This is a genomic window from Microvirga soli (assembly GCF_016734765.1).
GTDB lineage: Bacteria > Pseudomonadota > Alphaproteobacteria > Rhizobiales > Beijerinckiaceae > Microvirga > Microvirga soli.
In genome coordinates, this window is sequence record NZ_JAERQE010000001.1 from 1 (window position 1) to 56,115 (window position 56,115).

The 56,115-nt window shown below is 63.9% G+C and carries 54 protein-coding genes and 2 tRNA genes (1 of these 56 only partly in view); 30 read left to right on the top strand and 26 right to left on the bottom strand.

Features of this window, described 5'->3' with window-relative positions; translation table 11 throughout:
* Window positions 1–486: 486 nt before the first annotated feature.
* Together JKL45_RS00005 and JKL45_RS00010 are read left to right on the top strand one after the other, a co-directional pair.
* Window positions 487–2,520: a M23 family metallopeptidase gene (locus tag JKL45_RS00005; RefSeq protein WP_201859068.1), complete on the top strand. Its 2,034-nt coding sequence runs from the start codon at window positions 487–489 to the stop codon at window positions 2,518–2,520.
* Window positions 2,521–2,526: 6 nt separating this feature from the next.
* A complete protein-coding gene (locus tag JKL45_RS00010; protein ID WP_201859069.1) occupies window positions 2,527–3,444 on the top strand; it encodes an AEC family transporter in 918 nt (305 codons plus the stop codon).
* A gap of 4 nt (window positions 3,445–3,448) precedes the next feature.
* Here JKL45_RS00010 and gluQRS read toward each other — a convergent pair whose 3' ends face one another.
* Entirely contained in the window at window positions 3,449–4,333 is an 885-nt protein-coding gene (gene gluQRS / locus JKL45_RS00015) for a tRNA glutamyl-Q(34) synthetase GluQRS (RefSeq protein WP_201859070.1), read from the bottom strand.
* A gap of 32 nt (window positions 4,334–4,365) precedes the next feature.
* Here gluQRS and JKL45_RS00020 point away from each other — a divergent pair, with 32 nt between their 5' ends.
* The gene (locus JKL45_RS00020; RefSeq protein ID WP_201859071.1) at window positions 4,366–5,010 is read left to right on the top strand and encodes a DNA-3-methyladenine glycosylase family protein; all 645 of its coding nucleotides are present in this window, start codon (window positions 4,366–4,368) and stop codon (window positions 5,008–5,010) included.
* Between the two features lie 57 nt (window positions 5,011–5,067).
* The gene (locus JKL45_RS00025) at window positions 5,068–5,751 is read left to right on the top strand and encodes an alpha/beta hydrolase (RefSeq protein WP_201859072.1); all 684 of its coding nucleotides are present in this window, start codon (window positions 5,068–5,070) and stop codon (window positions 5,749–5,751) included.
* Here the strand turns inward: JKL45_RS00025 and JKL45_RS00030 are convergent.
* Together JKL45_RS00030 and JKL45_RS00035 are read right to left on the bottom strand one after the other, a co-directional pair.
* On the bottom strand, window positions 5,748–6,518 hold the full coding sequence (locus JKL45_RS00030) for an HpcH/HpaI aldolase family protein (RefSeq protein ID WP_201859073.1): 771 nt from the start codon (window positions 6,516–6,518) through the stop codon (window positions 5,748–5,750). The genes JKL45_RS00025 and JKL45_RS00030 overlap by 4 nt on opposite strands.
* Before the next feature lie 59 nt (window positions 6,519–6,577).
* Window positions 6,578–6,901 carry a DUF1476 domain-containing protein gene (locus JKL45_RS00035; RefSeq protein ID WP_201859074.1) on the bottom strand — a complete coding sequence of 108 codons (324 nt, stop codon included), beginning with the start codon at window positions 6,899–6,901 and terminating at the stop codon, window positions 6,578–6,580.
* A 297-nt stretch (window positions 6,902–7,198) separates the two neighbouring features.
* On the opposite strand from JKL45_RS00035, the gene purC reads away from it, so the two are divergent.
* From purC to JKL45_RS00080, 9 genes are all read left to right on the top strand, one after another.
* Window positions 7,199–8,008 carry a phosphoribosylaminoimidazolesuccinocarboxamide synthase gene (purC, locus tag JKL45_RS00040; protein WP_201859075.1) on the top strand — a complete coding sequence of 270 codons (810 nt, stop codon included), beginning with the start codon at window positions 7,199–7,201 and terminating at the stop codon, window positions 8,006–8,008.
* A gap of 1,088 nt (window positions 8,009–9,096) precedes the next feature.
* The gene (locus JKL45_RS00045) at window positions 9,097–9,636 is read left to right on the top strand and encodes a hypothetical protein (protein ID WP_201859076.1); all 540 of its coding nucleotides are present in this window, start codon (window positions 9,097–9,099) and stop codon (window positions 9,634–9,636) included.
* A 132-nt stretch (window positions 9,637–9,768) separates the two neighbouring features.
* Window positions 9,769–10,008, top strand: coding sequence for a phosphoribosylformylglycinamidine synthase subunit PurS (gene purS / locus JKL45_RS00050; RefSeq protein WP_190847026.1), 240 nt, complete (start codon window positions 9,769–9,771; stop codon window positions 10,006–10,008).
* A 7-nt stretch (window positions 10,009–10,015) separates the two neighbouring features.
* Window positions 10,016–10,714, top strand: a complete 699-nt coding sequence (gene purQ / locus JKL45_RS00055) for a phosphoribosylformylglycinamidine synthase subunit PurQ (RefSeq protein ID WP_201859077.1) — start codon at window positions 10,016–10,018, stop codon at window positions 10,712–10,714.
* 81 nt (window positions 10,715–10,795) lie between these two features.
* Window positions 10,796–13,006, top strand: coding sequence for a phosphoribosylformylglycinamidine synthase subunit PurL (gene purL / locus JKL45_RS00060; RefSeq protein WP_201859078.1), 2,211 nt, complete (start codon window positions 10,796–10,798; stop codon window positions 13,004–13,006).
* Between the two features lie 26 nt (window positions 13,007–13,032).
* Window positions 13,033–13,269: a BolA family protein gene (locus tag JKL45_RS00065; RefSeq protein ID WP_190847023.1), complete on the top strand. Its 237-nt coding sequence runs from the start codon at window positions 13,033–13,035 to the stop codon at window positions 13,267–13,269.
* Window positions 13,270–13,315: 46 nt separating this feature from the next.
* Window positions 13,316–13,651 (top strand): Grx4 family monothiol glutaredoxin, encoded by a 336-nt coding sequence (grxD, locus tag JKL45_RS00070; protein ID WP_201859079.1) that lies wholly within the window; start codon window positions 13,316–13,318, stop codon window positions 13,649–13,651.
* Between the two features lie 188 nt (window positions 13,652–13,839).
* Complete coding sequence (locus tag JKL45_RS00075) at window positions 13,840–14,154, top strand: hypothetical protein (RefSeq protein ID WP_246498196.1); 315 nt, start codon at window positions 13,840–13,842, stop codon at window positions 14,152–14,154.
* A gap of 110 nt (window positions 14,155–14,264) precedes the next feature.
* Window positions 14,265–15,002 (top strand): adenylate/guanylate cyclase domain-containing protein, encoded by a 738-nt coding sequence (locus JKL45_RS00080; RefSeq protein WP_201859080.1) that lies wholly within the window; start codon window positions 14,265–14,267, stop codon window positions 15,000–15,002.
* Here JKL45_RS00080 and tlpA read toward each other — a convergent pair.
* Window positions 14,999–15,646 (bottom strand): thiol:disulfide interchange protein TlpA, encoded by a 648-nt coding sequence (tlpA, locus tag JKL45_RS00085; RefSeq protein WP_201859081.1) that lies wholly within the window; start codon window positions 15,644–15,646, stop codon window positions 14,999–15,001. The two genes, JKL45_RS00080 and tlpA, sit on opposite strands and share 4 nt — an antisense overlap.
* A gap of 169 nt (window positions 15,647–15,815) precedes the next feature.
* On the opposite strand from tlpA, the gene lptM reads away from it, so the two are divergent.
* The gene (gene lptM / locus JKL45_RS00090; protein WP_201859082.1) at window positions 15,816–16,058 is read left to right on the top strand and encodes an LPS translocon maturation chaperone LptM; all 243 of its coding nucleotides are present in this window, start codon (window positions 15,816–15,818) and stop codon (window positions 16,056–16,058) included.
* 9 nt (window positions 16,059–16,067) lie between these two features.
* A complete protein-coding gene (lysA, locus tag JKL45_RS00095) occupies window positions 16,068–17,336 on the top strand; it encodes a diaminopimelate decarboxylase (RefSeq protein ID WP_201859083.1) in 1,269 nt (422 codons plus the stop codon).
* A 72-nt stretch (window positions 17,337–17,408) separates the two neighbouring features.
* Here the strand turns inward: lysA and JKL45_RS00100 are convergent, their stop codons facing one another.
* Together JKL45_RS00100 and JKL45_RS00105 are read right to left on the bottom strand one after the other, a co-directional pair.
* Window positions 17,409–20,699 (bottom strand): hypothetical protein, encoded by a 3,291-nt coding sequence (locus tag JKL45_RS00100; protein WP_201859084.1) that lies wholly within the window; start codon window positions 20,697–20,699, stop codon window positions 17,409–17,411.
* Between the two features lie 476 nt (window positions 20,700–21,175).
* Window positions 21,176–23,200, bottom strand: coding sequence for a M10 family metallopeptidase C-terminal domain-containing protein (locus JKL45_RS00105; RefSeq protein WP_201859085.1), 2,025 nt, complete (start codon window positions 23,198–23,200; stop codon window positions 21,176–21,178).
* A 248-nt stretch (window positions 23,201–23,448) separates the two neighbouring features.
* Between JKL45_RS00105 and JKL45_RS00110 the strand changes: the two genes are divergently transcribed.
* The 8 genes from JKL45_RS00110 (at window position 23,449) to JKL45_RS00145 (ending at window position 31,161) form a co-directional block, all read left to right on the top strand.
* Window positions 23,449–26,049 carry a TIGR02302 family protein gene (locus JKL45_RS00110; RefSeq protein WP_201859086.1) on the top strand — a complete coding sequence of 867 codons (2,601 nt, stop codon included), beginning with the start codon at window positions 23,449–23,451 and terminating at the stop codon, window positions 26,047–26,049.
* 75 nt (window positions 26,050–26,124) lie between these two features.
* The gene (locus JKL45_RS00115) at window positions 26,125–26,316 is read left to right on the top strand and encodes a twin transmembrane helix small protein (protein ID WP_201859087.1); all 192 of its coding nucleotides are present in this window, start codon (window positions 26,125–26,127) and stop codon (window positions 26,314–26,316) included.
* A gap of 159 nt (window positions 26,317–26,475) precedes the next feature.
* Window positions 26,476–27,072 (top strand): acyloxyacyl hydrolase, encoded by a 597-nt coding sequence (locus tag JKL45_RS00120; protein ID WP_201859088.1) that lies wholly within the window; start codon window positions 26,476–26,478, stop codon window positions 27,070–27,072.
* 25 nt (window positions 27,073–27,097) lie between these two features.
* Window positions 27,098–27,673 carry a cob(I)yrinic acid a,c-diamide adenosyltransferase gene (locus tag JKL45_RS00125; RefSeq protein ID WP_201859089.1) on the top strand — a complete coding sequence of 192 codons (576 nt, stop codon included), beginning with the start codon at window positions 27,098–27,100 and terminating at the stop codon, window positions 27,671–27,673.
* Between the two features lie 11 nt (window positions 27,674–27,684).
* Window positions 27,685–28,392 carry a rhomboid family intramembrane serine protease gene (locus JKL45_RS00130; RefSeq protein WP_201859090.1) on the top strand — a complete coding sequence of 236 codons (708 nt, stop codon included), beginning with the start codon at window positions 27,685–27,687 and terminating at the stop codon, window positions 28,390–28,392.
* A 103-nt stretch (window positions 28,393–28,495) separates the two neighbouring features.
* On the top strand, window positions 28,496–29,245 hold the full coding sequence (locus JKL45_RS00135) for an electron transfer flavoprotein subunit beta/FixA family protein (RefSeq protein ID WP_201859091.1): 750 nt from the start codon (window positions 28,496–28,498) through the stop codon (window positions 29,243–29,245).
* A gap of 13 nt (window positions 29,246–29,258) precedes the next feature.
* Window positions 29,259–30,206, top strand: a complete 948-nt coding sequence (locus tag JKL45_RS00140; RefSeq protein WP_201859092.1) for an electron transfer flavoprotein subunit alpha/FixB family protein — start codon at window positions 29,259–29,261, stop codon at window positions 30,204–30,206.
* A 73-nt stretch (window positions 30,207–30,279) separates the two neighbouring features.
* Window positions 30,280–31,161 (top strand): 3-hydroxybutyryl-CoA dehydrogenase, encoded by an 882-nt coding sequence (locus JKL45_RS00145; protein ID WP_201859093.1) that lies wholly within the window; start codon window positions 30,280–30,282, stop codon window positions 31,159–31,161.
* Window positions 31,162–31,182: 21 nt separating this feature from the next.
* On the opposite strand, the gene JKL45_RS00150 is transcribed toward JKL45_RS00145, so the two are convergent.
* Complete coding sequence (locus tag JKL45_RS00150) at window positions 31,183–31,701, bottom strand: DedA family protein (protein WP_201859094.1); 519 nt, start codon at window positions 31,699–31,701, stop codon at window positions 31,183–31,185.
* Window positions 31,702–31,869: 168 nt separating this feature from the next.
* On the opposite strand from JKL45_RS00150, the gene JKL45_RS00155 reads away from it, so the two are divergent.
* On the top strand, window positions 31,870–32,439 hold the full coding sequence (locus JKL45_RS00155) for an HNH endonuclease (RefSeq protein WP_183452420.1): 570 nt from the start codon (window positions 31,870–31,872) through the stop codon (window positions 32,437–32,439).
* 11 nt (window positions 32,440–32,450) lie between these two features.
* On the opposite strand, the gene JKL45_RS00160 is transcribed toward JKL45_RS00155, so the two are convergent.
* Together JKL45_RS00160 and JKL45_RS00165 are read right to left on the bottom strand one after the other, a co-directional pair.
* Entirely contained in the window at window positions 32,451–32,951 is a 501-nt protein-coding gene (locus JKL45_RS00160; RefSeq protein WP_201859095.1) for a disulfide bond formation protein B, read from the bottom strand.
* A gap of 11 nt (window positions 32,952–32,962) precedes the next feature.
* On the bottom strand, window positions 32,963–33,544 hold the full coding sequence (locus tag JKL45_RS00165) for a YqaA family protein (RefSeq protein WP_201859096.1): 582 nt from the start codon (window positions 33,542–33,544) through the stop codon (window positions 32,963–32,965).
* Between the two features lie 147 nt (window positions 33,545–33,691).
* On the opposite strand from JKL45_RS00165, the gene JKL45_RS00170 reads away from it, so the two are divergent.
* Window positions 33,692–33,776, top strand: a tRNA-Leu gene (locus tag JKL45_RS00170).
* 242 nt (window positions 33,777–34,018) lie between these two features.
* On the opposite strand, the gene JKL45_RS00175 is transcribed toward JKL45_RS00170, so the two are convergent.
* The 9 genes from JKL45_RS00175 to JKL45_RS00215 form a co-directional block, all read right to left on the bottom strand.
* Window positions 34,019–34,312, bottom strand: a complete 294-nt coding sequence (locus JKL45_RS00175) for a hypothetical protein (RefSeq protein ID WP_201859097.1) — start codon at window positions 34,310–34,312, stop codon at window positions 34,019–34,021.
* Between the two features lie 94 nt (window positions 34,313–34,406).
* Window positions 34,407–35,156 carry a DUF1236 domain-containing protein gene (locus JKL45_RS30430; RefSeq protein ID WP_201859098.1) on the bottom strand — a complete coding sequence of 250 codons (750 nt, stop codon included), beginning with the start codon at window positions 35,154–35,156 and terminating at the stop codon, window positions 34,407–34,409.
* 271 nt (window positions 35,157–35,427) lie between these two features.
* A complete protein-coding gene (locus tag JKL45_RS00185; RefSeq protein ID WP_201859099.1) occupies window positions 35,428–35,976 on the bottom strand; it encodes an RNA pyrophosphohydrolase in 549 nt (182 codons plus the stop codon).
* Window positions 35,977–36,201: 225 nt separating this feature from the next.
* Window positions 36,202–37,524: a S41 family peptidase gene (locus JKL45_RS00190; RefSeq protein ID WP_201859100.1), complete on the bottom strand. Its 1,323-nt coding sequence runs from the start codon at window positions 37,522–37,524 to the stop codon at window positions 36,202–36,204.
* Complete coding sequence (locus tag JKL45_RS00195) at window positions 37,524–38,861, bottom strand: murein hydrolase activator EnvC family protein (protein ID WP_201859101.1); 1,338 nt, start codon at window positions 38,859–38,861, stop codon at window positions 37,524–37,526. The genes JKL45_RS00190 and JKL45_RS00195 overlap by 1 nt, the downstream gene beginning before the upstream one ends.
* A 2-nt stretch (window positions 38,862–38,863) precedes the next feature.
* A complete protein-coding gene (gene rlmH, locus JKL45_RS00200; RefSeq protein ID WP_201859102.1) occupies window positions 38,864–39,358 on the bottom strand; it encodes a 23S rRNA (pseudouridine(1915)-N(3))-methyltransferase RlmH in 495 nt (164 codons plus the stop codon).
* Between the two features lie 15 nt (window positions 39,359–39,373).
* Window positions 39,374–39,754 (bottom strand): ribosome silencing factor, encoded by a 381-nt coding sequence (gene rsfS, locus JKL45_RS00205; protein ID WP_201859103.1) that lies wholly within the window; start codon window positions 39,752–39,754, stop codon window positions 39,374–39,376.
* A 98-nt stretch (window positions 39,755–39,852) separates the two neighbouring features.
* On the bottom strand, window positions 39,853–40,509 hold the full coding sequence (locus JKL45_RS00210; RefSeq protein ID WP_201859104.1) for a nicotinate-nucleotide adenylyltransferase: 657 nt from the start codon (window positions 40,507–40,509) through the stop codon (window positions 39,853–39,855).
* A complete protein-coding gene (locus tag JKL45_RS00215) occupies window positions 40,506–41,747 on the bottom strand; it encodes a glutamate-5-semialdehyde dehydrogenase (RefSeq protein ID WP_201859387.1) in 1,242 nt (413 codons plus the stop codon). Before JKL45_RS00215 ends, JKL45_RS00210 begins: the two co-directional genes overlap by 4 nt.
* Before the next feature lie 199 nt (window positions 41,748–41,946).
* Between JKL45_RS00215 and JKL45_RS00220 the strand changes: the two genes are divergently transcribed.
* The gene (locus tag JKL45_RS00220) at window positions 41,947–42,711 is read left to right on the top strand and encodes a DUF72 domain-containing protein (RefSeq protein WP_201859105.1); all 765 of its coding nucleotides are present in this window, start codon (window positions 41,947–41,949) and stop codon (window positions 42,709–42,711) included.
* Here JKL45_RS00220 and proB read toward each other — a convergent pair.
* The 5 genes from proB to rplU all read right to left on the bottom strand — a co-directional run bounded on the left by proB (window position 42,681) and on the right by rplU (window position 46,499).
* Window positions 42,681–43,796 carry a glutamate 5-kinase gene (gene proB / locus JKL45_RS00225; protein ID WP_201859106.1) on the bottom strand — a complete coding sequence of 372 codons (1,116 nt, stop codon included), beginning with the start codon at window positions 43,794–43,796 and terminating at the stop codon, window positions 42,681–42,683. The two genes, JKL45_RS00220 and proB, sit on opposite strands and share 31 nt — an antisense overlap.
* Window positions 43,793–44,827: a GTPase ObgE gene (obgE, locus tag JKL45_RS00230; RefSeq protein ID WP_201859107.1), complete on the bottom strand. Its 1,035-nt coding sequence runs from the start codon at window positions 44,825–44,827 to the stop codon at window positions 43,793–43,795. The genes proB and obgE overlap by 4 nt, the downstream gene beginning before the upstream one ends.
* 147 nt (window positions 44,828–44,974) lie before the next feature.
* Window positions 44,975–45,625 (bottom strand): GNAT family N-acetyltransferase, encoded by a 651-nt coding sequence (locus tag JKL45_RS00235; RefSeq protein ID WP_201859108.1) that lies wholly within the window; start codon window positions 45,623–45,625, stop codon window positions 44,975–44,977.
* A gap of 180 nt (window positions 45,626–45,805) precedes the next feature.
* Entirely contained in the window at window positions 45,806–46,072 is a 267-nt protein-coding gene (rpmA, locus tag JKL45_RS00240) for a 50S ribosomal protein L27 (RefSeq protein WP_036355650.1), read from the bottom strand.
* Between the two features lie 34 nt (window positions 46,073–46,106).
* Entirely contained in the window at window positions 46,107–46,499 is a 393-nt protein-coding gene (gene rplU / locus JKL45_RS00245) for a 50S ribosomal protein L21 (RefSeq protein WP_173946682.1), read from the bottom strand.
* 263 nt (window positions 46,500–46,762) lie between these two features.
* On the opposite strand from rplU, the gene JKL45_RS00250 reads away from it, so the two are divergent.
* A tRNA-Ser gene (locus JKL45_RS00250) sits at window positions 46,763–46,852 on the top strand.
* A gap of 244 nt (window positions 46,853–47,096) precedes the next feature.
* Here the strand turns inward: JKL45_RS00250 and JKL45_RS00255 are convergent.
* On the bottom strand, window positions 47,097–48,416 hold the full coding sequence (locus JKL45_RS00255) for a tetratricopeptide repeat protein (RefSeq protein ID WP_201859109.1): 1,320 nt from the start codon (window positions 48,414–48,416) through the stop codon (window positions 47,097–47,099).
* A 101-nt stretch (window positions 48,417–48,517) separates the two neighbouring features.
* Between JKL45_RS00255 and JKL45_RS00260 the strand changes: the two genes are divergently transcribed.
* Together JKL45_RS00260 and JKL45_RS00265 are read left to right on the top strand one after the other, a co-directional pair.
* On the top strand, window positions 48,518–49,315 hold the full coding sequence (locus JKL45_RS00260) for an AraC family transcriptional regulator (RefSeq protein ID WP_201859110.1): 798 nt from the start codon (window positions 48,518–48,520) through the stop codon (window positions 49,313–49,315).
* A gap of 130 nt (window positions 49,316–49,445) precedes the next feature.
* Window positions 49,446–50,555, top strand: coding sequence for a DUF3616 domain-containing protein (locus JKL45_RS00265; RefSeq protein ID WP_201859111.1), 1,110 nt, complete (start codon window positions 49,446–49,448; stop codon window positions 50,553–50,555).
* A gap of 17 nt (window positions 50,556–50,572) precedes the next feature.
* Here JKL45_RS00265 and JKL45_RS00270 read toward each other — a convergent pair whose 3' ends face one another.
* Entirely contained in the window at window positions 50,573–51,271 is a 699-nt protein-coding gene (locus JKL45_RS00270; RefSeq protein ID WP_201859112.1) for a L,D-transpeptidase, read from the bottom strand.
* A 482-nt stretch (window positions 51,272–51,753) separates the two neighbouring features.
* Between JKL45_RS00270 and JKL45_RS00275 the strand changes: the two genes are divergently transcribed.
* The gene (locus tag JKL45_RS00275; protein ID WP_246498198.1) at window positions 51,754–54,969 is read left to right on the top strand and encodes a PAS domain-containing protein; all 3,216 of its coding nucleotides are present in this window, start codon (window positions 51,754–51,756) and stop codon (window positions 54,967–54,969) included.
* Between the two features lie 67 nt (window positions 54,970–55,036).
* Here the strand turns inward: JKL45_RS00275 and JKL45_RS00280 are convergent, their stop codons facing one another.
* Window positions 55,037–56,115, bottom strand: the 3' portion of a protein-coding gene (locus JKL45_RS00280; protein WP_201859114.1) for a hybrid sensor histidine kinase/response regulator. 916 nt of this gene lie beyond the right edge of the window; only the last 1,079 of its 1,995 coding nucleotides appear in the window; its start codon lies beyond the right edge, outside the window; its stop codon occupies window positions 55,037–55,039.

A 56,115-nucleotide genomic window follows, 5' to 3' on the forward strand; every position in this document is an offset into this window, starting at 1 on the left:
ACAGCGATTGTCTCCAATCGCCCGCAAGGACACCGCCGCCTACGCTTCTCTTCCCCTCTCAACAATGTCAAAGAGCACTTGCCTCACCCAGGAGACAAAATAGAGCTTCCGCAGAACAGACCTTGTTCCCGACTTAACGTCAGGCCCAACAGCCCGGTCTCTGAGGAAGTTCTTGCCGACAGCCACCAAGTGGCCGCCGTCGATGGGCGGTATATAGGCTGAACCCTTTTGGGCTGTCAACGGGCTTGTGAAAGTTTTTTGACAGCAGGCAGAAACGCAGGCTCGGCGTGCCGCCGCACAGGTTTTTCAGCACTTGCCTCACTGCGGACACAGAAAGGCACGAAGCAGGGCCGCGCAGGCCCCTTCTCTTATGGAGTTGGCGTTCTGAACAAGCTTATCTATTGACCTGTGCGGTTGCTGTCTCTTGTGTTAAGGCCTTCAGTGCCTGTGACGGCAACCCACCCGCAGCGACACTCGACAGGGATCATGAGCCATCTCCCCCCCGATGACAGCCATGCCAGAGGCGCTCGCAGGAGCGCGTTGCATCTGTCGTCCGGGATTGATCTCGGGCATGAGCCACCCCTGAACGGCAGCGGCAATGCCGCCCCTGAGGTCGACAAGTGGGACGTCAATCTGCGCTGGCTCGGCGCCAGCGTTCTGACCGGGGTCACGGGAGCCGCCCTGATCGGGGCTTCCATCTATATTACCTTCGAAGGCGCATCGATCTCCGCGCTGCCGCCCGAACGGGCCGCTCTCAACGGCCGCGCACCCTCGCACAAGGATGAGGACAAGGCGACGAACGTGGCCCGCAAGGCTGATCGGCTGAACATGACGGAGAACACGGTCTCCGCACGCCAGAGCTTCAAGGCCCCGATGACGATCCGCAACGGCGAGCGCGAGGCCATCAAGGTCCGCCAGTTCGTGCGCGTTGCCACTAATCTTTCGCTCAGCTCCGGTACCTACGCGGCCGACATCCCGCCTTTCAATCCCTTGCGTCTGTTCGCGGAAGAAACGGAGGGACGGGTCGAGCCGGCCCCTGAGGTCGCCGATGCCGATGTTTCCGTTCTCAGGCGCGATCTTGCGTCGCTCGCCATCGAGGCGAGTGCCCCGTCGCTGACCGACAGCGACGTGCTCGCCATCCTGGAAGAGGAGCGCCGGCTGTTCAACGAGGCGGGTCGCCGAACCTCGGTGCCGATCCCCGCCCAGCAGATGCTATCGAGAACGCTGCGGCCGCCGGAGGCCTTGGGCGATGCTCTCGGCTATGCCCGCGTGGTCGATGCGCCCTTCAGCACGATCGAGGTTCGGGTCGTGCCGGAGAACGTGACCGATCTTGCAAAGATCGAGCAGAAAGCCATGCCTCCCCTCATCGAGGAGCGCGACGTGGTTCTCCGTAAGGGGGAAACCCTTGAGACGGTGCTGCGCAGCTACGGGGGAACGCCGGAGCAGATTGCCGCCATCACCTCCGCGCTTTCGGCCCGGATCAAGGTGGAGGGCATGACCGAGGGTCAGCGGCTGCGGATCCTGATCGCTCCGGGTCCTCGCCTGGGGGATCCGCGACAGATCGTGCGCGTGATCGCGTTTGGCGAGCGCGGCATCGAGGGCATCGCCGCCACCAACGACCGCGGCGTCTTCGTGTCCGTCACGCCTCCCGAGGATCCTGCGAGGCAGCAGATCGCGGATGCGTCCGAGGAGGAAGGCGAGGAGGATGCCCGCGGCGGCGTACGCCTTTACGAGAGCCTCTACGAGACGGCGCTCAAGAACGAGCTGCCCCGGGAAACGGTGGACGAGCTCGTGCGCATCTTCGGCTACGACGTGGATTTCCAGCGTCGGGTCTCACAGGGCGATTCCTTCGAGGTCTTCTTCGGCTCGGACGACGAGAACGGACTGCCGGAGGTGCTCTACGCCTCCCTGACGGTGGGCGGGGAGCAGCGCCGGGTCTACCGCTACCAGGGCGACGACGGCACTATCGACTTCTTCGACGATGCAGGCCGCTCCCTCAAGAAGTTCCTCATCCGCAAGCCCATCGCCGACGGTATTCTGCGCTCAGGGTTCGGCTCGCGCTATCACCCGATCCTGGGCTATTCGCGCCCCCATACCGGCGTCGACTGGGCCAACCGGGTCGGCACTCCCATCATCGCGGCCGGCAATGGCACCGTGCTCAAGTCCGAATGGGATTCCGGCTATGGCCGCCGGGTCGAGCTCCAGCACACCAACGGCTATGTGACCGCCTACTCGCACATGTCGAGCTTCGCCAAGGGCATTGCGCCCGGAAAGCGGGTGCAGCAGGGTCAGGTTATCGGCTATGTGGGCAATTCCGGCCTTTCGACGGGACCCCACCTTCATTATGAGGTGATCATCAACGGCAGCTTCGTCGACCCGCTGAAGATCCGCCTGCCCCGCGGGCGCGAGCTCGAAGGCCGCGGCCTGGTGGAGTTCAAGCGTCAGCGCGAGCAGGTCGACGAGCTGATGTCCCACAGCGTGGCCTCCGCGAGCCTCTCCCAGCGCGCCGAACTCCGATAACTCCCGATGCTTGAGCTGTTCGCGATTGTCCTGCCGGTCTTCGGCCTGATCGGCATCGGCTATGTCGCGCGCCAGACGGGCTTCGTCTCCGAGCGGGTCGGCGAAGGGCTGTCCGAGTTCGTCTTCACCCTCTCCCTCCCCTGCCTGATCTTTCGCACCCTGGTCCGGGCCGAGATCCCGGCGGTTCAGCCCTGGGGCTACTGGATCTCGTATTTCGCCGGCGTGGCCGTGGTCTGGGTTCTGGCCACCACCATCGGCCGGCACTTCTTCGGCATCAAAGGCGTCTCCGGGGTCGTGGCCGGGTTCTCGGCCGGCCAGGCGAACACCGTCTTCGTCGGCATCCCGATGATCCTCAAGGCCTATGGCGATGAGGGCGCCGTGCCGCTCTTCCTTCTGATCGCCGTCCATCTTCCCGTCACCATGACGCTCGCGACGATCCTGGCCGAGGGACGGCAGGCCTCGCCTCTGGTCATCCTGCGCCGCCTCCTGACCCACCCGATCGTCGTCGCCATCCTGGCGGGATCCGCCTTCCGCCCGATCGTCTCCTATGTGCCCGCCCCCGCCTGGCAGGTCATGGATCTGCTGGCGAGCGCGGCCGTGCCCTGCGCTCTGATCTCCATGGGCATTGCGCTTCGCCGCTACGGCCTGCAGATGGGCTGGAAGCTGCCGAGTCTGATCTCGTTCCTGAAGCTCGTGGTGCATCCGCTCGTGGTGCTGCTGCTCGCCACGCAGGTCTTCGAGATGCCGCCGGTCTGGGCCGGCGTGGCGGTGCTCTTCGCCTCCTGCCCGTCCGGCATCAACGCCTATCTGTTTGCCGAGCGCTACGGAGAGGGCGTAGCCCTGGCTTCGAGCGCCGTGACCCTCTCGACCTTCCTGGCCCTGGGGAGCACCCTCGTCTGGCTTTACGTGCTGGGGATCGGCTGACCGTTTAAAAACCCAGGCGCTGCCGGATGCTCTGGGGCGTAGCACCTGCTTCCCGCAACTCCGCCAGGGCTTGCGACTGACGGCTCTTCGCCAGCTTGTCACCCTCGGGATCGAGCACCAGCCCGTGGTGGTGGTACAGGGGCGTCGGAAGCCCGAGCAGGGCCTGCAGCAGGATATGGAGATCGGTGGCGGCCTCGAGATCCTGGCCGCGGACCACATGGGTGACACCCTGAAGCGCATCGTCGACCACCACGGAGAGGTGATAGCTCGTCGGCGTATCCTTGCGCACGATGACCGCATCGCCCCAGCGCCAGGGATCTGCGGCGACCTCCTCTTCACGGCCGTCCCGGTCGAACCGGCAATAGCCATGAGGCCCTGGCAGGAGTTCGTGCAAAGCCGCCCCATCGAGCCGCCAGGCATGGGGCTCACCGGCTGCAATGCGCTGCTCGATCTCACCGGCCGATAAATCTCGGCAGGTGCCGGGATAGAGCGAAGCGCCGTCCGGGTCGCGGGGCCAGGGCTGGGCTGCCCCTGTCTTTGCTTCCGCCTCCCGACAGGCAACCGCCTCCGCGATCTCCTTGCGTGAGCAGAAGCATGGATAGACCACTCCCCTCCCCTTCAGGGCGCGGAAGGCGGCGTGGTAATCGTCGAAATGCTCCGATTGGCGCCGGACCGGCTCTTCCCAGGCAAGCCCAAGCCAGGCGAGATCCTTGTAGATCGCTTCCTCGAATTCGGGACGGCAGCGTGTGGTATCGATATCCTCGATGCGCAGAAGCAGGCGCCCATCGAAGCGTTGGGCGAAATCGGCGTTGAGCAGGGCCGAATAGGCATGGCCCAAGTGAAGCCGTCCGTTGGGACTGGGTGCAAATCGGAAGACGGGCTTCGTCACGGGAGCCTGCGGATTGGAAGGAACGCGAAGGAATGGCCACCCTCCTCGAAACGGACGCGGTTCTCAAGAGGGGCCTGACTGCGTTGGCGAAGGCCGACCCGGTCATGGCGCGGCTGGCCGCCGAAGGCGTCACGCCGCAGCTGCGCAAGCGCCCGCCCGGTTTCGAAGGGCTCGCCTGGATCGTGGTGGGTCAGCAGGTCTCGACCGCGAGCGCGACAGCGATCTGGGGCCGCTTGCGGGCCATTCTCGAACCTGCAACCCCGGAGGTTTTTCTCCTGCTCTCTGACGCCTCCCTGCGAACGGCAGGCCTCTCGGCCGGCAAGGTCCGGACCCTTCGCGCCGTGGCAACGGACATCATTGAAGGGCAGCTGCCCCTCGACAAGCTCCATGATTATCCGGCCGACGAGGCCCACAGCCTTCTCACGCGGGTGAAAGGGATCGGACCGTGGACCGCCGACGTCTACCTGCTCTTCTGTCTCGGGCACCCGGATGCCTTCCCGAGCGGGGATCTCGCCGTGCAGGAGGCAGCCCGCCTCGCCTACGGATTAGAGCAGAGGCCGGATACCAAGGCGCTTAACGCCCTGGCCGAACGGTGGCGGCCGTGGCGCGGCGTCGCCGCCAAGGTGCTCTGGGCCTATTACCGGGTGGTCAAGGCGCGGGAGGGCGCGCCTGCTTGACGGCCAGGCCGTTCCGCTCTGCAATCGCCTCACCTTCAATGATCGGGGGTACGCTTCATGGCAAGCATCGACGGTCCGCGCCTGGCGCCGCAATCCGGGGTGGCAAAGCAGCTCGTCGTCTTTCTCCACGGGCTCGGAGCGGATGGGAACGACCTCATCGAGCTCGGCAGCCAGTGGCGCAGCTGGCTGCCGGACGCCGCCTTCGTGGCCCCGCATGCGCCCGATCCCTGCAGCAACGTGCCGATGGGCCGGGAGTGGTTTCCTCTCACCCTGACCGATCCGCGGGAGTTCTGGCGCGGCGTGACCTACGCGGCGCCGGGCCTCGATGCCTTTCTGAACCAGGAACTCGCCCGTTATGCCTTGCCGCCGTCGAAGCTTGCCCTCGTGGGCTTCAGCCAGGGCGCCATGATGGCGCTTCATCTGGGACTGCGCCGCCCAACGTCTCCGGCTGCCATCCTGGGCTATTCGGGGCTTCTCGTGCTGGAGGATGGCGAGGGGCCGGAGGGTCTTATGCCCCTGGCCCGGACGGCACCGCCCATTCTGCTGATCCATGGCGACCAGGACGACGTAGTGCCGGTCGAGATGTTCTTCTTCTCGAAGGAGGCTCTGGGCGCGGCGGAGATCCCCTGCCAGTGGCACCTCTCGGCGGGGCTCGCTCACGGGATCGACAGCGAGGGCCTGCGCCAGGGAGGACTCTTCCTCGCGCAGTCCTTCGGCCTCCCCTACCCTGCCGGAGCTTAGGCGCGGGCCGCCGTCAGGGCCGCATGGGCGCCGGCGCGCAGCATGGAGATGTCGCTGCCGATGGAGACCATGTGGAAGCCTTTGGCGGAGAGTTCCGCCGCCCGAGCCCCCGACACCGCGTAAATGGCCGCGATCTTGCCGGCGGCCTTCACCCGGGCAAGCGCGTGATCCAGGGCCTTGTCCACCTCGGCGCTGGTCGGATCGACCCCTTTGTCGCCGGAAAGCGCGATCGACAGGTCGGAGGGGCCGATGAAGACCCCGTCGATCCCCGGCACCGCCAGGATGTCGTCGATGATCGCGAGCGCCTCCCGGGTCTCCACCATGGCGAAGGAAACGGCCAGATCATTGGCTGTCCGGAGATAGTCGCCCGGCTCAAGCCCCGTAAGCGCCAGCGCCCCGTAGGCGCCCCAGCTGCGCTCGCCCACAGGCGGGAACTTGGTGAAGGCGGCAAGCCGCCGGGCATCCTCCACCGTGTTGATCATCGGGGCGATGATGCCCGATGCGCCGGCATCGAGGTACCGGGAGGCCGAGGCGAAATCCCCCACGGGAATGCGGACGATCGCCGGCTTTCCGGCTGCCGCGATCAGCGGAATGGCCTGGACGGAGGCGGCGAAATCGATGGAGCCGTGCTGCGTGTCCAGCACCACGGCGTCGAAATCCTCCCGGGCCAGGATTCCGGCCACGGACGGGTCCGGCAGGCCGCACCAAGCCGTCAAAAGGGGTGTGCCGCCTTTCAGGCGCTCGGGGAACGATGAATGGAGCGGCATGGTGCCCTTTCGACGGATGATGAGGTTTTGTGAGCCAGGGTGGCGGGTGAAGCGAGCCGTTACCGGCTCGTCTTGACGTCCTCGATGGCCTTTCCAGTCAGCTCATTGAGCTTGGCCTGGAGCTCGGCATCGCCCATGGTGTTTCCGGCTCCGTCGAGATCCCGGCGGACCTTGCGCAGGACGTCGGCATCGCCTGCCTCCTCGAAATCGGCCAGGACGACGCTTTTGGCATAAGCCTCCGCCTCGTCACCGTTCTTACCCAGGCGCTCGGCCACCCAGAGCCCGAACAGCTTGTTTCGGCGGGCCGTGGCCTTGAAGCGCAGGTCCTCATCGTGGGCGAACTGCTTCTCGAAGGCGTTTCTCCGGTCGTCGAAAGCGGTCATTCCGTTCTTCTCCTTATATTTCAGCCTTCATGCGATATAAGGGCGCACTCGCGCGGATGCCAGACGCTCCCCATCTTTAAGATCGGTGCTTCGACTTTTGGCTGGCGCATCGTTCTTGCCGGAAATCGTATCCACTTCTTCCGCACGATGCGCGAGGCTTTTTGCCTTCAATTCTCCTCCGCGTTGTACTTGCCCGAGGGATCGGATAGGTTGCCCTTTCAAGCGGAGCGCCGGCCGAAAGCCGCGCTTGACGCCAGCCGCGGATCTAAAAATGACCATCCCCAGGAGCCACGGCAAATGGATTTTCTCAAACCACGGTACACGCCTATGAATCGTCGCCGTCGCATCTATGAGGGCAAGGCGAAGGTCCTCTATGAGGGCCCCGAACCCGGTACGCTCATCCAGCACTTCAAGGATGACGCGACCGCTTTCAATGTCACCGCGAATGCCAAGAAGCATGAGGTGATCGACGGCAAGGGCGTGCTCAACAACCGGATCTCGGAATACCTGTTCCAGCATCTGAACGACATCGGCATACCGACCCACTTCATCCGCCGCCTCAACATGCGTGAGCAGTTGATTCGGGAAGTCGAGATCATTCCCCTGCAGGTGGTCGTGCGCAACGTCGCGGCGGGCTCGCTCGCCACGCGCCTCGGCATCGAGGAGGGCACGCAGCTCCCGCGGTCCATCATCGAATTCTATTACAAGAACGATGCCCTGGGCGACCCGATGGTGTCGGAGGAGCACATCACGGCTTTCGGATGGGCCTCGCCTCAGGAGATCGACGACATCATGGCGCTCGCCATCCGGGTCAACGACTTCCTGTCGGGCCTCTTCCTCGGCGTCGGCATCCGCCTCATCGATTTCAAGCTCGAGACTGGCCGCCTCTGGGAAGGCGAAATGATGCGCATCGTCGTGGCCGACGAGATCTCCCCGGATTCCTGCCGCCTCTGGGACATCAAGTCCAAGGACAAGCTCGACAAGGACCGGTTCCGCCGGGACATGGGCGGGCTGGTGGAAGCCTATACGGAGGTCGCCCGGCGGCTCGGCATCCTGTCCGAAAACGAGAACCCGGTGACCGGCGGCCCGCGCCTCGTGCAGGGATGAACTGCTCTGCCTGATCGATAATGCGAAGCCCGGCCCAGTGCCGGGCTTTTTGTCGACTAGTCCAACTCTTGGCACTCTATTGCTTCCGGCAGCCCAGAATGGGGCGCTTGATCCTCGCCGGTGTCATCCCCGCGCAGGCGGGGATCCAGAACCACGACGGGTGCAGAAGAGCGCGAACAGCGTCGCGCCTCATTCTGCACCGTCGTGGTTCTGGATCCCGGGCTCTGCTGCGCAGCCCCGGGATGACAGTGCTGGGCTGGTCTGACGATCCCGGATCTCCGCTGCGCTTCGTCCGGGATGACGCTGTTGATCAGCTTGTCAAAGAGCCAGCACCTGTGGGCCCGCAGCGGGTGCTGCGAGCCTGAAGGTTGATCGAGGGTGGCGCGTTGGGCAGCCCGGCTCGATGGTTGTGGAAGATGTAAGAGCCAGACTGCTCTTCGCGCACGGTTTGTTTCAGCGGACCTGGAGGCATGCCAGGATCGGCCACCCGCGATCACAGGGGTGCGAGCCCTGCGGCGGGACCGTGCCTGCTCCCACACTGCGACGCCTCGCGAGCGCGCCCCTCTCAGGAACAGATCTAAGGAAACTCTATAGCTCAGCTTAGGACGATTGTCAAGAACAAAAGAGGAACAAACATCCCCTCCGTCATGGCCGGGCTCGTCCCGGCCATCCACGTCTTGCACCCGCTCAAGCAACCTCAATCCTCATCCTGAGGAGCAGACGCAGTCTGCATCTCGAAGGAGGCTCCAGTGCTCTCTGGAACCTCCTTCGAGACGGTCGCTTCGCGACCTCCTCAGGATGAGGGTGGAGAAACACACAACGTGGATCCCCGGAACAAGTCCGGGGATGACGGGAAGGGTGGCAGGATTGCGGGAGTTTCAGAGACAGGAGGTGTCATTCCCGGCCGGAGATGGCGTAGCCATCGGAGGGGAAGAAAATCCATAGAGCTGAGCCTGATCGTGATCCCCTTCCCGGCCTACGGCCGCCGGGGATGACATCAGGTGCTGACCACGCGCTTTCACATATGAGCGGAGACGGCGACCTCAATCCCCATTCCCTTTCCCCTTGTTTCGCGCATAGATAGGGCCATGCTCCTCCGACTGTTGCGTTTCAGCGTCCTGATCCTCGCCCTCGGCCTGGCCCTTGGCAGTTGCGGATATATTCCCCGGCAGGTCGCGGGCCTCCCGACGGATGCATCCTGGGATGCCCTCCCTTTGCGGAAGTGGCTGGCCGAGGATCGGTCCGAGCCTGTTGCCCTGTCCTTCTGCGCCCCACCCGAATGCAGCCCGGGCCTCGCCGTCAGTGTGGTGCGTCTGACGGGAAAGGACGCTGACATTACGGAAGCCGTCCTGAAGGATCCGGAGCGCCTGGCTCGGGCCCTGCGCTCGCCGGCAGGTCGGGCCAAGCCGGTCAAGACCCTGATCACCGTTGAGCGCCTGAGAGAGGGCCCCTATCCGGGCTTTGCCATCGATCTTGCCCCGGCCGACGGCGGCAAGCGCCCGGCCTATGGCGCGGCCTTCGGCAGGCGCGAGGGCGAGACCCTGTCGGTCGTGCTGGCGATCGGCGAGGTTCAGGATGCTGTGCGTGAAACGGCCAGGCAGGTCGCTGCCCGCGAATTGGGCTCATAAGGTTTCTGGGTTTGTCGCACGATCTTGCGGTGAACCGCCTCACACTTCACCGGATCGTGCTTCGAGCCCGTTGTTTCTTGGGCCCAATGCCTTTATGGCGTGGGGCACATCGTCAAACAGCCCGAGGCCCCCATGAAAGCGCGTGTCACCGTGACCCTCAAGAACGGCGTTCTCGACCCTCAAGGCAAGGCCATCGAGGGCGCCCTCAAGTCGCTGGGGGTTGAGGGCATCGACGGCGTGCGCCAGGGCAAGGTCTTCGACATCGAGCTCGGCACCGCCGACAAGGCCCAGGCCGAAGCCCAGCTCAAGGCCGCCTGCGAGAAGCTCCTGGCGAATACCGTCATCGAGAATTACCGCGTCGAGATCGCGTGAGGCCGACATGAAATCCGCCGTCATCGTCTTCCCCGGCTCCAATCGCGAAGGCGATGTGCTGCGGGCGCTGAAATCCGCCGGCTCTCAGGCCGAGAAGGTCTGGCACGCCGAAACCGAGCTGCCGCAGGGCACGGACCTCGTGGTTCTTCCTGGCGGCTTCTCCTACGGCGACTACCTGCGTTGCGGTGCCATCGCGGGCCGGGCCACAATCATGGATGCGGTGCGGGCGCATGCAGCCCGCGGCGGCCTCGTGCTCGGCATCTGCAACGGCTTCCAGATCCTGTGCGAGTCGGGACTTCTGCCCGGCATCCTGATGCGCAACGCGAACCTCAAGTTCATCTGCCACCGCCAGTTCTTGCGGGTCGAGCGCAACGACACGGCGTTTACCAAAGCGTACGCCAAGCATCAGGCCATCGATGTCTGCGTGGCGCATGGCGAAGGCAACTACACGGCCGATGAGGAGACCCTGAAGCGGCTTGAAGGCGAAGGCTTGGTGGCTTTCCGCTATGCGGATGCCCAGGGGCACATCACGCAGGATGCCAACCGCAACGGATCGATGAATTCGATTGCGGGCATCTATTCGACCAAGCTCAACGTGCTCGGCATGATGCCTCATCCGGAAAACCTGATCGAAGACCTCGTGGGCGGCACCGATGGGCGCGGCCTGTTCGAGAGCCTCGTGTCGTCCTTCCCCCGCGCTGCCTGAACACTGAACATATTGGTCGCATTCTTCGGGCGGCGAACCGGTTTCCACTTCGCCTAAGAATGCTCAAATCGCGAGACCCCGATGATCCGCAACGACGTCGCCATCACCCCGGAGCTGGTCAAGGAGCACGGGCTGAAACCCGATGAGTACGAGCGCTTCGTGAACCTGATCGGCCGCGAGCCGACCATCACCGAGCTCGGCATCGTGTCGGCCATGTGGAACGAGCATTGCTCGTACAAATCCTCGCGCATTCATCTGCGCGGCCTGCCCACTAAGGCACCGTGGGTCATTCAGGGTCCGGGCGAGAACGCCGGCGTGATCGATATCGGCGATGGCCTCGCCTGCATCTTCAAGATGGAGAGCCACAACCACCCGTCCTTCATCGAACCCTACCAGGGCGCCGCGACGGGCGTGGGCGGAATCCTGCGCGACGTGTTCACCATGGGGGCGCGGCCGATTGCGGCGCTGAACTTCCTGCGCTTCGGCGAGCCGGATCATCCGAAGACCCCTCACCTCGTCTCCGGCGTGGTGGCGGGCATCGGCGGCTACGGCAATTCCTTCGGCGTGCCTACCGTCGGCGGTTCTTTCGGCTTCGACAAGCGCTACAACGGCAATATCCTGGTCAACGCCATGGCGGTTGGCCTCGCCCGCACGGACGAGATCTGGTACGCGAAGGCCACCGGCGTCGGAAACCCGATCGTTTATCTCGGCTCCAAGACCGGCCGCGACGGCATCCACGGCGCCACCATGGCGTCGGCCGAGTTCGATGACGCGTCCGAGGAAAAGCGCCCCACCGTGCAGGTCGGCGACCCCTTCGCCGAGAAGCTGCTGCTGGAAGCCTGCCTCGAGCTCATGAAGTCGGGCGCCGTCATCGCCATCCAGGACATGGGTGCGGCGGGGCTGACCAGCTCGGCGGTCGAGATGGGCGCGAAGGGCAATCTCGGCATCGAGCTCGACCTCGACAAGGTGCCCTGCCGCGAGGAGGGCATGACGGCCTACGAGATGATGCTGTCCGAAAGCCAGGAGCGCATGCTCATGGTCTTGAAGCCCGGCATGGAGAAGGAGGCGCAGGCCATCTTCCACAAGTGGGGCCTCGACTTCGCGGTGATCGGCAAAACCACCGACACGCTCCGTTTCGTCATCAAGCATCAGGGCGAGGTGAAGGCCGATCTTCCGATCAAGGAACTCGGCGACGAGGCTCCTCTTTATGACCGTCCTTGGGTGGAAAGCCCGAAGCAGCCTGTGATTGCGCCCGACAGCGTGAAGGCCCCGATGTCGGAGGCCGAGGCGCTGCTGAAGCTCGTCGGCTCGCCGGACCAGTGCTCCAAGCGCTGGGTGTGGGAGCAGTACGACCACCTGATCCTCGGCAACACGGTCCAGACGCCGGGCGGCGACGCGGCCATCGTGCGCGTGGAGGACGGGCCGAAGGGGTTGGCGCTCACCACAGACGTAACGCCGCGCTATTGCGAGGCCGACCCGTTCGAGGGCGGCAAGCAGGCGGTGGCGGAAGCCTGGCGCAACATCACGGCGGTGGGCGGCCTGCCGCTCGCGATCACCGACAACCTCAACTTCGCGAGCCCCGAGCGGCCCGAATCCATGGGCCAGTTCGTGGGTTGCCTGAAGGGCATTGGCGAAGCCTGCCGCGTCCTCGACTTCCCCGTCGTGTCCGGCAACGTCTCGCTGTACAACGAGACCAACGGCCAGGGCATCCTGCCGACACCTGCCATCGGCGGCGTCGGCCTCGTCGACGACGTGACGGTGAACGCCTCGGTCGCCTTCAAGCGCGAGGGCGAGGCGATCATCCTCATCGGCGCGACCCAAGGCTGGCTCGGCCAGTCGATCTACCTGCGCGACGTCTGCGGCCGCGAGGAAGGCGCTCCGCCGCCGGTCGATCTCGCCACCGAGAAGCGAAACGGCGACTTCGTGCGCCAGCTCATCCGCTCAGGCCAGGTGACGACCGTGCATGATCTCTCCGACGGCGGCATCGCGCTGGCCTTGGCCGAAATGGCCATGGCGGGCGGCGTGGGCGCCGAGATCACGGCGTTCCCCGAAGGCTTCCCCCTGCACGCCTTCCTGTTCGGCGAGGATCAAGCCCGCTACCTCATCGCCGTCGACGAGGACGTGGCCGCCGACATTCTCTACGAGGCGGGCGCCGTGGGCATTCCGGCCGTAACCCTGGGGCTGACCGGGGGCGACGCGTTGATTCTGCCGGGCCAGCAGGCCATATCGGTGAAGCAATTGAAGGCGGCCCACGAGGCGTGGCTGCCGAACTACATGACCGGCAAAGCGTGACCCGAAGGTCCTGAGGAGTTTGATCCATGCCAATGAATGCCCATGAGATCGAGAGCATGATCAAGGCTGCCCTGCCGGATGCTGTCGTGGAGATCAAGGATCTGGCGGGCGACGGCGACCATTATGCCGCCACCGTCACGTCCTCGGCCTTCAAGGGCAAGTCCCGGGTTCAGCAGCACCAGCTGGTCTATGCCGCGCTGCAGGGCCACATGGGCGGCACGCTGCACGCCCTTGCATTGACGACGCTGGCACCCGACAATTGAAAGCATGAACCCGGCGCCTTGACCGCCGCGGAACAGGAGAACCCCCATGGCTGACGCCAACCAGATCATCGACAACGAAGTGAAGTCCAACGACGTCGTGCTCTTCATGAAGGGCACGCCGCAATTCCCCATGTGCGGGTTCTCAGGCCAGGTGGTCCAGATCCTCAACTATCTCGGCGTGCCGTATAAGGGCGTCAACGTGCTTGAGGACGAGACCGTGCGCCAGGGCATCAAGGACTATTCCAACTGGCCGACCATTCCCCAGCTCTACGTGAAGGGCGAGTTCGTCGGCGGCTGCGACATCACCCGCGAGATGTTCCAGACCGGCGAGCTGCAGCAGCTCTTCACCGACAAGGGCATCCAGGTTCAGCAGAGCGCTTGATCCAGGCACTGTCTCGGACGTGATCGAGGCGGGGCCGGTGCCCCGCCTTTTTTGTCTCACGCCCCTCGGAACAGGGGGCGTCTTATGTCGCATTCCTTAAACGGCTCAGTTTCCGGCACACTATCGGCTCTGAACGCATCGAAGCCGCCGAGACAAAAATAATCCGGCGGCCGGACTGGGGGCCTTTCATGATCGAGCCGGACACCAACGTCGTCGCCTTCAAGCCGCGTGCAGCGGTCACGCATCACCCTAAGAGCCTGATGGAGCGGGTCTATGCCGCCGGCTCCCTTTCCTTGAGGGCCGATGACCGCGCCACCAAGACGGCGGCCGTGATGCTGCAGGCCTTGGGATTCCTGGTGATCGACGAGATCACGGCCGACGGAGCACCGCGCCGGCTTCAGCGCGGGGAAGCCAAGGGGGCTATGGACCGGCCCTGGCGGCTCTCCAAGCCGGCCTATTCCGGCACGGTCGGCGTTCCCGACGGCGGAGCTGTTCCGACCTAGCATTCTACCCCAGATTCCCTCCGATTGTTGGGTTGGTCCCTGGGCAACCTGGGTGTAGCCTGTCCTGACCGTCTCTGCACGTCGGAGCGATCTGGAAGGGGACTTGAGGAATGTCGCCCGCCCAAGCCATGATCTGCAAAGGCTGCTGGCAGCAGATGCGGATCCCCGTGCCCCTGCACGGCTTGGCCTCCGTGCCATTTCGAGCTTTCGGCATTCGTCCGAGCCGGATGAACCCGAACACATGCACGGTGTGCGAGCTCATGTTCACGCGCATCATGAAGGCCCGCAAGATCCCGGTCGACGTCTCCATCCTGTTTGCCGATCTCAGAGGCTACACGGCCCTGTCGCAGTCGCTCCCGCCCGACGCGCTCTCGTCCCTGCTCGATGCCTTCTATGACGAATGCGCGGAGGCCATCTGGGACTACGACGGGCTCCTCAACAAGACCATCGGCGATTCCGTCATGGCCATCTTCGGCTTCCCGATCCAGCAGCCCAATCACGCCGAGCAGGCCGTGCGGGCGGCGCGTGAGATCCAGCGCCGCTGCGAGGCCCGCAGCAGGACCCTTCTGGCCGAGAACGGGGGCCTCGAAGGCAGTGAGCTTGGTGTCGGGATCGGCATCGATTCAGGCACGGCAAGCTTCGGCGAGTTCGGCCGCGCGCATCGGGACCTCACCGCCATCGGACCCGTGGTGAACACGGCCGCCCGTGCCCAGGCCGCCGCCGGAACGGGCGAGATCCTGGTGACCCGAACCGTCTTTGAGCGGGCCGGGGTCGACCTGGTCAGGGGCGAGGGGCGGGAGTATCAGCTGAAGGGGATCGAGGCTCCGGTTCAGCTCTTCGCCGCTTAAGAGCGGTTCAGTGCCGCCTTCATGAACGCGACGGCATCCGGCGAGGCCCATTCGGCCGGCCCTTTGAGCAGCGCGATCTCGCAGCCCGAAGCATCGACCACGAAGGTGGTCGGCAGGCCGACCACATGGCCCGACTTCTGCAGGATCTGCAGGATCTTGCCCTCGGGATCGGCGTGATAGGCAAGGTTCGTGATGCCGTTCTCCTTGAGCCAGGCCTTCGGTTTCTCCCGGTTGCGGGTGTCCACATTGATGGCCACCACCTGGAAATCAGGACCGCCCAGCTCCGCCTGAAGCTTGTCGAGAGCCGGCATCTCCTCCCGGCACGGCACGCACCAGGTCGCCCAGAGATTGACCAGGATGGTCTTGCCCTTGAAGTCCGCAAGGCTCGTCGGCTTCTCCTCGGGGCCGGTGAAGGCGATCGCCGGAGGCGGCTTGGGTGCGCTGCTCACCCCGACGGCCGCCACCTCGCCCTTAGCCAGCGGCTTCAGGCGCTTGGCCGTCTCTTGAGAGGCCCGGCACTCGGCGACGCCAGCCACCATGGGATCGCGGGGCGCGAAGCCGTACCAGGCCGCGCCTGCCCCAGTGAGAACGAGAGCGGCAAGGCCTATGAGCCAGGTTTTTCTGGATTTTGCTGCGTTCGACATAGCCCGAGATGTGGCGCCTTTCGGCTCCAGCCTCAAGCCCTGAGTGGCGGAACGGCTCCGGTTGGCAGGTCACAATCCTGTGGCGGCGGTGCCTGTTGTCTTTCACACCTTGCCCCTCGCATCTCTGGGGACTTCCCGTTATGGTGCGGCCACGTTTCGGAGCCTCTCGATGTCGTCAAGCCTGTCTCTCACCCGCACGGCCCTGGTTGCGGGTCTTGTTGTTCTAAGCCTTTCGGCCTGCGGCCGCCGCGGCGCGCTCGAGGCGCCGCCGAGCGCCTCGGCGCCGGCCGCGCAGCCGCAAAGCACGGTCAGCGACACCGCCCTGCCCTCCCCGGTCGGGACGCCCCGCTCCTCGCCGCGCCAGGGCTACACGATCCCGAACAAGCCCTTCATTCTCGATCCGCTGCTTTAGGCTTATTCGATGCACCATTTTGCCTATCGCGACGGCGTCCTCCATGCGGAGGGCGTCGATCTGCGCCGCCTTGCGGATGAGGTCGGGACCCCGTTCTATTGCTATTCGAGCGCGACTCTTGAGCGGCACTACCGCGTGTTCGCCGAGGCCTTCGCTGACACGGACGCCCTCGTCTGCTACGCCATGAAGGCCAACTCCAACCAGGCCGTGCTCAAGACCCTGAGCCGCCTGGGCGCCGGCATGGACATCGTGTCCGAGGGCGAGCTACGCCGGGCGCTTGCAGCCGGCACTCCGGGCGAACGCATCGTGTTCTCCGGCGTCGGCAAGACCAAGTCTGAGATGGCCTTTGCGCTCGACAGCGGCATCCTATGCTTCAACGTGGAATCGGAGCCCGAGCTCGAGGCTTTGTCCGAGGTCGCTGTTTCCAAAGGATTGCGCGCGCCGGTCTCGATCCGCATCAATCCGGACGTGGACGCCAAGACGCACGCAAAGATCTCGACCGGCAAGTCCGAGAACAAGTTCGGCATACCGATCTCCCGCGCCCGCGAGGTTTATGCGCGGGCGGCAGCCCTGAAGGGCATCCAGGTTACCGGCGTCGACATGCATATCGGCAGCCAGATCACGGATTTGAGCCCCTTCGACAACGCCACGGCGCTGCTGGCCGAGCTCGCCCGCGACCTGATGGCCGACGGACACAAGCTGCATCACATCGATCTCGGCGGCGGGCTCGGCGTGCCTTATCGCGAGAACAACGAACCGCCGCCCGACCCGCAGGCCTATGCTGCGATCATCAAGCGCCACACGGGGGATCTGGGGCTCAAGCTCGTGTTCGAGATGGGCCGGTTGATTGCCGGCAACGCGGGTGTGCTCATTGCTCGCGTGATTTATGTCAAGCAGGGCGCCGACAAGCCTTTCGTGATCGTCGACGCGGCGATGAACGACCTCATCCGCCCGACGCTCTACGAGGCCTATCACGACATCAAGCCGGTCAGGCAAGCCTCGCCCGACACGCCGCGCATTGTCGCCGACGTGGTCGGTCCCGTCTGCGAGACAGGCGATTATCTGGCCCTGTCCCGCGATATGCCCCAGCTGAAAGCCGGCGACCTCATCGCCATCATGACGGCCGGTGCCTATGGGGCCGTTCAGGCCAACACCTACAATACGCGCCTGCTGGTGCCCGAGGTGCTCGTGCGCGGCGACGATCATGCCGTGGTGCGGCCCCGTCCCTCCTACGAGGACCTCATCGGCCTCGATCAGGTTCCTGACTGGCTACGCTGACGAGATCGCGTTTCATAAAAAAAGCCCCGGCGTCGTGCGTGCCGGGGCTTTTCGTTGGAGCAATCCCTTCGCTCAGATCACGAAGAAGTCTTTCTCCGTCAACGAGAGGCCTTTCTTGAGGGTGGCGATCTTCACCTGTGCCGTGCGGCCGGTGCCGTCCTGGTCGTAGTAGAGCGCGCCAGCCTTCTTGTCGTAGATGATCCGGTCGGATGCATCATGCGCGGCCTTGCCGGTCCAGAACATGGCCTTCGCCAGCTTGCCGGGGTTCAGCTCCGAACCCTTGCCGATCTTGGTGAACACCGCATTGTCGAGCCAGATCGAGTCGTCCTTGACGACGAAATCGGCGAGCTTGTCGACGGTGGTTTTCTTGTTCGTCTTGGTGTCGAAGACGAAGATGTCCTTGCCTCCGTTGCCGGTGAGCACATCGTTGCCGAGGCCGCCGAAGATCGTATCCTCGCCAAGCCCTCCGCCCAGCGTGTCCTTTGCGACGCCGCCGACGATCCGGTCATTGGACGCGCTGCCGCTCGTCGTCTCAACGCCGACGTCATTGACCGCGATGGTGACGACACGGTCGCTGGACAGCCCACCCGCGGAGGCCCGGATGGTGAAGGTGTAGGCCTTGGTCTGCTCGTAATCGAGGGCGACGCCGTTCTTCACCCGCAGTTCGTTACCGACAATCTCGAACGGCGCATTGCCTGCGCCGACGAGGGAGTAGGCAACTGCCTGCCCATTGCCATCCTGGGCCGAGAGTGTACCGACGGGCGTGCCGTCTAGCGCCAGTTCATCGATCCTGTCGTTGGAGAGTGTCGGCTGCGACGGCGGCCGATCCGCGATGACGGCATTGACCTTCACCACAGACTGAACGGGCTGGGCTCCATCCGTGACAGTGACCGTGAAGGTTGTCTCCTCGCCCGCACCGACCGGACCGCTCCGGTCCCTCGGGTCGAACTGCAGGGCATTCAAAGCGCGCGTCACGTAAGGCGCCGAACCTGTGATCGTGTAAAGCCCCGTGCCAGGATCGTAGGTGCCTCCGGCCAGCGGGATGAGCATGCCTTTTGTCTTGTCGAAGGCCACCGTGACCGAGAGGGAACTCGTATCGCGATCATCGACAACCATGCCGGCGAAAGGCGAGAGAATGCCGGTGTCGGCCATCTGCTGGACTCCCGCCGGTGCCCCGTCGATGACAGGCGCCTTGTTCTCGACACCTCCCGTCGGAAGCGCGATGTCGACTTGCACGCCATGCGTGCTTTGCGCCCCGCCCGCATCGGTCAGGGTCACCATGATGTCGCGCTGCTTGGCGACGAAGCTTCCAGAGGCCGTGTTGACGTAGGCCAGGGCCCGCACAATGGTTGTGACCATGGCGGATGTGGCGGCAGCCTCGAAGTTGATCAGGAGACCATTCTGCCCGGACCCGTCTCGTTCGAGCGTTCCGGCGAGCGTGCCGTTCACGCGGACTTGGGTTCCGACAAGCGTCACGCCGTCCGTTTCAACAAGACCGATCCGGTCCTCTCCGACTACGCGGTTCGTAATCTTCACCGCAAGAGACCTGAACCGGCCCAGATCCTCAGTCACCACTGCGGCTGCATCGGTGTCGAGTCGGGCCGTACCGCCGACCAGTGCCTTGCTTTGGTCGCCATTGAAGCCGGCTATCTGCGGCAGAGCGTTGGTGTGCTCGCCGTTTCCATCGATGACGGTATCCACGCCCTGGCTGAAAAGCTGGATCAGCTCGTCCTGGGTGAAGTTCCGGCTGTCCACGAGCCGGACCGTGTCGCCGGAACTCGCGCTTCCGTCGATGAGGAGGGCCGTCGCGACGCTGTCGACCGTCACGACGTAGTTGACATAGTCCGACAGGAGGATCCTCTCGATGCCAGTGAACGTCATGTCCCGCAGGCTGTAATTGTCGCCGCTGAAGAGTTCCAGAACGTCGTCGTCGCCGGCGCCGCCGGTGATCGTTTGGAACTGATCGAGACGTGCCATATCCGTCACGATGCGATCGTTGCCGCTTGTGCCGACCAAGGCCTCGAAGCGGAGAAGCTCGGTGGGAAGCGTCAGGTCGATCGTGCCCGCCGACGCCATCTGCAAGGTATCGATGCCGCCGCCACCATCGATAATATCGCCCTGAGATAGCCCACCCTGCTCCACCTGCAGGGTCTCGTCCTGTCCAGTGCCAGTTGCATATTCCATGGCATTCGTGATCGACTCCACGGTGGTGGGGGTGAAGATCCGCTGGGCAATGCCGCTGCCGGGGATTTCGTCCTGGTCTAAAGTTTGCCAAACAACGACCCAGCGGCCATCCGGAAGGGTGATGACTTTTGGACGTGAGTTGTTTTCGCTGCCGAGCCAAGCCGGAACGACCGCATCGGGGCCGGAGGTTGAGCCATCTGCCGCGTAGCGCCGCTGGTGGACGTCAGAACCGGACTCCCATGTAATCACCCAGCTTCCATCTGCATGCACCGCCACATCAGGGTTTTCCTGTGAGCCTTCAGTGGTCGTGTTGACGATCTGAGGCAAGCTACCGACGCCGTGCTCATCGTAGCGCTTGAAGAAAACGTCATCCGATCCGTCGGCGCCGACGCCGTACCAGACCACGAGCCATCCACCGTCCGGCAAGGCTGCAATCTGCGGCCGGGTCTGCATTCCGCTCGCCGTCGTGACCGCGACATCAGACGAGATCGCTTGCCCATCTTTGTCGTAGCGACGCATTTGGATGTTGGCCGCCGAGCTGAAGGCGTCTCCGTCAACCCAGGTCACAATCCAGCCATCGTCCTTGAGCTTGGTGACATCGGAGAAGCGCTGCGGACCTTCTGACTTTTGATTGACCTGCTGGTTGGCGAATGGAATCTGCGGCTCGCCCTGGGCGTTAAAGCGCTGCTGATAGATCCCGTAGTTACTCCCATCGCCACTCTGCCAAGTGACGAGCCATTCGCCACCGGCCAAGGCCGTCATTTCGATATTGCTCAACTTTTCCGCCCCCCGCCCAGGGTTGACGATAGTAGGGCCCGGTTGTGCTACTCCCCCAGAAGTGTAACGAATCTGGTGGATCGACCCGGTGCCGTCCAGCAGATCGACCCAGCTCACCACCCATCCACCGTCGGAGAGACCAACAACCGAAGACCAGATCTGACTTCCTTCGATACTGGGATTAACGAGCTTGTCCGCCGGCACACCACCAACAGTGAACTGCGGCACCCCGCTCGCGCTATAGCGCTGCATGTAGATGCCAGATTCGTTCGCATCCTGGCCGCTCCAAGTCACGATCCACCCGCCATCCCCAAGGCGCGCAATTGTTGGGTGGGTCTGGTTGCTCTGGGTTAGCGTATTAACCTGCTGTTCTTCTCCGCTGCGCATCACTGTGAAAGCCATGAGATCCCCCCTAAACATCTGAGTGTTTGCGCTTGTCGGGCCCTGGTTGCTCAGCGCTGGCCAGAAAGGCATAGGATCTATGTTAATGAATTGTAATAACGTTTCAATGGTGCTTTAGGTATTTATGCAAGCAACAGGATTATGAACAGAGATGAGAGAATGGATTACTCTAGCTATATTGTAACAATGAATACCCTGTTGGCGCTTTTGGGCGCTCCACCTAAGTGTTAGATTTCCGGTTCGTAGCGCGACGTGTGTTTCTGACAGGTCGCAAGATAGAGTTCTCGTAAGCTATCAAACGAGAACATGATTGCGGATTGTGCGCGCCGATTAGCGTAATACCTAGCGCAATTGGGCCAAAGATATTGAGTTTTATAGAGGATCTGGATCTTCCCGCTTTATTAATGGATTTTGTCTCCTCTGCAGGGCGGGCCAGCCTTGGCATCAGCCAGTCCGGCACCGCCCTTGATTTCGCATCAGATCACAAAGAAATCCTTGTTGGTCATCGCGAGCTTCTTCGAGAGCGTGGCAATCTCCACGGCGGCTTTGGAGCCTGACCCATCGCCGTCGAAGAACAGCTTTCCGGTCTTCTTGCTGTAGATGATGTAGTCGTCCTTATCCTTGGCTTTGTCGCCGAGGACGACGAACGACTTCTTGAGCTGCGCGGGAGCCGCCTCGGAGCCCTTCTTGCCGAGCTTGGTGAAGATCTTGTTCTCCAGCCAGATGGAATCGTCCACCACCTTGAAGTCTGCAATCTTGTCGAGATTGGTCTTCTTGTTCGGCTTCGAGTCGAACACGAAAACATCCTGGCCAACGCCACCGGTCAGAACATCCTTGCCCGCCCCGCCGTAAAGGGTGTCATTGCCTGTATTTCCGACGAGACTGTCGTTACCAGCAAGGCCCTTGATGATATCGCGACCGGCCGTGCCATTGAGGCTATCGGCCCTCGCCGTACCGGTGATCACGTCGACTTCGTCAGTCATATTGATGGCGAAATCCTTAGTGACCGTGTTGCTCCCATCGGACACGACCATCCTGACCTTATGATGAGCAGGATTTTCGTAGTCGAGCTTGACGCCTTCGCGGACGACAATGTCGTAATGGCCGTTTCCATGGTCCACGATGTCGAACAGAGCCTCGCTCTCGGGAGACAAGCTGCAATCGATGGTGTCATCAATGTCAGGATCGGTGACCTTGAACTTTGCAACGACGGTAGCGCCTCCGTCACCCTCCTTCACGGTGATTGAAGAAGAGTCAGTCACTACAGGGGCAAAGCTTCCGAAAACCAGATCGAAGCTCTCCTCGAATGGGGGATTGAAGCCGTCGGCAACCCTCACGGTGAAGCTGCGCTGCGCGTCATCACTATAATCGAGAGTAGCGCCCTGCTTTACCAAGACATCATAGTGGCCGCTCGCATTTTTCACGAGAGTGAACGGACCGGCGCTCTCACCTGTGAGGGTGTAGCTGACTGCTTCGCCATATGGATCATATCCGACAAGCGTACCAACGAGGGTGCCGGCTGGCGCGTTCTTTGCGACTTCAAGAAACTCGAAAGTGGCCTCCGGTTCCAGGTTCTCAATGATGTCGAGATCGACGGTTTCTGGTGTCGTGTTGCCCGCAGTGTCTGAAACTTCAACTACGAAGCTCTGAAAGGCTGCTCTGTCCGAGCGCAGGGTGACGCCCTGCTTTACCACGACATTCCAGGTGCCGTCGTTATTATTGATAAGATCGAACCACTGAGCGCTGGCTGCAGACAGCTTGTAGGTCAGCACACCGTCTTCAGGATCTACGGCGCTGACCACCGCGACGAGGGTCCCTCCCTTCGATCCATCCAGCACCTCCCTCGGATCGGCGGTCACCTCCGGGGATTCGTTCACGGGGATCACGGTGAGCGGGATCGGCTTCACGTGAAACAGACCTTCGGCGTCCGTGACCTTGACATAGACCGTCATCGGTTCGAGCAGCGCGTCGCTGAGGTCATGCTTGACCACGATCTCGTTGCTGCCCGGTTGAATTTCAAAATAAGGATGGTCGTCCTCGTCCTTGCCGGACATGTCCGTGACGATCGTATAAGTCAGAACATCGCCGCGATCCGGGTCCTGACCCGCCAACTTGGCTACGGTTGCCCCGATGATGGCGTTATCCCCGATGGTGCCGCCATCGACAAGGATGATATCCGTGGGGGCCTCGTTCGCATTGGTGACCTGGATGGTCACCGGTTGAACTGAAACCGGTTCGCCTGCGCTGTTGGCAACCTGAATGTTGAGGGCGAGCGACTTCGGTCCATTCTCGAAATCGAAGGCGACACCTTGCTTCACCGCGAGTTCGTAAATGCCACCAGACTCAAGAATCTCGAAACGTGGATCGTCTAGTGTGAAAGTGTACGTCTCATTCGGTTCACCGCCGTCGATGGTGAGAACACCGAGAATGAAACCCTCTTCCGTATCCTCTGGAATGGAAGCGACAGGAATATTATCATCTAAAATTACAATCGTAGCCATAAATGCGCCCCAGAACATCGTTAGTTACTTAGTTTCAGTTTGATCCGATGTATCGCTATAAAGTTTAAAGCGTCAAGAGACTTGGCTGCCCGAACGGCATGTTCTTTCGGGCGCTCAAGTTTATGATGGATGGGCAGTCACCTCTTCTTGAACCCCCGTGCCCATTTGACCGCTGGTCATCCGAGGCCTCCGTGCTAGCTTCCCTGCGGGGCGTCTGCACATGCGGTGCAGCGGGAGACTTGGTTGGCATGAGCGAAGGCCCGAACCCGACACCTGGGCAGAGCCGCCTGAACCAGCGGTTCGGCCGGCTTGTGGCTCATGCGCGCTGGTCCCTCTGGTGGGAGGAGGCTTGGCCCCGGCTCTGGCTGCCGCTTGCCATCGTTGTCGCATTTCTCACCCTGTCATGGCTCGGCCTCTGGCTCGACCTACCCGTTCTGTGGCGCACAATCGGGCTCAGTCTGTTCGCCGGGGCCTTCCTTCTCTCCCTCTGGCCGATTCTAAGCCTGCGGATGCCGAACCGGGTCAGGGCGCTCGACCGCCTCGACCGGGAGACCGGCCTTGCCACCGGTCCGGCCAGGGTGCTGGACGATTCCCTTGCCCTGGGCTCCTCGGATCCGGGCAGCCGGGCGCTTTGGGCTCTCCATCGCAAGCGCGCGGAAGAGGCGGTCGGCCGGATGCGGGTGGGCCTGCCGCGGCCGGACATGCCACGGCGCGACCGCTATGCCTTGAGGGCCGCCGGCCTGCTCGCCCTGGTGACGAGCGCCTTCGTGGCCGGTCCCGAGATCGGCTCGCGCCTCGCCGCGGCCTTCGACTGGCGCGATCCAGAGGTGGCAGCCGCCTCCTTCCGCATCGACGGCTGGATCGATCCGCCCCTCTACACCCGCACCCCGCCGCTGATGATCGATCTCGCCCGCGGGCAGAGCCTGAGGGCGCCGGTCCATTCGACGGTGGTGATCCGCATCGCCGGTGAAGGCCGCGCGGAGGTCACGCCGGGCAAGGGCCTCGCCCCCCTGCCTCCCAAGGCCAATCAGCGCACCGACATGCGCGAGGAGCGCTACACCCTCGAAGGCTCCAGCGAGCTCACGGTCAGCACGGGCTTTGCCCAGAGCGTGACGCTGACCATCGAGGCCATTCCAGACCGGCTGCCCGAGATCGCCTTCTCCACGCCGCCGGAGGTGAATGCGCGCGGCACCTTCACGCTGTCCTACAAGGGCAAGGACGATTACGGCATCACGGCCTTGGAAGGCATCGTGGAGAAGGCTGACAACAGCCGGGGCCGCTCTCTGGTGCCAGCGCCCCAGCTGACGCTGGCGCTCCCGAGCCACGAGGAGAATGCCCCGGACACCAAGTCTCCGGTGGACCTCACCAATCATGCCTGGGCCGGCGCCCCGGTGACGATCCAGCTCAAGGCCAGGGACGAGGCCGGCCAGGAGGCTAGAAGCGAAAAGATCAGCTTCACCCTGCCGCAGCGCCCGTTCACCAATCCGCTCGCCAAGGCTCTGGTGGAGCAGCGGCGCAACCTCGTGCTCGCGGCCGACGACCGCAAGCGCGTTCAGGTGGCGCTCGATGCTCTGCTGATCGCCCCGGAGGAGTACACGCCGCAATGGGGGGTGTTCCTGGGGCTGCGCCAGGGGGCGGAGCGCCTGCGGGTCGCCAGAACCGACCAGGATCTGCTCGATGTGGCCGAGTGGCTCTGGGCCATGGCGCTGCAGATCGAGGATGGTGGGCTCTCCGACGCGGAGCGGGAGCTGCGCGCCGCCCAGGAGCGCCTGAAGGAGGCCATGGAACGCGGCGCGCCGAACGAGGAAATGCGCCGCCTGACGGAGGAGCTGCGCCAGGCCATGGACAAGTTCCTGCGGGAATTCGCCCAGCGCATGCAGCAGAACCAGCAGCAATCGCAGAACCAGAACCAGCGCAATCCGGACCGGATGATCTCGCAGGACGATCTCAACCGCATGCTGCAGCAGATGGAGGAGGCCATGCGCCGCGGCGACGTGGCCGAGGCCCAGCGCCTGCTCGAGCAGTTGCGCAACATCCTCGAGAACCTGCAGACCGCCCAGCCCAACAGCCGCATGACCGACCCTCTCGGCCGCGAGATGAACCAGGCCATGCAGGATATGGAGGATATGGCGCGCGAGCAGCAGAACCTGCGCGACGAAACCTTCCGCGAGGGCCAGAACCAGCGCATGCAGCAGGGCGAGCGCAACGGGCAGCGCCAGCAGGGTCAGCGGCAACGGGGGCAGCGCCAGCAAGGGCAACAGGGCCAGCAAGGCGAGCAAGGCGAAGGCCAGGAACAAGCCGACGGCCAGCAGGCGGGACCGGATCAGGATCCCTTGGGCCTCAGGCAGCGGCAGCAGGCCCTGAGGGAGCGCCTGGAGGAGCTGCAGCGGCGCATGCAGGGCATGGGCATGCAGGGCGAGCAGGGCCTCGGCGAGGCCGAGCAGGCCATGCGCGATGCCGAGGGCGCCCTGGGTCAGGGCCAGGACGGCCCGGCGGTCGATGCGCAGGGCCGGGCCTTGGAGAGTCTCCGGCGCGGCATGCAGGGCATGGCCCAGCAGATGCAACAGATGCAGCAGGGCGAAGGCCAGGGGAACGAACAGGCAGGCGACCAGCCCGGCCAAGGCAATCCGCAGGGCAACCAGCAGACAGGCCAACGCGATACGGATCCCTTGGGACGGCCTACCCGAAACAGGGATTATTCCGACGGCCGCGTCGATGTGCCCAGTGCCGGTGCGTCACCGGCCCAGCGCGCCCAGCAGATCTTGGAAGAATTACGCCGCAAGCTGGGCGATCCGAGCCGTGCGCAGGAGGAACTCGAGTATTTCGAGCGGCTGCTGCGCAGAAACTGATAACGGGGTTAATGCACCTCTTGTCTCTTCGACAGGTTCGGGCCACGGTCGCCCGGACTTTCTCATGGAATCACGATGTCCGGTTTTGTCGATCTGCTTGTGCCGATAGCGGTTGTCGCTGTCGCTCTCGTGTTGCTTCTCGGCCTTTTCAACATGCTGCGCGGCGGCAACGCCAGCCGGTCGCAGCATCTCATGCGGTTGCGCGTGCTGCTGCAGTTCATCGCCATCATCGTCATCATGGGCGTGATCTGGTGGAGAGCCACCTGAGTGGCGAGACTCAATCGTGGACAACTGGCAACACCCACCCGGTTAACGCTCCGGGCTTCTCCGTATTGACACGTTTTCGCCACGGTTTGTATTAAGAGATCGTTAGCCATAACGGCGTAGCCTGTTGGCCTTGATTTTTATTGAGTTATGGACCTTTTAATGCGCACCAGCCCGGCCTTAGGCCTGAGTCTTCTGGTCCTGTTCATGGGATCGGCAGGCGCTTTGGGCTCCGATTTTAGGCGACAGGCCAACGCTTCTCCTACGGCATATCAACCGGGCATTCTGTCGGAATTCCGTTTCGGACTGTCCGCTCAGGATCCGTGGGGCCGTGAAGGGGCTGACGGATCGGCAAACCTGACCGGCGAGATCCTGTTCGACAAGCCTTTCACCGCATCGGACCTTTTCACCAGCTATTTCATTCCCCGGCCACATATCGGCGGCAGCCTGAACTTCGACGACCGCACCAGCTTCGCCTATGCGGGCCTGTCGTGGACCATCGACGTCACGCCGAGCATCTTCGTGGAAGGCAGCTTCGGCGGCGCTATCCATAACGGCAAGGATTCCTCGCATCCGCTCTCGGACGGTCAGGCTGTGGGTTGCTCGCCCCTGTTCCGCGAATCCGGTTCGGTGGGTGTACGGCTGTCCGCCAACTGGAGCGTGTTGGCGACCATCGAGCACCTGTCCGATGGCGGAACCTGCTCGGATGAGAATAGAGGCTTGACGAATGTCGGCGCGCGGGTTGGGTATTCGTTCTAACGAGTCCTAACCTGTCGGGCCATTCATGGTCGTTCTCAACCGCATCTACACCCGCACCGGCGACACCGGCACCACGGCGCTGGCCGCCGGCGGGCGCCGTCCCAAGCACGACCTGCGCATCGAGGCCTATGGCACGGTCGACGAGACCAATGCCTGCATCGGGCTGGTCCGCCTTCACACGGCCGGCCACGAGATCGACCCGATGCTGGGCCGCATCCAGAACGACCTATTCGATCTCGGCGCCGATCTGGCGACGGTCGAGACCGACAAGCCCCTCCCCTACGAGCCCCTGCGCATCACGCAAGCCCAGGTGGACCGATTGGAGCAGGAGATCGACCGCCTCAACGGCGAGTTGTCGGTGCTCCGCTCCTTCGTGCTCCCGGGCGGCACGCCCGCCGCCGCAGCGCTGCATCTGGCCCGCACGATCTGCCGCCGCGCGGAGCGTCATGTGGTCGAGCTCACGGAAAAGCCGGACGAGAAGGTCTCGTCCGAGGCGGTGAAGTACCTGAACCGCCTGTCCGATTTTCTGTTCGTCGCGTCCCGCTACGTCAACGATAAGGGTGCGCTCGACGTTCTCTGGGTGCCGGGGCAGAACAGGTAGAAAGCAGCACCATGTTTCTCCCGCTTCACGATGGCGTCCCGCTCAAGCACATGAAGACGCCGCTCGCGACGCGGTTTCTGATGGGCCTGTGCATCGTCGCCTACTTCGTCACCTTCCATGCCCCGCCGGGTCCCGATGCGATGGTGGCCGGCCTGGGCTTCATTCCCTCGGTCCTGTTCGGCACGGAGGTGTTGCCCGAGGGCTATCCCTTCGTGCCGGTGGAATTGACCCTCGCCACGAACATCTTCCTGCACGGATCCCTGTTCCACCTGATCGGCAACATGCTGTTCCTGTGGGTGTTCGGCGACAACGTGGAGGATGCCATGGGGCATCTTCGTTTCGTGGCGTTCTTCCTGCTCTGCGGCACGGCCGCGAGCCTGGCGCACGCCTATATCACCCCGGAGCCGCACCGGCCGCTGATCGGGGCCTCCGGCGGCGTCTCGGGCGTGGTGGCGGCCTACCTCATCCTCTATCCACGGGTGAAGATCTGGGGCCTTTTCCTGAAGGGCATTCCGCTGCACCTGCCGGCCTATTGGACCATCGGATTCTGGTTCGCGCTCCAGTTCGCCTCAGCCTTCCTGGGCGGGGACGACAGCGTCGGCTGGTTCGCGCATCTTGGCGGCTTCCTCGTGGGCGCTATTCTCATCCCCCTCATGCGCCGTCGCTACGATCCCGTGCTCGCCCGCGTCCAGGCGCAGGAACTGCAAGCGCCGCGTTGACAATCGGGGCCTGGAAGCTACGGTCCCATCCGCCTTTTTCCTATATGTCCGGAGGGCTCATGATCGCTCATATCCGGACACGACCTTTGGTGAGGACATTCGAATGAAGCTTCTTGTGTGTGTGAAGCGGGTTGTGGACTACAACGTGAAGATCCGGGTGAAGCCGGACGGCTCCGGCGTGGAACTCGCCAACATCAAGATGTCCATGAACCCGTTCGACGAGATCGCCGTCGAGGAGGCGGTTCGCCTCAAGGAGCAGGGCAAGGCCACCGAGATCGTCGCCGTGTCCATCGGCCCGCAGCAGGCGGGCGAGACCATCCGCACCGCGCTCGCCATGGGGGCCGACCGCGGCATCTTGGTCAAGACCGACGCCACCGTGGAGCCGCTCGCCGTCGCCAAGATCCTGGCCAAGGTGGTGGAGCAGGAAAAGCCCGACCTGATCATCATGGGCAAGCAGGCCATCGACGACGATTCCAACCAGACCGGCCAGATGTTGGCCGCGCTCCTCGGCTGGCCGCAGGGCACCTTCGCGTTCAAGGTCAATGTGGGGGAGGGCTCCATCGACGTGACCCGCGAGGTCGACGGTGGCCTGCAGACGGTCGGCCTCAAGCTTCCGGCCATCGTCACCACGGACCTGCGCCTCAACGAGCCGCGCTATGCGTCGCTTCCCAATATCATGAAGGCCAAGAAGAAGCCGCTGGACGAGACCAGCCCTGAGACGCTCGGCGTTGATGTGGCCCCGCGCCTGAAGGTCGTGAAGACCGTCGAGCCCGGCGGCCGCAAGGCCGGCGTGAAGGTCGGGTCCGTGGCCGAACTGGTGCAGAAGCTCAAAGTCGAAGCCGGCGTGCTCTAAGGAGAAGACCAACATGACCACTCTTCTGATCGCCGAGCACGACAACGCTCACCTGAAGGACGCCACCCACAAGGCGCTCTCCGCCGCCCAAGCGCTTGGCGCTCCCGTGCATGTGCTGGTCGCCGGTGCGAACGCCCAGGCGGCGGCTGAGGCGGCCGCGAAGCTCGCGGGCGTGGAGAAGGTGCTGCTGGCAGATAACGCCGCTTACGAGCACCAGCTCGCCGAGCCGACCGCCGCGCTCATCGTGTCGCTGGCCGGCTCCTACGATGCCCTGGTGGCGCCCGCCACCAGCAAGGGCAAGAACGTGATGCCGCGCGTCGCTGCGCTCCTCGACGTGATGCAGGTCTCCGACATCATCAAGGTCGTGTCGCCCGACACCTTCGAGCGGCCGATCTATGCCGGCAACGCAATTCAGACCGTGCAGGCCACAGACGCCAAGAAGGTGATCACCGTACGCACCGCCGCCTTCCAGGCTGCGGCTGGCGAGGGCGGCTCCGCCGCCATCGAGACGGTGAACGCAGCCGAGGATTCGGGCCTGTCGAGCTTCAAGGGCGAGGAGATCGCCCAGAACGACCGGCCGGAGCTGACCTCGGCGAAGATCATCATCTCCGGCGGCCGCTCGCTCGGCTCGGCCGACGCTTTCAAGCAGTATATCGAGCCGATCGCCGACAAGCTCGGGGCTGCCATGGGAGCCTCCCGCGCGGCTGTGGATGCGGGCTATGCGCCCAACGACTGGCAGGTGGGCCAGACCGGCAAGGTGGTGGCGCCCGACCTCTACATCGCGGTGGGCATTTCAGGCGCCATTCAGCACCTGGCCGGTATGAAGGATTCCAAGGTGATCGTGGCGATCAACAAGGACGAGGAGGCTCCGATCTTCCAGGTGGCCGATTATGGCCTTGTGGGCGACCTCTTCACCATCCTCCCCGAACTCAAGGAGGAGTTGACCAAAGGCGGTCAATAAGGTCAGGAATAGTGACGGACCGGGCGGAACCTCCGCCCGGCCGGTTTGACGGTTGGATGCAGGCAGCAGATCGATGGGCATTGAGATCAAAACGGTTGGCGTGATCGGCGCGGGTCAGATGGGGAGTGGCATCGCTCATGTCTGTTCGCTTGCAGGTTTCAACGTCCGGCTCAACGATCTCTCGGAAGATCGGATCAATACCGGTCTGGCCACGATCAACGGCAACATGGCCAGGAAGGTCTCCAAGGGGACCATCACCGAGTCCGACCGGCAGGAAGCGCTTGAGCGCATCAAGCCCGCCCGCACCTATGACGATCTGGGCGCCTGCGACATCGTCATCGAGGCCGCGACCGAGAACGAGGAGGTGAAGCGCAAGATCTTCACCAATCTCTGCCCGTCGCTCCGGCCCGACGCGATGGTGGCCACGAACACCTCGTCCATCTCCATCACAAGGCTCGCAGCCGCGACGGATCGGCCCGAGAAGTTCATCGGCATTCATTTCATGAACCCGGTGCCGGTGATGCAGCTCGTCGAGCTGATCCGCGGCATCGCCACCGACGACGCGACCTACGAATCCTCCAAGGAATTCATCGCCAAGCTTGGTAAGACCTCGACGGCCGCCGAGGACTTCCCGGCCTTCATCGTCAACCGCATCCTGCTGCCGATGATCAACGAGGCGATCTACACCCTCTACGAGGGCGTGGGCTCCGTGGAGGCCATCGACACGGCCATGCGGCTCGGCGCCAACCATCCCATGGGCCCGCTCCAGCTCGCCGATTTCATTGGCCTCGACACCTGCCTGTCGATCATGCAGGTGCTGCACGAGGGCCTGGCCGATTCCAAGTACCGCCCCTGCCCGCTTCTGGTGAAGTATGTCGAGGCTGGCTGGCTCGGCCGGAAGACCAAGCGCGGCTTCTACGATTATCGCGGCGAAAAGCCGGTTCCGACCCGCTAAGGCGAGCCTCCCGGATGCGCGTCAGAGCAGGCGCCGGAATGCATCCGTAAAGAAATACACGCCGAAGCTCCACAGCCCCGCCCATAGGGCTGCCCCAAGGGCGTTCGCCACGACGAAATGGTGCCATGGCATCCCGACGGATCCGGCGATCACGCCGTTGAGCTGCCGAAGGACCACGATGAAGCGCGCGGTGAGCACCATGAGAAAGCCTCTGGTCTGCGCCATCGCTTCAAGCCGCGCCAGGCGCTCCGGGGTCAGCTTCACCGACGGACCGAAACGCTTCAGCAGACGGCGCCCGCCGAACCGGCCGATGAGATAGCCCGTGCTGTCCCCGAGCACGGCTCCGGTCCAGGCGGCCAGGAACACGTGCCCGACCTCCAGATCACCCCGGACGGCCAACAGAGAAGCGGCGATCAGGGCGCTTTCTCCCGGGAGCGGAACACCGAAGGATTCGAAGTAGAGGATGACCAGCAGGGCCCACGCACCGTAGGCCGCAATCGCCGGCTCGATCCAGGCTAGACCGTGCTGCAGCAGGTTCATCGACGCTCCAAGGGAAGAACGAGCCCCAGGATCATACCATTGGTCAAGGCCAGCGCTTCCTGTGGGTGCGTCACAGACGTTCGAGCCTTTGATCTTCACAACAGCGTCACACTGCCTATAGTCTACTCACACGGGATATGACTCTTCTCTTTCCCAAGGGGAGGTGCGGTGACGATACACGTCCAGCCTGTTGTGCGACCGGAGGCCTGCCCGGCCCTCGTTCTCAATGCCGATTACCGGCCCTTGAGCTATTACCCCTTGTCCATCTGGTGCTGGCAGGATGCGATCAAGGCGGTCTTCCTCGACCGGGTCAACATCGTGTCGGAATACGACAAGGTCGTGCGAAGTCCGACCTTTGAGTTTCGTCTTCCCTCGGTCATCTCCCTCAAGACCTACGTCAAGCCGTCACGGCACCCAGCCTTCACCCGCTTCAACGTCTTCCTGCGCGACCGCTTCAGCTGCCAGTATTGCGGCATTCGTGAGGACCTCACCTTCGATCACGTCATTCCCCGCTCGAAGGGCGGGCAGACCACCTGGGAAAATGTCGTCGCGGCCTGCGCGCCCTGCAACCTCAGGAAAGGGGACAAGCTGCCCCGCGAGGTGGAGATGTGGCCGAGACAGAGCCCCTTCGCTCCCACGATCCACGACCTCCATTCGAACGGCCGCCTCTTCCCGCCGAACTATCTCCACGACAGCTGGATGGACTATCTCTACTGGGACAGCGAGCTGGAGCCGTGAGATTCCGGCCGTCAGCGGCCTAGCAGGAAGCCCTTGCCAGCCGCCGCCCTGGCGGCGAAACCCGCAAGCGCGAGCGAGATCAGCACGTTCCATCCCGCGAGCGACAGGCCGAGAAAGCGCCACGCGGCTTCCGTGCAGCTGACCACGCGGGTGCTCTGGAGCTGGTTCAGGAAATCCCCCACATTGCCCGCGCCCTGGCCTGCCCCGCCCCCGCAATCGCTGGGACCCGCGAAGAAGCCCCATTCAACTCCGGAATGATAGGCGCCGAGCCCGGCGCTCACCACGAAAACCAGGGCGAGAAGCCACAGACCGGCCCGCGTCCAGCGCGGCGGCAGGAGCGCCGCCGCAAACCCGAGCGGAATGGCCACATAGTAGGGATTGCGCTGAATGAGACAGAGCTTGCAGGGCACGTAGCCGAACACATGCTCGAACACGAGCGCCCCGCCGATTGTGGCCGCCGCGCCTAAAGCGACAGCCAAGGCGGCTTGGCGCATGGAGAGAGCAAGGCGCATCGATCCTCTCCTCAGAACAGATAGCGGAACGCCACGAAGCCGCCGACAAGGGCGGCGATCCCTAACCCCGCCACCAGGTTGAAGTTGTTGTCGATGATCGCCTTGATGCGCGGTCCGAACTGGCTCATCAGCAGGGCCACCAGGAAGAACCTGGCGCCGCGGGTCAGAATCGACAGCGCAATGAACCAGCCCAGGTGATAGCCCGCGAAGCCCGACGTGATGGTCACGAGCTTGTAGGGGATCGGGGTCAGCCCCTTCAGCAGGATCACCCAGTGGCCGTAATCGGCATAAGCATGCCGGAACGTCTCCGCCCCCTCGCCGAGGCCATAGAGTTGGAAGAGCCACGCGCCGACGGAATCGTAGAGCCCCAGGCCGATGAAATAGCCCAGGATGCCGCCCAGGACCGACGCAATCGTGCAGATCAGGGCGTAGGACCAGGCTTTGTCCGGCCGCGCCAGCATCATGGGCACGAGCATCACGTCCGGCGGAACCGGGAAGAAGGAGCTTTCCGCGAAGGACACGGCCGCCAGCGCATAGGGGGCCGAGGGCCGCGCCGCGAGGGAGAGGGTCCAATCGTAGAGACGTCTGAGCATAAGGATCCGACCGGGTTGAGGGGCTTGACGCGCCCCGCGCCCTTTGAGCACAAGGCGCCCGGAAAGGCGAGAGGCCGGCTGTGCGGCGTCCCTTCACATCTGGCACATTGACCAGCCTTCATGCCTCATGGTACGTCGCAGGTCCTTGCCCCTGTGGCGGAATTGGTAGACGCGCTCGACTCAAAATCGAGTTCCGCAAGGAGTGCTGGTTCGATCCCGGCCAGGGGCACCATCCCTTTTGTGATGGTACGACGGAAAGCCGAAGAACATTCAAAAAATCCGATGGTTTTGACGGCCTCCGCTTCACGGAGCTGCGCTTGGCTGACTGCATCGCCGCCTCAACGGATTATCGCTTTCGAGCTACCTCATCTTCCACATTGCATAGCTGACTGCGTTTGGAACAAATGCGCCCGGGCCGGGGACACCGATGCGGATGGGACTTGAGGCAGCCTGTGGACAGGTGCTTCGAGGCGATCACGCCGCATCGCGGATCAGATCAATGCAAGCCGGGAGGGGCATGTCATGGAATGTGAAATCGAAGCCGTCGCGCGTGCGCTGTATTCTGCCGAAGATGATGCTCAGGTGTGGGAGCGTGAGCCGGAGACCGTCAGGCAGGAATTCCGTGAGCTTGCAGAGGTCGCCATAACGCTCCTTGCGCAGCAGCGCAGGCAAGAGCGCTACGACAGGCAGGCCCTCGCCTTTCCTTTTCCCTATGCTGCGTAAGCTCTCGCGGCCATTCCGCTCGATTGCCTCCGGCACCTGATACAAGCAGGCCCCATAAGAGGTTTCGCCATGAGAACGCCCGCGGCTCACCTTGAGCTGCGGGCGCTTCGTTTCAGAAGAATCCTTGCCGTGCTGTCGATCAGCCGCGGTGCTCGATTACCGTCACGATGCGACGGGTGCGAGGCTCGAGGATCACGATTTGATCGCGCACGACAATGTATTTGCACTCCGGCAGGCCGGTCAGGATGCGCTCAACATTGTCCGGGCAATCGTACAGGGTCGTCACCGATGTCGGAACGGTCGAGCCGACGCTGACGCTGAACTCCACATTGGTGAGCGGCTGCACGTTCACGCTGGTGAACGACCGCGAGATCTGCGTCCGCTGCTCCGACGTCACGTTGATGTTCGTCGAGCTCGACGACGAGGTCGTGCTGCCGGTGGTGTTGGTGTTGGCCGCACCACCCGTGCTGTTGGACGCGTTGCCCGTGGTGTTCGAGCTGCCGCTGGTGCCGCTGGCGGCCGTGCCCGATTTCGTGCCTTGGGTCGTGCCCTGCGCCGTGCCGGACGTGCCGGAGGTCCCCGATGAGCCGGATTGGTCACTGTCGGTCGAGCTGCCGCCCGTGGTCGAGGTGCCGGAGGAACCGCCGGTGCTGGTGGACGCAGAGCCACCGGATGAGGTTCCGCTCGTCGATCCGGATGCACCGCCCGAGGTCGTGCCCGAGGCGCCGCCGGACGAACCGCCGGGCGTCATGATCGTTGAGCCGCCCGAGGAACCACCCGAAGCGCCGCCGGCGCTGCCGCCGCTCGAGCTACCGCTCGTCTGCGCCATGGCAGCCACGCTCAAGGAGAGGGTCGCTGCTGCTACGCTGGCCAGTAAAGTCACACGCATTGGATGAAACCTCCCTTTGATGAGGAGCCGAGAATAGCCCTCTGCAATGCCTATCAACGGGGGTTTTCAGGTGGGGTTCCGTTCCCATCATCAAGTGCCTGCGCCGTACATCTGGGGTTCATGAACATGAACGAAAGGCCTTGAAAACCGGGGCTTTTTTGAGCAAGTGACGCGGTGTGCTGCTGCCGCGTTCCGCCCACGAACACAGACGCTGCAAAGCCCGTTCGGCGCAGGCTCGAGGCCGCTCGGTCGAATGAGGATCGGAAGATCGTCAGGGGTGGACAGAACTATGCAGTCGTTCCGATGTGAGCGGCGCAAAGGCCGTCACGACCTTCTCGTAAACAGGCCGCTTGAACGGGATGATCAGCTCCGGCAGGCGGTACATCTCCTCCCAGCGCCATTCGTCGAATTCCGGCCTGTGGCCGCCGCCGCCCGGCTGAAGGATGTTGATCTCGCTGTCATCGCCCTCGAAGCGGAAAGCGAACCATTTCTGGTTCTGCCCGCGGTAACGTCCGCGCCATGCGCGCCCCGCCACCATGGTGGGCAGATCGTAAGCATACCATTCGGGCGCCTCTGCCAAGAGGCTCACGGAGCGGACGCTGGTTTCCTCATGAAGTTCGCGCAGAGCCGCCTGATAGGGCTCCTCGCCCGGATCGATCCCGCCCTGGGGCATCTGCCAGGAATAGCCGTCGGACGCCGCATCGGCCTCGGAACGGCGCCGGCCGATGAAAACCAGGTTATCCTTGTTGATCAGCATCACGCCGACACAGGAGCGGTAGGGCAGATCCTTTCTGGCCTGTGATCCTCTTGCGCTCCTCATCAGACACTCACTCCCTCGATCACGGAATTCGGATGCAGCCGGTTCTTGAATACTGCCGGCGCTTGGTCCTGGTTCCGAAGCAGGAGGAGAGAGTGCCGCTTCGCCAGCCCTCGCACAAGCCTTTCCGCAAGGCTGTGGATGCCTCAACAGAAAAGGGCCTGACGGAACGCGATCCCGTCAGGCCCTTTTGCATTACTGTTTCTCGGACGAAAGAACGAGCCGCCCTTAGTTCGGATTCGGCCGCGTCGCCGTATTGGCCGCATCCTTGCGAACGCCATGCAGCAGGTCATAAGCCGCGATCAGCTGCTTGTCCTTGCTGGCATCCGGCGGGATGTAGGCCGAGGAGCCGCCGCGCTCTTCCTTCTCGCCGCCGTTCTGCAGGTGACCGCGCAGACCGGCTTCGCCCTTGGTCTCGTCCTTGCCTTTGAGCTCTTCGGGAATGTCCTGCAGCACCTCGATGTCAGGATCGATGCCCTTGGCCTGGATCGACCGGCCGGCCGGGGTGTAGTAGCGCGCCGTCGTCAGGCGCACGGCCCCGTTGCCGCCGAGCGGGATAATGGTCTGGACGGAGCCCTTGCCGAATGAGCGGGTTCCGAGAACTGTCGCCCGCTTGTGATCCTGCAGGGCGCCGGCCACAATCTCGGAGGCCGAGGCGGAACCGCCGTTGACGAGCACCACCAGCGGCTTGCCCTTGGTCAGGTCGCCGGCCTTGGCGCTGAAGCGCTGGGTATCCTCGGCGTTCCGGCTGCGGGTCGAGACGATCTCGCCGCGGTCGAGGAAGGCGTCGGACACCATGATCGCCTGATCGAGCAGGCCGCCCGGGTTGTTACGCAGGTCGATGACGAAGCCCGCCACCTTGTCGGCCCCGATATCGCTGGTGAGCTTGTCGATGCCGGCCCGCAGAGCCTCGTAGGTCTGCTCGTTGAACTGGGTCACGCGCAGCACGCCGATGTCGCCTTCGACGCGGGCCCGAACCGGACGCACCTTGATGGTCTCGCGGGTCAGCTTCACCTCCACCGGATCCTTGGCTTCCTTGCGCTGGATCTTGAGGGTGACGGAGGAATTGACCGGGCCGCGCATCTTGTCGACCGCCTGGTTCAGGTTGAGGCCCTGAACCGGCTCGTCGTTGATGTGGGTGATGATGTCGTTGGCGAGGACGCCGGCGCGGGACGCGGGGGTCTCGTCGATCGGGGTCACGACCTTGACGAGGCCGTCCTCCATGGTGACCTCGATGCCGAGGCCGCCGAACTCGCCACGGGTCTGCACCTGCATGTCTCGGAAGCTCTTGGCATCCATGAAGCTCGAATGCGGATCGAGGGAGGTCAGCATGCCGTTGATGGCGGACTCGACCAGCTTGGCCTCTTCAGGCTTTTCGACATAATCCGTGCGGACCTTCTCGAAGACGTCTCCGAAAAGGCTCAGCTGCCGGTACGTGTCGGCCGAGGCGGCAACCGCGCTCATGCCCGACAGCAGGCTGGTCTGCGACACCATGGTCGCGCTGCCTGCGCCGATGGCCGCACCGAGAATCAAGAGAGATAGTTTGCGCATTATCCGCGAACCTTTTCGCTTTGCGATTTTGCCCACCAGGGACTTGGATCGATAGAACCGCCGTCTTTTCTGAACTCAACATAGAGGACAGGATTGTTCTTTTCTATGGCAGAGCCGATCAAACTCATGAGAGGAGCTTCTCCCATGGTCGCAACAGGCTCGCCGGCGAGCACGAACTGCCCAACATCGACGTTGATTTGGTCCATCCCGGCCAGAAGAATATAGTATCCCCCACCGGCGTTGATGATCAAGAGTCGCCCGTAGGAACGGAAGGGGCCTGCAAAGGCCACCCAGCCATCCGCCGGTGATACCACGCTTGCATTCTGCCGCGTCGTGATCGAAATGCCACGCGTCGTTCCGCCATACCCGTCCGCGGCGCCGAATTCCTGGGCTGTCTCGCCGCTGACCGGACGCGGCAGGAGGCCACGGGCTTCCGAGAAGGGAATCTTGGGAGCAAGCCGCGCCGGGTCCCGGAAGGCCAGCTGGGCGAACTTCTCGCGGGTTTCCCGCTCCTGGGCCTCGGCGGCCTTGCGGGCCTCCTCGGCGGCCCTCCGGGCGCCGGCCGTCTCCGCTTCCATGCGGTCGATCAGTTCCTTGAGGGTTCCGGCCTGACGGGCCAGTTCCTCGGCTCTTGAGCGCTCGGCGCCGACATTGCGCTCCACCTCGGCGATGCGGCCCTGCCGGGCCTCCATGAGGGCGGCAAGACGCTCCTGCTCCCGGGTGAGCCCTGTCAGCTCCCCATTCAGGGTCGCGCGATCCGTGGTGATCGCCTCCTTCAGGCGCACGAGCTCAGTCAGGTCCGTGGCCAGGATCTCGGCCTCGACGCGCAGCTCGGGTAGAACGGCGCCCAGCATGATCGAGGCGCGCACCGCCTCGAGCATATCCTCGGGCCGCACCAGCACGGCCGGCGGCGGGCGGCGTCCCATGCGCTGCAAGGCGGCGAAGACCTCGATGATGACGCCCCGCCGGCTCTGCAGGGAGCGCCGGATGGCCGCTTCGCTGGAGGTCAGGGTCTGAAGCCGCTGCTCCAGGCCCCGGATGCGGTCCTCGATGCCGCGCACGCGCTCGGCCGTGCCGATCAGAGCGGCATTGAGCTTGGCCCGGTCGGCCTTGACGGTTTCGATTTCGGCTTCAAGGCGGCGGCGCGCTTCGGCATTGGCCGTGATCGCCTCCTCCAGGACCTTCAGATCCTGCTCCCGGCGCGCCTTGTCCTCAGGCGTTTCAGCCGGAAGCGCAGGCGCGGGCTGCTGGGCCCCGGCAGGGCTCAGGCTGGCGGCAACCATCAGGGCTGCAAGGCAAAAAACCTTGCGAGAGGGTAAGGATTTGATGCTGATCATCCTCAGGAATCATCATGGCCGGCGCGATGATAAGGGTGACCGGCGATGATTGTCAGGGCCCTATACAGCTGTTCGGCCACGAGCGCCCGCACGATCTGGTGCGGCATCGTGAGCGCCCCGAAGGAAACCACGAGTTCCGCGCGCTGTCGCAGCTTGGGGTCGAGCCCATCGGGCCCGCCGATGACGCAGGCGATGCCGGAGCGGCCCTCGTCCCGCCACTGCCTGATTTTTTCGGCGAAAGCCTCGCTGGAGGGGCTCTTGCCGCGCTCGTCGAAGACGATCAGCACGGATGAGCCGGCTTTCTCGAGCAAAGCCGCGGCCTCTTCGGCACGGCGGTCGTCATCCCGGCGCGCACGGCTTTCGGGCAGCTCGACCATGTCGAGCCCGGCCAGCCCCAAGGCCCGGCCCATGCCCTCGACCCGTTGCCTGTATCGCTCGACCAGCTCTCGCTCGGGGCCGCTCTTGAGACGGCCCACGGCCAGCAAGCTCAGTCGCACGATCTCGGCCTTAGGTTAGCTTGCGCGATCCTGAGGACGGTCGGCGCCCCACATCTTCTCGAGGTTGTAGAAACCGCGAACTTCGGGGCGGAAAACGTGGATCAGCACGTCGCCGGCATCGATGAGCACCCAATCGCAGGCCGGCAGGCCTTCGACGCGCGCGTTCCCGAACCCCTTGTCCTTGAGGTCCTTGATGACGCGCTCGGCGATCGCACCGACATGGCGGTCGGAGCGGCCCGAGGTCACGATCATGGTGTCAGCAAGCGAGGTCTTTCCGGCCAGGTCGATCTCGACCGTGTTCTCGGCCTTCATGTCCTCGATGGAAGCCAGGGCAACGGCCCGGATGTCCTCTGCGGCAGGAGCGTCCGCTCCGGCGAGAGGCGGAAGCGGCTTCAAGTCCGCTTCGACGGAAGATAGTCGGTTCAGGTTCAGACCCTTTCTCAGCAGCACTCGGAGGTGCCAGCCCTTAAGATAATGCGGGAAGGCCCCATTTTTCAACGTCCCCCAACGGGAGAAGTTCGTCGCAGACGGCGCAGCAGGGTGGACGACAGATGGGACCGGGGTCCGTGCAGGAAGACCCAGGCGGGCGGCTTCAGGCCCGGCAGGGCCAGGGCATCGGCCTCGTCGATCCGGGCCTCCGACAGGGCCGTGGCGCTGCGGGAGCGGGCAGCCTTCAATGTCCAGCCCGGTCGGTCGACAATGGCCATCGGCATCATGCGGGCGATGCGCCGCCAGCCCCGCCAGCGATGGAAGCTCGCCAGATTGTCCGCCCCCATGATCCACACGAAGCGGACATTCGGATAGCGTCGCTTGAGGTAGGCCAGGGTATCGACCGTGTAGCGGGCGCCGATCTCCTCCTCGAAGGCGGTCACGTCGATGCGGGGGTGATCGGCCAAAGCCTGAGCCTCCTCGACCCGCATGGCCATGGTGGCGAGCTCGCCCGTATCCTTGAGAGGATTGCCCGGGGTCACGATCCACCAGACCCGGTCGAGGCCGAGCCGCTTCAGGGCCATCTGGCTCACGTGCCGGTGCCCCGCATGGGCCGGGTTGAAGGACCCGCCATAGAGGCCGATCCGCATGCCGGGCGCCACCCGCGGCAGACGGGTCAGGCGAGAGGGTCCGATGCGGAAGCGGGAGGGGCTCAGCTTCACGGACGGGTCTGGCCCGTGCCACGGATGCGGTACTTGAACGAGGTCAGCTGCTCCACGCCCACCGGCCCACGGGCATGCATCCGGCCCGTGGCGATGCCGATCTCGGCACCGAAGCCGAACTCGCCGCCATCGGCGAACTGGGTCGAGGCGTTGTGGAGCACGATGGCCGAATCCACCTCGGCCAGGAAGCGCTCGGCGGCGGCCCCGTCATCCGTGACGATGGAGTCGGTGTGGTGGGAGCCATAAGATTCGATATGGGCAATCGCCTCGTCCAGGCCCTCCACGACCCGGACTGAGATGACGGCATCGAGATACTCGGTGCGCCAATCCTCTTCCGACGCCGGGGTCGCACGCGGATCGGCGGCCTGCACGGCCTCATCGCCGCGCACGGCGCAACCAGCCTCGATCAGCGTCGTGACCAGGGGGTTGAGATGCGTCGCAGCGCAGGCGCGGTCGACCAGCAGCGTCTCGGCCGAGCCGCAGACGCCGGTGCGGCGCATCTTGGCGTTCAGCACGATGGCCTTCGCCATCTCCAGATCGGCTTTGGCGTGAACGAAAACGTGGCAGATGCCCTCCAGATGCGCGAAGACCGGCACCCGGGCCTCCTCCTGCACCCTAGCGACAAGGCTTTTGCCGCCGCGCGGCACGATCACGTCGATGTTGCCATCGAGACCCGACAGCATGGCGCCCACTGCCGCCCGGTCGCGGGTCGGAACGAGACGGATTGCATCCGCCGGCAGACCCGCCTGCTCAAGCCCCTCCCCCATGGCCTGTGCGATGGCCAGGGACGTGCGGAAGCTCTCCGACCCCGTGCGCAGGATCGCGGCATTGCCAGCCTTCAGGCACAGCGCTCCCGCATCCGCCGTCACGTTGGGACGGCTCTCGAAGATGACGCCGACGACCCCGAGCGGCGTCGCCACCCGGTCGATCTCCAGCCCGTTCGGACGCTCGAAGCGCGCCAGCACGCGCCCGACAGGATCGGGCAGATCGGCAATGCTCTCGACCGCAGCAGCAATCGCCTCAAGCCGCTCAGGACTCAGCATGAGGCGGTCGATGAAGGAGGCAGGCTGCCCCTTGGCCTTCGCCTCGGACAGATCCCGCTCGTTGGCGCCAAGGATCGCATCCGCCCGCGCCCGGATGCGGACGGCCATGGCGCGCAGCGCGGCATTCTTGTCGTCAGCGGAGGCGAGCGCCACGCGCCGGGCGGCCGTCCGGGCGCGGCGGCCGAGCTCGCGCATGAGCGCCGGAACGTCCGGCTCGCCAACCCAGGCCGCACCTGAAGCTGCCCTTGGCGCGTTGAGATGGTCAGCGAGCACTTCTGAAATCAAGGCGCGAATGTCGTCCATGTCCAAATCCCGGCCCCTGAGAATTCCAAGGGAAATGCCTCATTCGCAACCCATAGCACGGCAGGCGGCCCCGGAGCCAAGCCGCCTCACCTTGCCTGAGATTCGCGTCGGAACCTCGGGCTGGCACTATCGATCCTGGCATGGACCTTTCTACCCGGCGCACGTGAAGATCAAGGACTTCCTGTCCTATTACGTCCAGCGCTTCGACACGGCGGAGATCAACAACTCCTTTTATCGCCTCCCCACCGAGCAGGCCGTGCAGGCCTGGCATGATTCCACGCCGAAGCGGTTCCTGTTCGCCTGGAAGGCTTCGCGCTTCATCACTCACATGAAGCGACTGAAAGGGATCGAGGAGAGCATTGATCTCGTCTTCGGCCGCATGAGCGGCTTAAGCGACAAGTTCGGCCCGGTCCTGTTTCAGCTGCCGCCTACCTTCAAAGCCGAGGCCGAGACCCGGGAGCGGGTGGCGCGCTGCCTGTCGCTCATCCCGCAGGGACGCCGCTGCGCCTTCGAGTTCCGTCATTCAAGCTGGTATGAGGAGAACACCTTCCGGATCCTGCGTGATCATAACGCGGCGCTCTGCATCTCCGATCACGCGGATGCGCCCGCGCCCTGGGAGGCGACCGCCGATTTTGTCTATGTACGCGCCCACGGCACCGATGGCCGCTATGCGGGCAGCTATTCGGCCGAGACGCTGCAGGATTGGACCGGGCGCATTGCCGATTGGCGCAAGGATGAGCGCAGCGTCTATGTCTATTTCGACAACGACATCAAGAGCGCCGCCCCCGGTGACGCACAAACCTTGCTGAAGCTTTTGGATGAGGATCAGTCGCTGAGAGCCATATCGTCCCGGTGAACCATCTCGGTGCGACCGGGATAGCCGAGGATGCCTTCGATCTCGCGGCTCGGGCAGCCGATGATGCGCGCGGCGTCCTCCGCGTCATAGGCCACAAGTCCCCGCCCGAGCACGCGGGCTTCGCTGCGGATCGTTACCGCATCGCCGCGATGGAAGGAACCCTCGATGCGCCGCACGCCCACCGGCAGCAGGCTCGCACCGCTCTGCAGGGCTCGTGCCGCGCCTTCATCGACATAGAGCGTGCCACGCGGCTCCAATGCACCGGCGATCCAGGTTTTGCGGGCGGTGGCAGGATTGGACGGCGTGAGGAACCACGTGCAGCGCCCGCCTTCGGCGACACGCCTCAACGGATTCTTCGTGCGGCCATCCGCGATGATCATGTGCGTGCCACCAGAGGTCGCGATCTTGCCCGCCTCGATCTTGGTGCGCATGCCGCCGCGCGACAATTCGGAGGCCGCACCGCCCGCCATGGCCTCGATGGCCGGCGTGATGCGCTCGACCACCGGAATGTGTTCGGCGCTCAGATCGACAGCCGGCGGAGCCGTGTAGAGGCCGTCGATGTCGGAGAACAGCACCAGCAGGTCGGCACCGATCATGGTGGCGACGCGGGCTGCCAGGCGGTCGTTGTCGCCGTAGCGGATCTCAGAGGTTGCGACCGTGTCGTTCTCGTTGATGACAGGCACGGCGCGCATCTCGAGAAGCTTCAGGGTGGTGGCGCGGGCATTGAGATAGCGGCGGCGCTGCTCGGTATCCGCGAGCGTCACCAGGATCTGGCCGGCCGTGATGCCGTGATGGGCCAGCACCTCCGACCAGATGCGCGCCAAGGCAATCTGCCCGACGGCCGCGGCCGCCTGGCTTTCCTCAAGCCGCAACGGACCGGAGGGCAGCCCCAGCACCGTGCGCCCCATGGCGATGGCCCCTGAGGACACCACGAGAACGTCGGCGCCTTTGGCATGAAGATCGGCAATGTCCTCGGCCAAAGCCGCAAGCCAGGCATGGTTCAGCCGCCCGCGTGCCCGATCCACAAGCAGCGCGGAGCCGACCTTCAGGACGACGCGGCGGAACTGGCCGAGCTGCGGGCTCACGGATGCCACTCTTCCTGGGGTTGAGACGGCTCTTCCTCGACCTTGGCCTGATCGATGACGCCAAGGAGCGCCTGCAGCACCTCCTGGACGCCCTGACCGGAGGCAGAGGAGATCACGTAGGGCGTTCGCTTGCTGGCTTTCTTCAGCTTTTTCAGCTGCTCCTTCAGCGTGTCCTCATCGAGAGCGTCGACCTTGGAAAGCGCCACGATTTCGGGCTTCTCATCGAGCCCATGACCATAGGCCTCGATCTCGTGGCGCACCGTCTTGTAGGCCTCGCCCGCATCTTCGCTTGTGCCTTCCACCAGATGCAGCAGCACCCGGCAGCGCTCCACGTGGCTCAAGAAGCGGTCGCCGAGGCCCACGCCCTCGGACGCACCCTCGATCAGGCCCGGAATATCGGCCAGCACGAACTCGCGGTTATAGGCCCGCACCACGCCGAGGCCGGGGTGGAGCGTCGTGAAGGGGTAATCGGCGATCTTCGGCTTGGCCGCTGTGGTCGTCGCCAGGAAGGTGGACTTGCCGGCATTGGGCAGCCCGACGAGGCCCGCATCGGCGATCAGCTTGAGGCGCAGGATGAGCGTGCGCTCGATGCCCTCCTGGCCGGGATTGGCCCGGCGCGGAGCCCGGTTGGTCGAAGTGGTGAAATAGGCATTGCCGAAGCCGCCGTTGCCACCCTTCGCCAGCAGCACCCGCTGGCCCACATGGGTCATGTCGGCGATGACGGTCTCGCCGTCCTCCTCCAGGATCTCCGTACCGGCTGGGACTTTCAGCACCGCGTCCGAGCCCTTGGCCCCGTGGCGGTTCTTGCCCATGCCGTGGCCGCCGGTCTTGGCCTTGAAATGCTGCTGGTAGCGGTAATCGATGAGGGTGTTGAGCCCCTCCACGCATTCCGCCCACACGTCACCGCCACGGCCGCCATCGCCGCCGTCCGGGCCGCCGAACTCGATGAACTTTTCACGGCGAAAGGAGATGGCGCCGCCACCACCGTTGCCGGAGCGAATAAAGATCTTGGCTTGGTCGAGAAATTTCATAACCCGCATCCTTTACGGGACTGGAGCACTTTTCGCAAAAGCGGATCTGCTCTCGCGGTTAAAATGCGGCCGTCCACGTCCATCGTGCGGGAGCAACGCGGACGAAAGAGAAGCGCTCCCGGAAAGACTCCGGGAGCGCGGCATGTATTAGCTCGCGAGAGAGATTTCCCGCTCCACCTCCACCTCGAGGGAGAGCGGCTCGCGCACGAAGCCGGTCTGACCCCAGGTCTTCAGGCTCTCCCAGGTGCGCCGGTCGAGCCGGAAGTGATCCACCGGATAGAGGCCGCACCGGGCCGGCAGCTCGGAGAGCCCGGCGCCCTGATAGGCAAAGCCGCACTTCTCCAGCACCCGCCGGGACCCGGGGTTGATCACCCGGGCGCAGGCCGTGATCTCATCCTCCTCGCCATAGGCGAAGAAGGCGTCGATCAGGGCGTGGACTGCCTCGGTGGCATAGCCCTTGCCCCAGTAGGGGGTGCCGAGCCAGTAGCCGAGATCGGGCTTGCCGGTCTCAGGGCTCGGACCGATGCCCACCATGCCGATGAGGGTGTTGGGCTTAGCCACTGGCGTGATGGCGAGCTGCAGACCCCCGCCGTCCGCATTGGACCGACGGGACTGGAAGATAAATCGCTCGGCATCGTCCGGGTGATATGGATGCGGAATTCGCGCCGTCATCTCCGCGACCGCTTTCTCCCCGGCGAGGCGTACGATGGCTTGAGCATCCGCAAGGCGGGCCCAGCGCAGCCACAGGCGGCGGGTCTCGAGGCGGAAAACATCGTCACGGGTGAGGTCGGGAAACATCGTCTTGCTCCGATCCGAATGGGCCCTCCCTGGGCCCGGAAATGACGAAGGGGAGGTGGACATCCCACCTCCCCTGTCGATCTCGGATTGGAGCTTGGCCTTTAAGGGGCCTGTCTGGAGCTCTTCATCCGCCGGGTCGGTGTGATGCCGGCGGGAGCTCCTTCGCTTTGCTCTCGCCGTTTACTCTGCGGCCTCTTGGGCCGGTACGACCGATACGAATGCTCGGCCTTGACGCGTCAGGAATCGGACTCGGCCATTGGCCGTGGCAAAGAGGGTATGATCTTTGCCCATGCCGACATTCGCGCCGGCATGCCATTTGGTGCCGCGCTGACGAATAATGATGTTGCCGGCAACGACCTGCTGATCGCCGAAGCGCTTGACGCCTAGACGACGGCCTGCCGAGTCGCGACCGTTGCGAGACGAACCGCCTGCTTTTTTGTGAGCCATGGGTTACTCCCGTGTCCTGTGTTGAGCCGAGCGCTTATTCAGCGGTGGCCGGCGCAGCTTCGTCAGCCGCAGCCTTGGTGGTCTTCTTGGCCGCAGCCTTCTTGGGCTTTTCGCCACCGGCGAGGATCTCGGTGATCCGCACAACGGTATAGTCCTGGCGATGCCCGCGCTTGCGGCGCGAATTCTGGCGACGGCGCTTCTTGAAGGAAATGACCTTCTCGCCGCGGGTGTGTTCCACCACTTCGCCTGCCACGGTCACGCCCTCGATGAGGGGGGCGCCAACCTGGGTCGAGCCGTCGTTGGTGACCATGAGAACCTGGTCGAAGGTAACGGCGGTGCCCGGCTCGCCTGCGAGCGTGGCGACGGTGATGACATCGTTGGCGGCAACGCGATACTGCTTGCCGCCGGTCTTGATCACTGCGAACATCTTGATCCTCGTGTTCAAACCCAATTCTCAGCGGGGGAAGCCCCGTCGGATTGGCTTTTTGGCAGTTTCCGGCTTCGGTTCACGGCAGCCTCACGCTGCCGCACGGATATGCGCAGGCACTCGTGCCCGCTCATAGAGGACGCCTATCTACGGACGGGCCCGGTCTTTGTCAATCAAAAACCTTGCTTTTGGCGCTTGAAGAGCCGCAAAGCCCATGATATCCACCCGGCCTCAACCAGCGGGGCTTAAGCCCTTCGCACCCCGGAGAGGTGGCAGAGTGGTTGAATGCACCGCACTCGAAATGCGGCATACGGGCAACCGTATCGGGAGTTCGAATCTCCCCCTCTCCGCCACATCTCAGTCTCTGATGTTGTAGATTTCCCTCTTAAAGGTCCCTGCCTTTAAGTGCCGGATTTGCTGCGCCAATTCTGAGGGAGGCATTCTTTATGTCGCTCTCGAGTGCGGTCGGCTCCCTGCCTGTCACCGACCTTTCGGATCGGTTCGGCGTATAGGTGACAATCAAGCCCTGAAGACACCTGCCCGTTCAGGGAACCGTTGAATGCGAACTTGCCCTCCAGGAGAGGGCCGATGATGTTCTCAGGCAGCGAGCAGGCCGTGCCAGTGCGCATCACGCGCCGACGGGCGGCGGTGCAGGCGGCGGTCGAGCAGTTGACCGGCTTTCACGGCCTCGCCGCTGCGCATCAGGGCTAGCAGCAGCATGTCCTCGATCATCTCGCGCTGAGCACCGCTGCCGCCGATGCGCACGACCTCGGCCGCGACCGGCTCCAGGATGCGCGCGCAGGCCGCGTAGTCTTCCCCTGCAAAGGCAAGCGCCGCGCGGCAGATCGCCGGCACCACCGGTCCTGCGGCGAGGGCACCCGATTCGATCAGCTCCATCTGAGCCTTCACGCGCTCTTCGACGGCAGCCTTGTCATCGGTCGCCGCGGCAAGAAGAGCCATGTGGACATCGGCGAAGGCGAAGCCCGCCTTCTGGAAGTAGCTTCCCGAATAAGCCGCTGCGTCCTTCCACAGCCCCGCCGGCACATTGTGGCCATAGGCCTTCAGCCGCCACAGGAAAGATGCGGTGTCGCTCACCACATTGACCGGCATGCCGGCCGTTACCGAAGGCTGGATGTGATCGGCGTAGATCGCCAACGCCTGCTCCGGATCGCCGCGCTCCAGGGCACCGAGCGCAGAGTGCCAGGCGATGTGACCGTGGAGGATTCCGCTGCGGTCGTAACCCGGCAGCCACTCGGCGATCAGCCTCTCTGCCTCGTCGTGAGCGCCGCCCTCATACATGGCATGCGAGAGCGCATGCGCTGCATTGGCGTTATTTCTGCGTAGGTCGTAGCCGCGTTGCGTCAGCACGCGGCCGTGCGCCACGTTGCCATTCTCGGCGTGCGACCAGCCGCGATACGTGAGAAACCACCAGTCGTCGGCATCGAAGTGCCGTGCGTGACGCTCGCAGAGATCGACGCGCGCCTGATCGTGATCCGCCATGCCGGAGAAGGCGAAGAGTCCGAAGGCGCCGAGCGGCAGCGACAGGATCAACACATCCCGCGGCCACGTATCCGCATGGGCGAGGGCTCGCTCCAGGGCCTTGGCCGACTGGCCGCTGACGGCCAGCGACAGGATCGCCACATGGCTGCGCTCCCGCTCGGTCCCACGACGCGAGACGATCTCCTCTGCCATTGCGATCCGCGCCTTGGCCTTCGTCACCTCCGTGCGGATCACGTGCAGGCGGGCGCGGGCCGCATGGGCGAGGGTGAAGTCCGGATCGGCCGCGATGGCCTCGTCCAGGACCTCCCCGGCGCCGGGCCAGGCGGAGAGGAGCAGGTCGACGCCTGCCCGGTAGCGCTCGGCCGCAAGGTCGGACGTGGTCGAGAGCGGCAGGCCGCGGCTGTCGAAACGGGTCATGGCAGGTTCCTTATTCCGGCGGTTTATACAGGATCGTCCTCTGTCCGTCTTTTGACAATTTGCCAAACGATGTAGAATAGACGCCAAACCGGGGGCCGGCGATGTCATGGAAAACGATTGAGGCGCCGCCTGGGTTGGATCCCCCTCGACCCATCACCGTGCGGGCACAGACGATCCCGGCGCGGCACTTCTTCCCGGAGCACTCGCACCGCTGGAACCAGATGGTCTACGCGATCTCGGGCGTGCTCACGGTAGCCGTGGAAGGGCATTCCTTCGTGATCTCGCCGGAGCAGGCGGTCTGGCTTCCGACGGGCCTGCGGCACCGGACCGGGTCCCTGCTCGGAGCGGAGTTCCGCAGCCTCTGGATCGCCGACGAGGCCGGGCGCGGCCTTCCGACAATGCCAACCGTGTTCGGCGTCACGCCGCTGTTGAAGGCGCTGATCGTCGAGGTCACCGCCATCGAGGGCGAGGAGGATGGCAGCGGTTATGCAGGCCGCGTAACCGACCTTCTCCTCGACCAATTGCGGCGGGCGCGGCCCCTCCCGGGCGCGCTGCCATGGCCGCGCGGGGGATCCTCCCTGACGGCTTTGTGCGAGGCGCTCTACACCGACCCTGCCGACCTGCGCGGACCGGAGGCCTGGGGCCGGGAGCTTGGGATGTCGGAGCGAACCCTGACCCGCCGCTTCGAAGCGGAAGTGGGCATGAACCTGCGCTCCTGGCGCCGGCGCCTGCGGCTGTTCAAATCGATTGAGCTTATGGGCGGCGGCCTGGACGTGACCCGCACAGCTCTGGAACTAGGCTACGGCTCGACATCGGCGTTCGTGTACGCATTCCGGACCGAGATGGGTTGCAGCCCCCAGGCCTATATGCGCGGGCGCGGGGCGGATCGACTGAGATGACTGCATTGGAAATTCCTGTCTCTTCCGGAATATCCATTCTCGCGTGAAAAGCTGACCCAAGCCTCGGGCGAGTGGGCTCGTTTGCAAGCTGGTGCGTTGTTGCTCCAGGACCCGCGCATCAGGAGCCGTCGTGTCGGACACCAGCCTCGCAGAAACCATAGCCCAAGTTTCCCTGACCTTTTCCGACTGGACGCCGATCCGACACTTGGAAGACCCGCTGCACAAGGATCTCTCAGCCGTCACGCGGATTGGAGACAGCCTCTTTCTCGCCTGCGACGAGACCGCCAGCGTCGAACGCCTACGGCGCCTGGATGACGGCAGCTTTGGCGACCATCGGCATTTCGTCCTGGACGCGCTGGTGGATCTGCCTGGGGGCGCCGACGGTGAGATGGACATCGAGGGCCTCTGTGCGGACGGTGGTTTTCTCTGGGTCGTCGGATCCCACTCGCGCAAGCGCTGCAAGCCCAAGCGGGATGAGAACGACCACACCGAGGCTCTCCAGAAGATGGAGGAGGTCGAACGCGAGCCGAACCGCTACTTCCTGGGACGCATTCCTCTTGTGGAGGACGCGCCGGGCCTGTTCTCCCCTGCCCGATCAGACGGAGAACGACAGGCAGCCTGGCTCAAGCTGGGCAGGAAACGGAGCGCTCTTGAGCGGTGGCTGGCAGCCGATCCGCACCTCGATCCATTCCTGAGCATTCCGGCGAAAGAGAATGGCTTCGACATCGAGGGAATGGCGGTGCGGGGAAATCGGGTCTGGCTCGGCCTGCGCGGCCCTGTGCTGCGCGGCCATGCTGTGGTTCTCGATCTGGAACTGAGACAAAGGTCGCCTGACCGGCTGAAAGGGCGCCAGGTCGACGGCGAGCGACGTTATCGCAAGCACCTGCTCGACACCCGAGGTCTGGGGATCCGCGACATGCGGTTTCAAGGCGATGATCTTCTTCTGCTGGTGGGTCCCACCATGTCCCTGGAAGGCCCGGCGTTTGTTCTGCGGTGGCGGGACGCGGCGCATGATGACGGTTCCGGCGTCATTGCTCCCGAGCGCATCGAGACGGTCGCCGAACTGCCCTACCGGTTGCATGCGGATCATCCGGAGGGGATTGAGCTCTGGCCTGAGGCGGGCGCCGGTGCCTTGCTGATCATCTACGATGCACCGGCCCCGGAGCGGACCGACCCTGACACATCTACGGTATGGGCTGACGTGATCTGCCCGGGCCGAGCAAGCTCGAACCAGAACTGAGTGCGCTGGCGCCGTTCCTATGCCGGCAGGACGACCACCTTTGTCTTGACCGGCGTGTGATCGTACAGGTGCATCATGTCCTGGGTCAGGAGGCCGACGCAGCCGCTGGTGATGCCGTTGCCGATCGATTCCGCATCGAGGCTGGCATAGATCGTGTAGAGCGTGTAGGCGCCGTTCTGGTAGAGATGAAGCGTGCGCGCGCCGAGCGGGTTGTCGAGGCCGCCCGGCATGCCGCGGGCCCATTTGGCCGCCTCCGGCTGGCGCTTGATCATTGCCGCGGGTGGCGTCCAGGTCGCCCATTCGCTCTTGCGCCCGACATAGGCATCCCCGTTCCACCGGAACCCGTCGCGGCCGACATTGGCGCCGTAGCGGGTGGCGTTTCCGTCCTCCTCGATGCGGTAGACGTAGTAATTGCCGGGGTCGACGATGATCGTGCCGGGGGCCTCCTTGGTGTCGTAGCGAACCGTCCGGCGGTAATATTTGGGATCGACCTTGCTGACATCGATCGCCGGGATCGGGAATTTCTCGTCGGGCACCGGCCCATAGAGCTTCGATGCCTCGGCAAGGCTCATGCCGTCGGAGGTCACGCAGCCGGCGAGCCCCAGGGCACTGGCGCCGACCAGAAACGACCGGCGGCTGAGCCCCCCCGCCCGGGATCCAAGCAAACCGGTCTCTTCCGTTTCGCCGGCACCGGCATTCCCACCGTTCATGATCATGATTGGGCCGCTTCCCTTGCTTCTGCTGCCCGACGAGCCAAGGCTCCGGCAACCACCCGCTGAATATTTTGTTGAGCTGGAGATTGCCGTCACACGGCCCGATTGGCAAGTCCAGGCCTCCAGGCGGGGGCTTGCCATGCGCCGGAGACGGGAACACCCATGCGGTCCGCAATCTCACTTGCGTACCGCTCGGTGTCGCCCGGGCGGCATTGGACCACCTTTGAAATACTAGCCCCTACGCGACATATGCGTGAACAGGCCGAAGGCTGATCTGCAGCTTGAAGGGGACAGGGACGACAAATTGTGGCAAATCTTGTTACCCGAGAAGCACATCCAGCCCTAGCCTTGACCGTCCGCACAACCCGCAAAGTGTCCCTGAGGCCCGAGCCAGTATCGTGCGGCGAGGCGGTCTGATGAGCATTAGGACAGATCCGCCCATAACGCCTTCTTTTCTCGCCGGAGGCGGCGAGATGGGAGCCCTCATGCGAAGCCATGATTGGTCAGGCTCTCCGCTTGGGGCACCGGAGACCTGGCCGCAGTCCCTGCGTTCTGTTGTGGGTCTGCTCCTCGGCTCGAAATTTCCGATGTTCGTCGCCTGGGGGCCGGAACTCGGATTTCTCTACAACGACCCTTATGCCGAGATCCTCGGCGCCAAGCACCCGGCGGCCCTGGGTCAGCGCTTCCATGACATCTGGTCGGAGATCTGGCCGGACATCTCTCCCTTGATCGATGCGGCCCTGGCAGGCGAGGCGACCTATCGCGAGAACTTGCCTCTCCTGATGAACCGGAAAGGATTCGACGAGCAGACATGGTTCACCTTCTCCTACTCGCCGGTGCGCGACGAGAGCGGACAGGTTGCGGGCATGTTCTGCGCCGTTGCCGAGACGACCAGTCAGATCCTGGCAGAACGGCGACGGACATTCCTGCTGGACCTTGAGGAGTGCCTGCGCAACGCCGCCACGCCCCGCACGGTCATGGATGCGGCTGTCGAAGCGCTCGGCCGACACCTGGGAGCCTCCCGTGTCGGATACAGCGAGGTTCAGGGCGACGGCGAGACCATTGTCTGCGCCACTTGCTACGCGGACGGCGTTGAGCCGATCCTCGGCACATTCCGCCTCGACACTTTCGGCCGAGCAAGTGTTGATCGCCAGCGTGGAGGCGCCACGGAAGTCGTGAACGACGTCAAGGCGGACCTGGCACACGCGCAAGAAACCTGGGCCGCGATCGACACCCGCGCCTTCGTGTCCGTTCCGCTCGTGCAGGAGAAGCGCCTTCAAGCCTCCCTCTATGTGAACCGTCGCCACCCGCACGCCTGGACAGCGGACGAGGTCACGCTGATCGAGGACGTTGCCGCTCGCACTTGGGCGGCGGTCGAGCGAGCGCGGGTCGAAGCCCAACTACGCGACAGCGAAGCGCGCTTTCGGCTCACCGCAGATGCGGTTCCTCAGATCGTGTGGATCATCGACGCGGAAGGTCGGACCGAGTTCTTCAACAAGCAATGGTTCGACTATACCGGGGTCCCCTACGAGCCGACGACCGCCGCCGAGGTGGCGTCCAATCATGTCCATCCTGACGATGAAGCCGCAACATTAGCCGCATTCGACGAGGCTCGCCGCGCAGGAACGACCTTCCTGGTCGAGCACCGCATCCGTTCGGCAGCGGGCACCTACCGCTGGTTCCTTGTCCGTGCGGACCCCTACCGCGATCCGGCTACCGGCAAGATTTTGCGCTGGTTCGGGGCGTCGGTCGACATCCACGACCGCAAGGTGGCGGAAGACTCCTTGCTGGCACTCAATGCCAACCTGGAACGCGAGGTTATCGAGCGCACTCGCGAGCGCGGCCTCATCTGGCAGCACAGCCTGGACCTTCTGTCCGTCATCGATATGGAGACTGCAACCTTCGACGCCGTCAACCCGGCGTGGACGGCTTCTCTCGGTTGGGCAATGGAGGAACTCCAGGGTCGTCCCTATGGGGACTTCGTGCACCCGGACGACACTGGCGCGAGTTCACAAGCGTTCGAGCGGGTGCGAGAGGGCAGCCCTGTGCTGCAATTCGAGAACCGCTACCGCACAACGGACGGTGACTGGCGCTGGTTGTCCTGGGTGGCTGTGCCCGAGAGTGGCAAGCTCTACTCGGTGACACGCGATGTCACTGCGGAGAGGAACCGGCAAGCCAGACTTGAGGCGGCTGAAGCGGCTCGGCGCGATGCGGACACGCTTTACCGCACTTATTTCGAGAACACGCCTGAGGCGCTGTTCGTGATCGCGGTTAGCACCGACGGCAGCTTCGTCGTCGAGGAACTCAATCCCGCTCACGAGGCGGGCATTGGCTTCAAGCTGGCGGATGTGCGCGGCAAACGCATCGAGGATATCCTGCCACCCGACGTCTCGGATCGCGTGCTGGCCATCTATCGACAGGTTGTCGAAACTGGAGAGGTCTATCAGTTCCGCGAGGTGTTCGACCTTTCCGGAGACCCGCAGTACTGGGACACCTCGCTGGTGCCCATGCGCAATGCCGAAGGCCGGATTGTCCGGTTGATCGGTTCGAGCCGCAATGTGACACGTCAGGTCGTCGCCGAAGAAGCGCTGCGCCAGAGCCAAAAAATGGAGGCGATGGGCCAACTCACGGGCGGGGTGGCGCACGACTTCAACAATCTCCTTACGCCCATTTTCGGGGCGCTCGATATGCTGCAGCGGAAAGGCCTAGGAAGCGACCGGGAGCAGCGCTTGATTGCAGGCGCGGCCCAGTCGGCAGAGCGCGCCAAGACGCTCGTCCAGCGTCTGCTCGCCTTTGCCCGCCGGCAGCCCCTCCAAGCTGTTCCGGTGGATGTCGCCAAACTGGTAACGGGAATGGGAGATCTCGTCGCGAGCACGACAGGGCCGCAGATCAAGGTGGTCGTAGACGCACCTGAAGATCTTCCTGCCGCCCTGGCCGATCCCAATCAGATCGAGATGGCGCTCCTGAACCTTGCCGTGAACGCACGCGACGCGATGCCCGAAGGCGGCACGCTGCGCATCTCGGCTCGCATGGAGCGTGTCAGCCACGACCACCGCTCAAAGCTTCACCCTGGTGTCTACATCTGCCTGTCGGTGGCTGACACCGGCTCAGGCATGGACGAGTCGACGTTGGCCCGTGCCGTCGAGCCGTTCTTCTCCACCAAAGGCATCGGCAAAGGGACGGGCCTGGGGCTCTCCATGGTGCATGGTCTCGCGTCCCAACTCGGTGGAGCGCTCACGATCCAGAGCCGGCCTGGTCTCGGAACCAATGTCGAGCTCTGGCTTCGGCAAAGCCCTGTTGCCCCAGCGACGGACGAGCGTCCTCCGGAAGCAACGCTACCTGATGTCAAAGTTGGGAGAGCGCTCCTCGTCGACGACGAGGAGCTCGTTCGGATGAGCACGGCCGAGATGCTGATCGACCTCGGTTATGCGGTCATTGAGGCCTCTTCAGCCGAGGAGGCGATGCGGCTGATCCACAGAGGCGAGACATTCGATTTACTCGTCACCGATCACTTGATGCCTGGGATGAACGGAACCGATCTCGCACGGGAAATCCGATCAATGCGGCCGACCGTGTCCGTTCTCCTGGTGTCCGGATACGCTGAGCGCGAGGGGATCGATCCCGACCTGCCGAGGCTCACGAAGCCTTTCCGAAAGGACGAACTTGCAGCCGGGCTGGCGCAACTGCCGTCGCTCAACTGAGGCGGATCACGCTGTCGTGTGAGACCAGTTCTCGGGAAAGGCCACCGCAGTTGTTTTGGACTTCAGCCTATCTTGGACCCTGGATGATATTCCGAATGCGGGTGGTCAAGGCTTCGACCGCGAAGGGCTTGGTGATCATCTCCATTCCTGGATCAAGGAAGCCGTTCGCCAGTGTGGCGTTCTCCGCATAGCCGGTGATGAAAAGCACCTTCAGGTGAGGCCGCGTCTCTCGCGCAGCATCGGCGAGTTGCCGCCCGTTGATTCCCGGCAAGCCGACATCCGTGACGAGCAGATCGATGCGTTGCCGCGACTGCAGGATCTTGAGGCCCGCAGGACCATCCGACGCTTCGAGAGCGCGATAGCCCAGGTCCTGGAGCACTTCGACGATCAGGTTGCGGATGACGGGCTCATCCTCGACCACCAGCACCGTCTCGCCCGCCTCTGCCCGGGAAACCGCGGCATGGGAAGCCGGAAACGTCTCCTCCTGGGCGGCGCCACGGTGCCGCGGAAGGTAGATTCTGATCGTCGTGCCCTGCCCCACCTCCGAGTAGATTTTGACATGGCCCTCGGATTGCTTGGCAAAGCCATAGACCATTGAGAGCCCAAGCCCTGTGCCCTGGCCTATGGGCTTCGTGGTAAAGAAGGGCTCGAAAACGCGCTCGGTCAGATCCGGCGCCATGCCCATGCCGGTATCCGTGATGCAGATCGCCACATACTGTCCCGGCGTGATGTCAAGGTGAGTCGCCGCATAGGCCTCATCGAGAGAGGCATTCGCCGTCTCGATGGTGAGCTTGCCGCCATCCGGCATGGCATCGCGCGCATTGATGGCAAGGTTCAGGATGGCGCTCTCGAGCTGGTTGGGATCGCACAAGGTCGTCCACAATCCGCCCGCCGTGACGATCTCCAGGGCATGCAGAGGACCTATGGTGCGGCGGAGCAGATCCTCCATGGAGGCGATGAGCTGGTTGGCATTGACCGGCTTCGGATCGAGCGGCTGCCTGCGGGCGAAAGCGAGCAGGCGGTGAGTGAGCGCAGCAGCCCGCTGCGCCGAGCTCATCGCCGCCTTGGCATAGCGCCCGACGTGTTCCGTACGTCCCTGTGTAATGCGGGTCTGCATCAGGTCGAGAGAGCCGACAATGCCTGCAA

Coding starts and splice junctions, on each gene's coding strand:
- JKL45_RS00005 (WP_201859068.1), top strand. CDS start 487: ATGAGCCATCTCCCCCCCGATGACAGCCATGCCAGAGGCGCTCGCAGG.
- JKL45_RS00120 (WP_201859088.1), top strand. CDS start 26,476: ATGCGCACCAGCCCGGCCTTAGGCCTGAGTCTTCTGGTCCTGTTCATG.
- purC (WP_201859075.1), top strand. CDS start 7,199: ATGGATTTTCTCAAACCACGGTACACGCCTATGAATCGTCGCCGTCGC.
- JKL45_RS00270 (WP_201859112.1), bottom strand. CDS start 51,271: ATGATCATGAACGGTGGGAATGCCGGTGCCGGCGAAACGGAAGAGACC.
- JKL45_RS00160 (WP_201859095.1), bottom strand. CDS start 32,951: ATGCGCCTTGCTCTCTCCATGCGCCAAGCCGCCTTGGCTGTCGCTTTA.
- JKL45_RS00105 (WP_201859085.1), bottom strand. CDS start 23,200: ATGGCTACGATTGTAATTTTAGATGATAATATTCCTGTCGCTTCCATT.
- JKL45_RS00030 (WP_201859073.1), bottom strand. CDS start 6,518: ATGCCGCTCCATTCATCGTTCCCCGAGCGCCTGAAAGGCGGCACACCC.
- JKL45_RS00115 (WP_201859087.1), top strand. CDS start 26,125: ATGTCCGGTTTTGTCGATCTGCTTGTGCCGATAGCGGTTGTCGCTGTC.
- JKL45_RS00045 (WP_201859076.1), top strand. CDS start 9,097: ATGCTCCTCCGACTGTTGCGTTTCAGCGTCCTGATCCTCGCCCTCGGC.
- JKL45_RS30430 (WP_201859098.1), bottom strand. CDS start 35,156: ATGCGTGTGACTTTACTGGCCAGCGTAGCAGCAGCGACCCTCTCCTTG.
- JKL45_RS00100 (WP_201859084.1), bottom strand. CDS start 20,699: ATGGCTTTCACAGTGATGCGCAGCGGAGAAGAACAGCAGGTTAATACG.
- JKL45_RS00145 (WP_201859093.1), top strand. CDS start 30,280: ATGGGCATTGAGATCAAAACGGTTGGCGTGATCGGCGCGGGTCAGATG.
- JKL45_RS00195 (WP_201859101.1), bottom strand. CDS start 38,861: ATGATCAGCATCAAATCCTTACCCTCTCGCAAGGTTTTTTGCCTTGCA.
- JKL45_RS00035 (WP_201859074.1), bottom strand. CDS start 6,901: ATGACCGCTTTCGACGACCGGAGAAACGCCTTCGAGAAGCAGTTCGCC.
- JKL45_RS00260 (WP_201859110.1), top strand. CDS start 48,518: ATGTCATGGAAAACGATTGAGGCGCCGCCTGGGTTGGATCCCCCTCGA.
- JKL45_RS00140 (WP_201859092.1), top strand. CDS start 29,259: ATGACCACTCTTCTGATCGCCGAGCACGACAACGCTCACCTGAAGGAC.
- JKL45_RS00020 (WP_201859071.1), top strand. CDS start 4,366: ATGGCCACCCTCCTCGAAACGGACGCGGTTCTCAAGAGGGGCCTGACT.
- JKL45_RS00130 (WP_201859090.1), top strand. CDS start 27,685: ATGTTTCTCCCGCTTCACGATGGCGTCCCGCTCAAGCACATGAAGACG.
- JKL45_RS00235 (WP_201859108.1), bottom strand. CDS start 45,625: ATGTTTCCCGACCTCACCCGTGACGATGTTTTCCGCCTCGAGACCCGC.
- tlpA (WP_201859081.1), bottom strand. CDS start 15,646: ATGTCGAACGCAGCAAAATCCAGAAAAACCTGGCTCATAGGCCTTGCC.
- JKL45_RS00125 (WP_201859089.1), top strand. CDS start 27,098: ATGGTCGTTCTCAACCGCATCTACACCCGCACCGGCGACACCGGCACC.
- JKL45_RS00080 (WP_201859080.1), top strand. CDS start 14,265: ATGTCGCCCGCCCAAGCCATGATCTGCAAAGGCTGCTGGCAGCAGATG.
- lysA (WP_201859083.1), top strand. CDS start 16,068: ATGCACCATTTTGCCTATCGCGACGGCGTCCTCCATGCGGAGGGCGTC.
- JKL45_RS00110 (WP_201859086.1), top strand. CDS start 23,449: ATGAGCGAAGGCCCGAACCCGACACCTGGGCAGAGCCGCCTGAACCAG.
- rplU (WP_173946682.1), bottom strand. CDS start 46,499: ATGTTCGCAGTGATCAAGACCGGCGGCAAGCAGTATCGCGTTGCCGCC.
- JKL45_RS00275 (WP_246498198.1), top strand. CDS start 51,754: ATGCGAAGCCATGATTGGTCAGGCTCTCCGCTTGGGGCACCGGAGACC.
- JKL45_RS00075 (WP_246498196.1), top strand. CDS start 13,840: ATGATCGAGCCGGACACCAACGTCGTCGCCTTCAAGCCGCGTGCAGCG.
- JKL45_RS00215 (WP_201859387.1), bottom strand. CDS start 41,747: ATGCGCGAGCTCGGCCGCCGCGCCCGGACGGCCGCCCGGCGCGTGGCG.
- JKL45_RS00025 (WP_201859072.1), top strand. CDS start 5,068: ATGGCAAGCATCGACGGTCCGCGCCTGGCGCCGCAATCCGGGGTGGCA.
- JKL45_RS00135 (WP_201859091.1), top strand. CDS start 28,496: ATGAAGCTTCTTGTGTGTGTGAAGCGGGTTGTGGACTACAACGTGAAG.
- JKL45_RS00185 (WP_201859099.1), bottom strand. CDS start 35,976: ATGAGGAGCGCAAGAGGATCACAGGCCAGAAAGGATCTGCCCTACCGC.
- JKL45_RS00165 (WP_201859096.1), bottom strand. CDS start 33,544: ATGCTCAGACGTCTCTACGATTGGACCCTCTCCCTCGCGGCGCGGCCC.
- rpmA (WP_036355650.1), bottom strand. CDS start 46,072: ATGGCTCACAAAAAAGCAGGCGGTTCGTCTCGCAACGGTCGCGACTCG.
- purL (WP_201859078.1), top strand. CDS start 10,796: ATGATCCGCAACGACGTCGCCATCACCCCGGAGCTGGTCAAGGAGCAC.
- JKL45_RS00065 (WP_190847023.1), top strand. CDS start 13,033: ATGCCAATGAATGCCCATGAGATCGAGAGCATGATCAAGGCTGCCCTG.
- obgE (WP_201859107.1), bottom strand. CDS start 44,827: ATGAAATTTCTCGACCAAGCCAAGATCTTTATTCGCTCCGGCAACGGT.
- JKL45_RS00150 (WP_201859094.1), bottom strand. CDS start 31,701: ATGAACCTGCTGCAGCACGGTCTAGCCTGGATCGAGCCGGCGATTGCG.
- JKL45_RS00010 (WP_201859069.1), top strand. CDS start 2,527: ATGCTTGAGCTGTTCGCGATTGTCCTGCCGGTCTTCGGCCTGATCGGC.
- JKL45_RS00255 (WP_201859109.1), bottom strand. CDS start 48,416: ATGACCCGTTTCGACAGCCGCGGCCTGCCGCTCTCGACCACGTCCGAC.
- purQ (WP_201859077.1), top strand. CDS start 10,016: ATGAAATCCGCCGTCATCGTCTTCCCCGGCTCCAATCGCGAAGGCGAT.
- grxD (WP_201859079.1), top strand. CDS start 13,316: ATGGCTGACGCCAACCAGATCATCGACAACGAAGTGAAGTCCAACGAC.
- lptM (WP_201859082.1), top strand. CDS start 15,816: ATGTCGTCAAGCCTGTCTCTCACCCGCACGGCCCTGGTTGCGGGTCTT.
- purS (WP_190847026.1), top strand. CDS start 9,769: ATGAAAGCGCGTGTCACCGTGACCCTCAAGAACGGCGTTCTCGACCCT.
- JKL45_RS00190 (WP_201859100.1), bottom strand. CDS start 37,524: ATGCGCAAACTATCTCTCTTGATTCTCGGTGCGGCCATCGGCGCAGGC.